Here is a 57,671-nt window from a genome sequence, read left to right on the forward strand (position 1 = left end):
GAGACTGGGAACGAGGAAATGCTTATCAAGCTAGGTTTTTAGGACTTGTGTGTACACCGTAGCGATGCCTTGGGGAGCGTTTGCTTTACTCAAATGCGGGGTGGGGTTATTTATTTTTGATTTATGAAAGAGGTCTCTTGAAAGTGTCGCAGCTGGGGTTGCGTTTAATTCGTTTCGTCTCGCCAGCTAATCGTTTTTGCGATGTCTACGATGGGCTACACCTCAATATGCTTGGGTTAAAGACGAATGACCTTAAGTTTTGGGTTGCTTGGAAAAGCAAGACGAAGCTGACTTGACTCAAGCATTTCCAAGTACCGAGTTACAACATCAACTAACATATAGGAATCATACTGAATAAGACTTTCACTCTCATCAGTCGTTCAAAATTTAAGTCGGATTCCTATAGATTTTTTTCAAGAATTCAAGACTGCTCCAATAATTTTATCCGTTGCCACCAACGGTTTAGGGGATAATAAATTACCGGTGCCCATAAACTACTAAGAATGGCAGAGGCAAGAGCGACACGCTGGTAATACGTCCAAATATCTGTCACCTTACGCTCATTGCCTATCAAAGTTAATTGCAACCCAAAGATAGTTTCTGCCAAAACCGCCATAATAAAGACAATTACAGCAATCGAAATAAAATCTTCTTCGATAAAACGCTGTTTCTGGAGCAGACTAGTTAAAATTCCCACTATACCTAAACTGAGGGCATGAGTAGGGTTAGGTGATGTCATTGAATCTTGAAGTAATCCTAGAACTATACCTGCCAATGCTCCGGCAAAAACCGTGCGCTTCACACTCCAAGCTACCACCCAAATTAACAGCCAGTTAGGGCCAATTCCTAATAATTCCATACCTGGGAACCGGGTTGGTAATAATAGTAAACATAACAGTACAGATCCAATCGTCACTATCCAACCCAACAGCTGACGTATGCTGGGATGCCAACGAGAAAGCGGCTGGATTTGGAATTTTGATTTTCGCTTTCGTTCTGACGATTTTGGCTTTTTCTGCCTGCTACCACCAAATGCAGGAATCTTCATTTTTCTATGGATTTTCAAGGAAGAATTTACTTAGACTTTTGTGGCACTTGAGTTGCCGACTCTTGGTTTTCTGGCTTTGGATAAACAGCTACCCAATCGAGAGAGCGGATTGGCGGAAAAAGTTCTATTTTTGCCACTGATGCTGGGAGTTTCTTTAAATCTAGTGACTTTATTCGTCCTACTGCCAAGCCGGATGGAAATTTCTGACTATAAGTAGATGTGGAAACTAAATCTCCCACTTTCACATTTGGGACTTTTTCATAAAATTCCAGCACAGCTTCCGCAGAAGAATCTCCTCGCAAAACGCCTTTAGCTGCCGTGCGGCTAATGGATACACCCACTTGACTCTTGAGATCACTGATTAACAACACGCGACTAGTATTGGGTGTTACATTTTCTACTAAACCCACTAAACCGCCATCAGCCTTGACTATGAAGCCTTCCTGAATCCCTGCATTCGCACCGCGATTCAGGGTAACTTGTTGCCACCACTGATCAGCACTACGGCCTATCACCCGTGCTGGAATTGGCCGTGATGCTAGAGGCTCTTTTTCTACATAGCCTAATAAATCTTGTAGCTTTGTCTTTTGACTTTCCAAATCTACTATACGGGTTTGCAATTCTGATATCCGGGCATCTCTAAGACGTTCTTCTGGAGTTGGCCCTGACTGCAACATCTCTAACGGACGGGTAATTGCCTGGTATGTCTCAAGCACCAATTCACCTTGAGTCTGTCGCAATATCCAAGCACTACCAACTACTAGAGCTAACAACCCGATTTGCAATCCTTTACGATCCCACCAACGCCGTATTGTCATCATATATACCTTTGTATACTTATATAAATTAAGTTCTACTTGGATTCTATTTATATAAAACCCAAATAGAACTCAAATAGAACTCAAGTCTGATATTTTTTTTGTTACATATTCCGAGAGCTTTCGGTGACAACTCGTTCCAACTGTTTAAAGTTTTCTAACACACGACCTGTTCCCAGCACAACACAGCTTAAAGGATCAGCTGCAATGTGGGTTACAATCCCTGTTTCATGGCTAATGAGGGTATCTATGCCTTTGAGCAAAGCACCACCACCAGCTAACATAATACCTCTGTCAATGATGTCTGCTGCTAGTTCTGGAGGTGTACGTTCCAGTGTCCGCTTTACAGCTTCTATAATGACTGATAGCGGTTCCAACATACTTTCACGGATTTCTGGGGCTTTGATTGTTACAGTTCGCGGTAGACCAGAAAGCAGGTGTAAACCTCGGACTTCCATCATGGCGTCATTATCATCATTAGTCGGATATGCAGAACCAAGCCGAATTTTGATATCTTCGGCAGTACGTTCACCAATAACTAAGTTATGAACTTTCTTAATATACTGAATGATCGCATCAGTCAGTTCATCTCCAGCAATGCGTACTGATTCACTAATCACCGTACCTTGAAGACTCAGCACTGCAACTTCTGTTGTGCCACCACCGATATCAATGATCATGTTGCCTGTCGCTTCGGCAACAGGTAGTCCTGCACCGATGGCCGCAGCTACAGGTTCATCGATTAAATAGACTTTTCTGGCTCCTGCTTGGTGAGCTGCATCCATTACAGCTCGCCTTTCTACTCCTGTGACACCACTGGGAATACCAATGACAATCCGGGGTAAAACTAAAGACCTACCTTCATTTACACGCTGAATAAAGCTTTTCAGCATCAGCTCGGCTATATCAAAGTCAGCGATTACACCATCCCGCAAAGGCCGGAGGGCAATCACATTTCCAGGTGTGCGACCGAGCATTTTTTTGGCTTCTTCTCCGACTGCTAGTGCCACCTTTTCGTTGACATCGATAGCAACTACAGAAGGCTCTTGTAGTACAATACCTTTACCAGATACATAAACCAGGGTGTTAGCGGTACCGAGGTCGATACCCATATCCCATGATGTGCGAAAGTTCCTAAAAATGCCCACGCTTCTCTAAGCCCCCTATGTGCGATACTTTTTGACTACAACGGTCAGAGTTAATCGTGCCAGATTGGATTACGTTTGTATCCTGAGTTGAGTAAACTAGACTATATTTTTATATGATTCCCAGGAATATTTAGTATGTCTCAGGCATCTGTTTTTTGATATTCTCTGGTTAGCTTAGTATATCCGTATACTTTTATGTGTTTCTCCAAGTAGTGTGTATAATTTTTCAAGTCAACTATATTGTTAACTGTTTAACACATTATTTTCAAGTGTTTCACAATTCGCTATGATGAAAGTCTAAATTGCTAAGTACATTTGTACTGAAAAGGTAACGTAGATGAGTATCAATATTGTCACTCTTGTTGGTCGTGTAGGCGGCGACCCTGATATAAAGTATTTTGAGTCTGGTAGTGTGAAGTGCAGACTGACACTAGCGGTAAAAAGGCGATCGCGCAACAGCGATGAACCTGACTGGTTCACGTTGGAGTTATGGGATAAAACGGCTGAGGTAGCAGGTAATTATGTCCGCAAGGGAAGTCTAATTGGCATCAAAGGTTCCTTGAAGTTTGACACATGGAGCGATCGCCAAACAGGAGCAAACCGTTCTACACCGATTATTAGAGTAGACCAACTAGATTTATTAGGCTCTAAGCGAGATGGAGAGGGTGGTACTGGAGATATGTCTTCAGAACATTTTTAATTGGGAATTGGGAATTGGGCATTGGGCATTGGTCATTGGGCATTGATTATTAGTCCTTTATCTTGACAAAGGACAAAGGACTAATGACTAATGACTAATAACTAATTTGTAGTGTCACCGATGCTTCTATTTCCTGTTCACCACCCACAACAGGGGTGGAAGCATCGGCTAACTTTGCAGCCTCAGCCCGTAAAAACATGGGTGGCCGAGGTGGAGTAGCATTATTAACTTGAATGCTCACTATTTCTTTGGATTTAAAACCCAAGGCACTGAAAACAGCATCAGCTTGCTGCTGGGCGTCTTGAGTAGCTTCTTTTAATGCTTGTTTTTGAGCAGCCGCGATCGCTTCATCATTCGCAACAAAACTAATACCGTTAATTTGTGTCGCACCTGCTTTTACTGCATCATCCAATAATGTCCCAGCTTGCTCAACAGGAATGCTAAAACTCACAGTGTTATTGGCAGCATAGCCTGTAATTCGCTGTACATTATCGGTGTAGCTATAAACTGGGTTGAGCCGGATACCAGTAGTTTGTAATTTTTCAACATTTTTGCTCTTGAGGAACGCAACTACAGCCGATGACCTGCGGGCGGCTTCTTGCTGTACCTCCTGTGCTGTTTTCCCCTGAATCTCCACTCCTAAACTGACTTGCGCCAGGGTTGTAGGAATTGTTTCTACTCCGCGACCACTGACACTAAGGGTTCGCCACAATTTATCTTTTTCTTGCGCCAAGGCGGGCAGTGTCAAAGTTACACATACCAGCAAGGCTAAAGGCAGTATTTTCCACAAGTTTCCAGATGGAAATTGAGAACCGGTTAAAGCGGCTCTAGTCATAAGATTTGCACTCCTCAAAGTATCCACAGATGTTTTTAATAAACGTATATAGCAATCTTCTGGTGGCTGTTGAGAGTCAACAGCTACCACAAGTTTTTCACAACTCAAGTGCGATCGCTAGATACGATTTGTATGTTCTTACTTTGACACTGCGATCGTCAAAAGCTGAAACGGTTACATTTTTTGAAACTAAAAAAATTACACTAGCTTTTTTAGAGATTTTGTCGTGGCGTATTAGCTGCTGAAACCTGAACCAGAAAGGCAGCGCTTGATTAATTTGACAAATGGCACAAATTAATTTGATCAAGCTGCCCAAGCATCTCCATCGGTAGACGTTTTTGAGAAACGCGTCAAAATCAAAGAGAAGGATTTTCACGGAACCCATGTATTTGTTAAATCCAATCAACTTCTCTTTTCCTCTGCTGGCTACCGCAACAGAAACCGCGGACAGTTCAATGGTAATAGCAGCAGTGCTACTAAGCTTAGTAGTCATTTATCTCGCCAGCAAAGTTGGTGGAGAGTTATCAAACCAAGTGGGTTTGCCACCTGTATTAGGCGAACTAGTAGGTGGTGTAGTAGTAGGTATCTCTGTTTTCCACCTTTTAGTATTTCCAGAAGGCAGCACAGACAGTTCTAACTCTTTGATCATGTCCTTCCTTCAAATCACTGGTGGTTTAACGCCTGAAGCCACTCCAGCAGTGTTTGCCGCTCAGTCTGAAGTCGTTTCCGTTTTAGCAGAATTGGGTGTGATCATCCTGCTGTTTGAAATCGGCTTGGAGTCGAATTTAAAAGACTTAATCGCAGTTGGTATCCAAGCCACTGTTGTAGCAATAGTGGGGGTAGTAGTACCCTTTGCTGCTGGTACTGTGGGACTGATGACTTTGTTTGGTATTAGTGCTGTCCCGGCAATTTTTGCAGGGGCGGCTTTGACTGCCACTAGTATTGGGATTACTTCCAAAGTGCTGTCAGAGTTGGGACGACTCAATTCTAAAGAAGGGCAGATTATTTTGGGTGCTGCCGTAATTGACGATGTTCTAGGAATCATCGTTTTAGCGGTAGTTGCCAGTCTAGCTAAAGATGGCGTGGTGGATGTCAGCAAAGTAATTTATTTGATTATCAGCGCCACTGGTTTTATTTTGGGAGCAATCCTCCTAGGTAATGTTTTCAATAAGTCCTTTGTGGCGATCGCTGATAAACTCAAAACACGCGGTGAACTGGTGATACCAGCATTCATCTTCGCCTTTGCTATGGCATACCTTGCCGCCGCTATCCACTTAGAAGCAATTCTGGGAGCTTTTGCAGCGGGTTTAGTCCTAGAAGAGACAGACAAGCGCAAAGAATTGCAAAGACAAGTCTGCCCCATTGCCGATATGTTAGTGCCAATTTTCTTTGTGACTGTTGGGGCAAAAACCGATTTGGGAGTGCTAAACCCAGCAATTCCCGACAATCGAGAAGGTCTAATTATGGCAAGTTTCCTGATCATAGTAGCCATTCTCGGTAAAGTAATCACAGGTTTAAGCGTGTTTGGTCAACCGGGAATTAACCGTTTAGCGATCGGTGTGGGGATGATTCCCAGAGGGGAAGTTGGATTAGTGTTTGCTGGTGTCGGCGCAGCCAGTGGCGCTCTCTCAAAACCATTAGGGGCGGCAATTATCATGATGGTTATCTTGACAACCTTTTTAGCTCCTCCCTTGTTACGATTTGTATTTCCAGACCCAAAAGCTGTGGAAGCAGGCTCAGAGCAACTAGTTTTAGACAGTTCTTCTGGGACTTCGTTGGTAATTGAACCACCTCAGTTAAAAGTGCCAGCATCAAATGATAATGGCAATTCGGAAATAACCCCAGAATCTAGCGATCGTTAATCAAAGTCTTGGGTAAATTCTTACTGAGTTCTGAGTAATTTTCGCTCAGAACTCAGGACTCTGAATTCAGTACTATCACTGTGCTATGAGGATGTTGCGATCGTGCAGTGGAAACTTCTCTCTTCAAATTTCCGTCCCGTGTGATTGTAGAATAATCGTCTGTTTATAATTTCTACCAGCATTCGGAATGTTATTTATTTCTAATCTCCCTTGGCCTGTATGCCTTTATCTGAATATTTTCCAGGTAATTGGGGAGTAACACCCATAAATTTTGCTAGATCATCTGACAGTAATGGGAATTATTTACTTAGTGCATTGATGGCAAAAAACAAAAAACAGTTATCAGTGAACGGTTATCAGTTATTAGTTTTCTAGCTTCCTTGGAAGTAACAATTTCTACCTCTAAAGGTGGAAGATTTGACATGGGGATTTAGACCCAAGATGAAACCTGATAACTGATTTTAAATGGTATTACATAAGTCTTCAGGTATCAAAAAAGCATCGAAAGTAAAGTTTAGGTGGTGACGGTGTGATGATTTACCAATGAGTTGAGATATTAACGCCTCCCATGAACGTGAATTAGGAGAAAGGACTGTGAAATTACACTGGTTACTACCCAGCACTATTGGAACTATCTTCATGTTATCGTCGCCGGCAATGGCTGCGAGACTTGAATCTTGGCGCTTTGATGCCAATCAAAACAGGCTGGAAATTAATACTGTGGGAGCAGTTCAACCCCAGGCACAACTAATTTTCAACCCGACTCGCCTGGTAATTGATTTGCCAGGAACTACATTTGGGCGTCCACAAATAACCCAACAGGTGGGTGGTGGAATTCGCTCAATTCGTGTTGGGCAGTTTGATACAGAAACAACACGTATAGTTGTTGAAATCAGTCCTGGTTATACTTTAGACCCTAAACGAGTGCAATTTGTGGGTACAACTGGCGATCGCTGGACGGTGCAATTACCTAAGCCAGAAATCGAGAGAGTAGCTTCATCTCCCACCTCATCTCCGACCTCATCTCCCAGAAGTGCTTACACTGTTGTTACCCCAAACTCTGAGCCGCAACCTGGCATTTCAAGAGTTGCCACTACTACACGAGGGGCGACTCAAATTGAGAGCTTACAAGTCACAGGTGATGGGTTGTTCATTCGCACCAGTGGTAGTAATCCTCCAATTCAGGTAATTCGCAGCCGCGATCGCGCTACCATCTTCATGGATATCTCTGGCGCATCTTTATCACCACGTCTGGCGCAGCAGAATAATATACCGGTTAACAAGCATGGTGTTAGCCGCGTCGAATTCACCCGACTACAAACCCAACCTCCTGGCGTTCGCCTGACTTTGCGGGTAGATAAAAATAGCCCAGACTGGCGAGCAAGTAATAGTAACGGTGGTGGTTTGGTAGTTCTGCCTAGTCGCGTTGTCACACTGCCTGGAAGTAGTAATTCAAATCTATCGGACAATCAGTCACAACCACCCTCTCTACCTAGCAGACTATCTGCTAACAACTCCCCAGCAACAATTGAGTCTGTACAACTGGCTGATAATGGCACACAACTGCTAATTAGAGCCGACCAAACTGTATCTGCTACGGGAGCTTGGGATAGAACTTCTGGTCTGTTCCGCGTCACAATTCCCAATGCCAAGTTAGCTCCCAGAGTTACAGGCCCTACTTTTGCTCCTAATAGCCCCATTCTCCGGGTACGCCTGCAACCACAAGAACCCAACACAGTCGTTGTCTTAGTTCAACCAGCAAGCGGAGTACAACTTGGACAACCCCAGCAAATCGGCGACCAGCTTTTAGCTCTACCAATACAAGGCTCTCGTCGAATTGTGACAATCCCCCCCAGAAGACCTCCTTTTGCTTTACCTCCGCTACCACCACCAAACCGGGGGCCATTCCCAGACCCAAACAATCCCAATCCCCAACCTCCAACCCAACCACAGCGCCGAGTTACCAATGGACGAGTGGTAGTCCTCATTGACCCAGGACATGGCGGTAAAGACCCTGGTGCAGTAGGTCTTGGAGGATTACGCGAAAAGGATGTTATTTTGCCTATTAGCAAAAGAATAGCTCAGGTCTTGCAGCAAAATGGCGTACAAGTAGTTATGACAAGGGATTCTGACTATTTTGTTACCCTTCCAGGACGGGTGCAATTAGCAGAACGAGCTAATGCTGATGTGTTTGTGAGTATTCATGCTAATGCAGTCGGGCCAGGTCGTTCGGATGTCAGCGGCTTGGAAACATATTATTACGACAGTGGTTTGGGTCTAGCTCGGACTGTCCATAACAGTATTCTCCAAGGTGTAAATGTCAGAGACAGGGGAGTGCGGCGAGCCAGATTTTTTGTCCTCAGAAAAAGTTCTATGCCTTCGATTCTGGTAGAAACAGGTTATTTGACCGGTCGAGATGATAACGCTAAACTCAGAAGCTTGGCTTACCAAAATCAAATGGCAGATGCGATCGCTCGTGGCATTCTTCAGTATCTAAAGAGAAGATAAGTAATTTAGTCGAAATTATTGAGTAAATACATCTAATCTTTACCATTTTTATCCAATTTAGTAGTAAAACAATTTAAGTATTCTTGCTGCGGGACAAGAGTAGCTTCTTTGTTATTGTCATCTGATGCTTTGCAAGTCAGCAGATTTTGGATTGGTGTCATGTCACCCACAAGGGGTGAAAGCGCATAGCAGGACGTTAGTCCGGCATGAACTTAAAATAGGCAGTCAAATTTATATCGGCTAATGGCATGGCAAAATCAGAGGAGCGTGCTATATTTTACGCCATTAGCTAGCTGTGTCTTAATAACAGCGCAAAACTCAAGTGTGCGTGGTGACGGTGTGAGGATTTGCCAATATGTTGAGATGTTGACGGCTCCCATGAATGTGAATCAGGAGAAAAGACTGTGAAATTACGCTGGTTACTATCCAGTACTATTGGAACTATCTTCATGCTGTCGTCGCCGGCAATGGCCGCGAGACTTGAATCTTGGCGTTTTGATGCCAATCAAAACAAGCTGGAAATTAATACTTTAGGGGATGTTCAACCCCAAGCACAATTAATTTTTAACCCGACTCGCCTAGTAATTGATTTGCCAGGAACCACATTTGGGCGTCCGCAGCAAACCCAACAAGTGGGCGGTGGAATTCGCTCGATTCGTATTGGGCAGTTTGATACAGAGACAACGCGGATAGTCGTTGAACTCAGCCCTGGTTACACTTTAGACCCCAAAAAAGTACAATTTGTGGGTACAACTGGCGATCGCTGGACAGTGCAATTACCTACTCCAGAAGCCGAAAATGTACCCTCAAGAAATACTGAGGGGCAACAAGAAGAAGTTATCGCCACAGACGCTTCACCGAGAACATCTACACCAACCTTCTCCCCAAGAAATATTTACAATGTGGTGACAACCAACTCTGTCAATTCACCTAGAAACGGAATGGTTGCCGCTAGGGTTACTGAAATTGAGAACTTACAAGTCACAGGCGATGGCTTTTTCATCCGCACCAATGGTGGTAATCCTCAGATTCAGGTAAACCGTAGCAATGATCAGAAGGCAATCAACATTGACATTGCTGGCGCAACTTTATCACCAAATCTAGAGCAACGCGATTTGTCCATTAATCGCTATGGTGTCAGCCGCATTCAGTTCAGTCAACTACAAACAAGTCCATCTGTTGTCCGCCTGACTTTACAGGTAGGCGAAAATAGTCCTAATTGGCGAGCAACTACTAGCAGTGTTGGTGGTTTTGTAGTTCTCCCCAGTCGTGGCGTTGCTCAAGTACCTGGAAGTAACAGTCCACGCCCCGTAGCACCTTCTAACAACTCACCTGCTACCATTCAGTCTGTGGAACTGGCTAATAATGGTACACAACTGTTGATTAGAGCCGACCAAGCTTTATCTGCCATAGCCGGCTGGGATAGAACTTCTGGTCTGTATCGCATTTCCATCAACAATGCTCGGTTGGCTCCCAAAGTTACAGGCCCGACTTTTAATGCTAATAGCCCTATCCTGCGAGTCCGCCTGCAACCACAAGAATCTAATACTGTTACTGTCTTAGTTCAACCAGCAGCCGGAGTACAAATTGGGGAACTCAACCAGGTTAGCGATCAGCTTTTAGCTCTACAATTACAACGCTCTAGTAGTAGTATTACACCGCCCATTACTTTACCTCCCCTACCATCGTCAAACCAAGGTCAATTCCCAAACCCCACAGATAATCCCCGTCCCACTTCTCAGCCACGCCCCTCGGTTCCCAGAGGGAAGTTGCTAGTAGTGATTGACCCAGGACACGGTGGCAAAGACTCAGGTGCTCCTGGTCTGGGTGGACTATTAGAAAAGGATGTAGTCTTACCTATTGGTAGAAGGGTAGCGGCAATTTTAGAGCAAAATGGTGTACAAGCGATACTCACGCGGGATGCTGACTTTTTTGTAGAACTTCAGGGACGGGTAAATATCGCCGAGCGAGTTAACGCCACTTTGTTTGTGAGCATTCATGCTAATTCGGTTGATGGTCGTCCAAGTGTGAATGGCTTAGAAGTCTATTATTACGAAAGTGGTTATGCTCTGGCTGAAGCAGTTCGCAATTCTATTCTCCAGAACATCGGTACTATCAAAGACCGAGGAACCCGCAAAGCTAGATTCTACGTTCTCAGGAAAAGCTCCATGCCTTCGATTTTAGTGGAAACAGGCTACATGAGTGGTTATGAGGATAACCCCAGATTAGGAACACCAGAGTATCAAAATCGGATGGCAGAAGCGATCGCTAGTGGCATCCTAAAATACTTAAAGCAGAGGTAATATAGTACAAATTACTAATTAAAGAGGTGGTATTTAAACTTCTTTTATTTGCAGAATTTAGTGGTCAATTTGGAGATTGTCTGCTAAATTCTGTATTTTAAATCCCAAATCCTAAATTTATATCTGCCTGTGTATTCATCTTCCATTTTTGAAGGGAATCTTGACGATTTTTCTGATCAAGAACCCCAACGTGCCCCAATTGGCATCTTTGATAGTGGTGTGGGTGGGCTAACGGTATTGCGACAACTATATCGGCAACTCCCCAATGAATCAATTATTTATTTTGGGGATACAGCTAGACTTCCTTACGGAATTCGTTCACAAGCAGAAATTTTACGATTTACGCGTGAAATTATTACCTGGCTACAACAGCAGCAGGTAAAAATGGTAATTATGGCTTGCAACACCAGTTCTGCTCTAGCCTTAGAAACCGTGCGTCAAGAATTCAGCATACCCATTTTGGGAGTGATTTTACCGGGTGCAAGAGCGGCGGTGCAGCTAGGAAAGCGGATTGGTGTAATTGCCACTCCAGCCACGGCTAAGAGTAATGCTTATAAGCACGCCATACTCGAAATTGCTCCTGATGTCCAAGTCTGGCAAGTTGGATGTCCAGAGTTTGTGCCACTGATTGAGCAAAATCGCATTCACGACCCTTACACTGCCGAAGTAGCACGAGCCTACTTAGAGCCTTTATTAGAGCAGGAAATTGATACCTTAGTCCACGGCTGTACCCATTATCCCCACCTTACACCAGTACTGCGATCGCTCCTCCCCTCTCAAGTCCAGTTAGTTGATCCAGCTGTTCATGTTGTGGCAGCTTGTGCCCAAGAGCTAGACTTACTAGGCTTAAAAAATACTCACTTACCACTACCAACTCGCTTCGCCGTCAGCGGTTGTCCTCAACAGTTTTCCCAGTCAGGAGTGCAGTGGCTAGGCTATACCCCAATGGTTGAAGAGGTTTGCTTCACTGATACCGCTATTTCCAAACTTCAATAAAACTAATTAGTCTTTAGTCCTTAGTCCTTAATCTTTTAATCAAAACAAATGACCAAGGACAAAGGACAAATGACTATTGACTATTAACTGATATCTCCTGCTTGTGTTTTCCCTCAGTAGATGAAGGGAAACTTGTAGGAACAGTCTTTGTACCCGTTCGCTTCGCCAGTGCTAATAACAGGTAGACTGTGAACAAATATCCAGACGCTAAAATAAAAATCATCATAGGTATACTTCCGTAAATCATTGTTCTACTAGCACCCTTCTAAACGAATATAAAATTCCATAAATTAGTAGAACCTCAGCCAATCAAGTGCATTCTTGATGGCTGTAGTTTCCTATGGTAAAATTACCTATAGAGATAAAATTCTCTACGGACAAAGAATTTATTGTCTGATGCGACTTTTTGCAGACCATAGATCCCACAGCAGTTAGTTTGCCGTTTAGCAATCTAAAACTACGATTCTCAGCGGTCTACTTGATCTGCTTTATTGCTGCTCAAACTGCTGTGACAAGAGCAATGCTTGCGCTCAACGTGCGCTGAAGACGTGTAGCAGCCTCCCATAGGGATATCACATAGCTCCAAACCAGGAGTTTCGCTTACCGTAGGAAAAATTAAAGAATTTATTCCCTTAATCTTACCGACGAATATTTATTTTAGACTCACAATACCAACTCAGTAAAATCAACTAGTAGCTGACTTAACTTTTGGGGTGTGAATATCTGAAAAATTTAAAATTCCTACATTTTAGCGTAACACAACGACCCTGAATTTGAAGCCCAATCGACTGCTAAATTTCAAATTTTTTGAAGAGCTATGACTCAATCTGAAAAAACTTAGCCTTACCCATTGGCGAAAAATTTAAATTATATCTATTTTGTCAATAGGTAATGTTACTTAACTTTTGTTTTGAACTGTGGCGATAAAGGGGAGATGAGAAACTACTTAATACAATTTCATCTGATATTTATTCTCATGTACTGAAAATTTATGTTTTAAGTTAGTTTAAAATCTGAGTTCTCACAAATTAAGCACAATTACTTATTGACAAACCTATTCCTAACCTTAATTATCACCCATAGACTCATAAATATGGTATTACCTTATGAAAACTTTGCGCTGGCACAGGGTTATCTTAAAATGAGTATAGGATATGTAAACTTTCGTAACCTAAGTCAGAGTCCGCCCATCCATGACCCCAGCCACCTCCCTGTTTACCCCTGTGGAAGCAGACCTGCGACTACTAGCAGATAACCTAAAACAGCTAGTTGGAAACCGCCACCCCATTCTGTTTGCAGCAGCCGAACATTTATTCGGAGCTGGGGGAAAGCGTATCAGACCAGCAATTGTCCTGCTAATATCGCGGGCAACAATGTTAGAACAAGACATTACACCACGTCACCGCCGCCTAGCTGAGATTACAGAAATGATTCACACAGCAAGTTTGGTACATGACGACGTGGTAGATGAATCAGACGTGCGGCGAGGCGTTCCTACCGTTCATAGTTTGTTTGGGAACCGCATTGCCATCTTAGCAGGAGATTTTCTCTTTGCCCAATCATCCTGGTATTTAGCAAACTTGGATAATTTAGAGGTGGTGAAACTGCTCTCAGAAGTCATTATGGATCTGGCTACTGGGGAGATTCAGCAGGGACTAAATCGTTTTGATGCTGGTATCTCTACTGAAACTTACATTGAGAAGAGTTACTACAAAACAGCTTCGTTAATCGCCAACAGTTCTAAAGCAGCTGGATTGCTCAGTGAAGTCTCACGAGAAACTGTTGAGCATCTGTATAGCTACGGTCGTCATTTTGGTATAGCATTTCAAATTGTTGACGACATTCTAGATTTCACCAGTACAACAGATACCTTGGGTAAACCAGTGGGGTCGGATCTCAAAAGTGGTAATCTGACTGCACCAGTTTTATTTGCTTTAGCAGAAAAACCATCTTTGGAAGTGCTCATTGAACGAGAGTTTGCTCAAGAAGGTGATTTAGAGCAAGCACTAGCATTAATTCAAGACAGTCAAGGTATACAGCAGGCGCGAGACTTAGCTGCTCACCATGCTAAGTTAGCAATTGAACATCTTGCAGTTCTCCCACCCTCAGAATCCCACCAGGCATTGATTAACATAGCTGAGTACACACTGAGTCGCCTCTATTAAATCAGTTCTCATTTATCGGGTAGAAAGTGGGGATTTAGACCCAAGTGAAACTTTCCACCTGTTATTAAGGGAACTTCAAAAAGTTCTGCAATGCCTACGCTAAAACTCTAATAAGCTGTTCAAAATAAGTTTTGACATTGAAGTAAGGACGACGCCAGTGCGGTCTTGGGATGCATCCCAAGACCGCACTGGCTCATTTGTGTCTCGTGTCACTTTCCGCGACGCTCGATAGCGTAGCGTTAGCGTCGCAGGAGCGTCTGACTCGCTCTAAGCGTACTCCTACAGAGAAGCAAGCTACGCAGTAGCGTCTCGTAGAGAAGCCATGCCGTTGGCGAAGCCTCTCGTAGAGAAGGCTTTACGCTGCGCTATCGATACAAATCTTTTTAGACCAGTGGGCAATAACCCACAACTAAAGTTTTTATTAATACTTTTTTCATAAAAGCCTTCTGCTCTCTGCCTTTCTTTGTAACACACTCTATTGGTATGACAGATATTAGCTAATGTTAAAAACCTTTAGAAATTATAAGTTTATAAGCATAGCCGAATTAATTTTTTATCCACCAATTGATAGTTAAAATGATATAAATTTAATTTTAAATGTATCAATTAATATGCCAATAAAAATTCTAATATTAATTATGTTTTTTAGTAGTAGAATTAGCATTTTGTTATGAGATTACATAGTAATTATTGACAATGAAGCTTATTCACACATTAAAATCTTTTTCTTGTAAAGGTTTTAACGCTGGAATTTGTCAAAAAAACGATTGCTATCTTTGAGAAAAAATACTTATGCTCATTGATGATGTTAATAAGAATGTGCTGTCAGATAAACAGCTAAACGTCACTTCAATATCCTCATTAGATAGCTTTAAAGCGAAGGATGACTACAGCCTCAACTTCAGCGGACGTAGTAGCCATAACTCAACTTCCACAAACGTGCAGTTGCTAAATAACGGTGACTCCGAAAATAGCATTAATGCTACTGCTAATGCTTTTAGCACTGGAAATTATAACTCCACCAATGGCTATGGCTTGATTAATGGGGCAGCAGCAGTGGCTAGAGCTACTGGTCATAATACCTTTGCTGATGTTCCTAATCTTGGTGGCAATAATTGGGGAGCAGACCTTGTTAAAGCACCGGAAGTTTGGGCACATGGATACACAGGTCAAGGTGTTGTTGTTGCTGTTGTAGATACTGGGGTTGACTACAACCACGAGGATTTGAGGAATAATATCTGGACAAATGCCAACGAAATTGCAGGTAACGGTATAGATGATGATGGCAATGGTTATATTGATGATAATTACGGCTGGAACTTCTCTGGTAACAACAACAACACCCTAGACATAAACGGTCATGGCACTCATGTTTCCGGCACGATCGCAGGAGAAAATAATAACTACGGTGTCACTGGTATTGCTTATGATGCCAAGATTATGCCCGTCAAAGTTTTGAATGACTCTGGCTCTGGTTCCTATAGTTCTATCTCGAAGGGTATTCGCTACGCTGTGGATAATGGAGCTAATGTAATTAATCTCAGTTTAGGAGGCGCATCTGCCAATCGTACTCTAGAGTCAGCTATTAACTATGCCAGCAGCAAAGGAGTGATTGTTGTCATGGCAGCAGGTAATGATGGTGACTCATTACCAGATTATCCCGCCCGTTATGCATACAAGTCGGGAATTGCAGTTGGGGCAGTAGATAGAAATAATAATATGCCCGACTTCTCTAACCGTTCTGGAACGGATGAAATCGCCTACGTCACAGCCCCAGGAGTTAGGGTCTATTCTTCAGTTCCGAATAATCAATATGCCACTTATAATGGCACTTCTATGGCTACTCCCCACGTTGCTGGTGTAGTTGCTCTAATGCTTAGTGCTAACCCCAACCTGACTGATGCCCAAGTACGTCAGATTGTCACAGAGACCGCAGAAAATACTACATCAACTACAAGCTCTAGGTTTAATATTTCTAGTGTCAGTTCTCTAGCGAGTCAGGTGATTGCAGAGACAGCAAGAAATAATACACAAAGTACAATCTCTAGTTCTAATAGTTACAATTTTGCTTCTCTAGGGAGTCAGGCAATGTCTGGCGACAACCTGCTACGCGTCTATACACAAACCGCAAGTTATCTCACATCACAACAGACAATTTCTAGTTTTAATAATTCCGATGTCGGTTCTCTGATTGGTCAGGCAATTACAGAAACGGCAAAATATTTGACACCAGAAACCATCGCTAGTTTTAATAATTCCGATATCGGTTATCTGATTGGTCAGGCAATTACAGAAACTACAAAATATCTGACACCAGAAACCATCGCTAGTTTTAATAATTCCGATATCGGTTATCTGATTGGTCAGGCAATTACAGAAACTACAAAATATCTGACACCAACCGCAGGTAATAACGGATTAGCCAATCCAGAATTATGGTCGCAATTTCAAAACTATGAGAAGATTCTGGGCAGCACAAACATGGATAGCAATGAGGATGAAAATAATCTTGATTTTGGCAAACTACTAGAGGAAATGCAAAAACAAATAGATCAGTATAGAAAATTTTTGGGTATGGTTTGAAAATTGTAGCGATTTGCAGTTCAGTTCAATAATGGTTGGTTAAGAAAATCAACCAACCAACTCGTCTGTTGTGAATGAATGTAAGGGTTTAGCATTGCTAAACCCTTACGTTTTAAGTGTGGGTTGTGGGATGCGTAGGTGTAGCCAACCCAGGTATCGCTTTTTGTGAATCGCTTTAAAACTGGAATAAAAACAGGAGAGGCTACAAACCTACCTAACCGAAAATGCCTCGTTGAACCGTCGGGTCACAGGCTCAGTGATGAATGTCAAAATTGACTTTTTGCGAGTTACAATTTCACCTGTAGCGGCCATCCCTGGTGTAAATGCTACTTCCTGACCCCGCACGTTTACGGTGTGTTTACTTAACTTAATTCTTGTAGGAAAAACTAAGCCTAATTCTTTATCAATAATTGCATTCGGACTGACTTGCATTACTTCGCCCTCCACAATGCCAAATTCCTGGAAGGGGAAAGTTGCCATTTTCACTTTTGCTTTCATTCCTTGACGAATAAACCCAATATCGCGGTTGAGAACTTTCACTTCTAGGAGCATTTCTTCCCCTTCCGGCAAAATTGACACCAATTCTTCACCCACTTGTACTGGCCCTTTAGTGGCTTTGACTCTGTAAATCGTACCCGCAACTGGAGCCTCAATGGTTTCTAATGCTTGCTGTTTTCTCGCCTGTTCTAATTGACCTTGAACAGTTGTCAGTTCTTCTTTACGCTTGTTGAACTGGGTCAAAATTTCACTTTGGCGTTCTGATGCTACACGCTGGGCCTGACTGCGTGCAGCGTTGTAAGCTTGTTCTGCTTGGCGAATTTCTTGGGCTTGGGCAGCAATATCTTTTTCTAATGATGTGACTTTATCTTGAGCCTCTGTGATTCTATTTTGGGCGTTAATCACTTCATCTTGTGATCTAGTGATTTCTGTCTTTGCACGAGTTAATCTTTCTTGGGCATCCAAATAATCGACACGAGGTACAGCGCCAGGAGTAATTAGGGTGCGTAAGCTTTTTTCCCTTTCTTCGGCGAGAGCCAAATTACTTTCAATTTTAATCCGAATGCTATCTGCGTTGGCAAGGTTGGTTTTAGCATTTGCAACGCTGGTTTTGGCATTAACTAAGTTGTCTTGCAATCTAGTCAACCGGACTTTGGCTTGATCAATAAGTGCTATTTGGCGATTTGCTTCTGCTTCCGCCCCTGCTTGACGCGCTTGATAGTCTTGCAAACGGGAGTTTAAAAGTTCATCTTGTACTTTCGTCCCAGTAGTTGTACCTCCAGTACGTTCTGCATCCAAACGTTGCAAATCGTCCTGAATTAATCTCGTAGATTTGGCTAGGCGGGAAACATCGGTTTTCTGCAAGTCTGGATCTTTTTGAATCAGAATTTGACCTTTAGTAACGCGATCGCCTTCTTGCACTTTGACGGCGACAATTGAGCCTCCACCCAAGGATGTCACCGGTCTTACCTGTGTGGAAGCAATTAATTCCCCTGGTGCTGTTGCTACTTCATCTATTTGTGAGAAGTATGCCCAAGCGATCGCTCCAAATACGATGGCGCTCATCGTTCCCGCTAATAATCTAGTGTACAGGGGTGGCAATTCCTGTACCGCTTTACCTAATTCATAAGTGAGTTGTTCTTCTGGTTGTGCAAATCGCTCTTTTGTCTGACGTGCTTGAGCAGCATTTACCATATATTTTTGTCCTTTGTCATTCGTTATTTGTCATTTGTCATTTGTCCTTTGTCCTTTGTCATTTGTCCTTTGTCCTTTGTTATTCACTAATGACTATTGACCAATGACTAATGACTATTCAAACTGCTAAATAGCGCCGCAAAAAATTTTCTAGTGTCTCCAATTTAAAGTTATAAATCGCCTCTAAATTGGCAATTTCATCTTTTGTACAGAAAAATTCATTTGCTAGCAATGTGCGATAAGTTCCTAAAGCTTTTTGGATTTGGGGATTAAATAAACCCAATGCACTCTGTAACCCATCAATGACAAATAGTGGTGAGTTAATTATTACTGGCTCTTTAGTAAAGATCCGACCAAAAATCCGGGGAATATCTTCTCGCAATAAAATCTCTGGGCCTCCGACGGGTAAAATCTGGTTACGAGCGCCTTCAAATGTCACAGAATCCACGACTATCCTTGCCAAATCATCGGTACTGACAATTGAGGTACGGTTTTTGCGATCGCCAATTAGCAGATACAATCCTGTTTCGCGAAACCGTTCTACTAATGGCAGCAAGTTAGATGCTAATCCAGCTGGGCGTAAAATTGTGTAATTCAAGCCACTAGCTGCCAAATATTGCTCTACTGCCCGTTTGGCTTTGAACACAGGAGCGTCTTCATAACCGCGATCGGCTCCCAGTACGGAAATGAAAACAAAATGCTCGACGCCATTGGCTTTTGCTTGGTCAATAAGTTCAATATTGGCGCGGTAATCTAAAGATAGGGCATCGCTATCAGAACCGTGGGCGCTGATAATATACTGGACACCTCGGCTAGCTTTCTGGATATCTTTTTCGTGTAGCAAGTCACCAATAAAGATTTCTGCACCCCGGTGTTCTAACTCGCTGTAGCGCGAGTTAAGGCGGACAAATGCCCGCACAGACTGTTCTCGTTGCCGTAGGAGTCGCACAACTCTGCGACCAATTCCTCCCGTTGCTCCAGTTACCAGAAACATATAAATACCTTAATTGAATATTTCAGCGTTTATAGTTTTTGAAATGCTCGATATATGCTCAAAATCTGATAAGCATTCAACAAAGGTACGAGCATATTTTTATACTTTGTTACCATGCTCAAGATATTCTCACCAAAACAGGGAGTGGGGAGTCGGGAGTGGGGAGTCGGGAGAATATTGAAAATACCCTACTCCCTTATAGTTTGAAGCCTCCCCTTTTTAGGGGGAATGTTGAGAAAAAATTGTCAAAAGAAGCACGCAGTGCCGACACACGAGATGTCGATATCAAATCCCTTGTTTTCAAGCAGGGGTTTCCTTACTCCCTCTTCCCTACTCCCTACTCCCTCGTTAAGCCAACTAAACCAATAAGTCACACCTTATCTATCTTAATACTGTAAAAATTATCCCCCATATCTTTGTAGATGTGGGGGATAGGGTAATGGGATTAGTTTTACTCGCTCAACAAATCAATAGCTTGTTCAACTGACATCTTAGCCTTCTAGGAGAGAGAAATAGAAGAGAGGTTTTCCATATACCGTGAAAAGTCAGCTTTTTAATTGTCGCTTGTAGGGCAGGGAACAGACTTTTCTCCTGACCAATCTGTAAGAGTATCTTCATCTTTATAATGTCGGGGAGTTTGCAGCAGCAAGTACCATGCCTCCCCAGCATCCAATAAATTAAAGCGTTCAGGATAGTGAGTTTCTAACAAATCCCTAACCAGACAATAGTAATCAGAGTTCATTCCTGGAAAAATATGATGTTCAGTGTGGTGAGAAAAATTTAAATGCAACAGGTCAAATATTTTATAAACCCGCAGAGACATACTATTAATCAGTGGATCGTTAACGCTGGTCATCCTACAAAGTAAATGATTTGTATAAATATAAAACATTACTCCAGCATAACCAAGTGCAATTGGTAAAAAGTAACCAAGTATGAGCTTTATGGGTTCAAATTGGAGATAGATGAGGATACTCAGATGAATCATTATCATGATTACTAATTCCCCTGCGATCGCCCGACGATCTTTAGGACTGACTGTAAATGCAGCCGGAACATAATCGACGGATTCGTGATTGAAAAATAGCACAGATGTCAGATTGCGAAAAGTATGTACTCCCCAAGCAGAAGTCATTCCCACTGTGAACCATATCGGATTGACTTCAGTAGAAGGCACAAACAAGTCCTGAATCCATTTTCCCCAGGTTGTAGGCTGTTCATATAAGTAATTGCGATCAGGGTCGCCCAAATCATTAGTGTGATTATGATGTACTCGATTATGAACTGCCTTCCACAACGTTGGTGGCATCCACAACATTGTTAGCCCTAAAAAGCTAATAATATAAGATAATCGGGCGTTTTTAATCACGCTACCATGCATCAGATCGTGAGTGCTAAATAGTAAGACAACCACGCTGTTGCCCATAACGATGCTTAGAGGTAGATAAAGCCATAAAAGATATGGCGACCAACAATCTAGCCGAGCCGCTATCATCCAACCTAGAATCAAAATTGCCAGATTAATGAACAAGATAACTAATTTACTTGGATCGGGGATAAATGCTTCCGGTGGCATTAGGGAACGTAATTCTTTGGCATATATTTTCTGATGAATTAGTTTCTGCTCGGTACTAATAGTCATAAATCATTGTCACGTAAAGAATTTAAGCAAGCACAGTTTTGCGGAGAATCGTAGTCTTTTAAACTCGGACGATTCAATTCGCAGTAGGTCAGCTTATCACCATATCACAAAATATTTTTACAAGAGATATATTGCAGAATTTTGCCTCATAATAAATTCTGCGGCTCATAGCGAAAGTCATGTTAAACTGGCTGAAATTACTGTTTTACAAGGATTTTATGCTGGTAAATACACAAGTTGAAAAAGCCCGATTTTCCTTTTTTCTCTTGTTACCATGCAGAGTAGGGGAACAAGGAAAGTCTCATCAAGCTAGGCTTTTACAATTTTTGTGTACACTGTATGCCAGGGGCTAGACAAAAGTCTGTAAAAAGGTTTCCTAATTTGCAATCCCCCTACATCTAAAAAGATGCAGGGGTAGTCATGAAATATTGATTATTAATCAATTTGTGGGCGCTATTCACCAAAAATTTGGGTCTGTTCGCGAAGCGTCTCGTAGAGAAGCCCCGTCTTTTGAAGACGGCTTTTTATCATCGGTGACAGGACTTTAAATGAGTAATGAGTAACGAGTAATGAGTAATGAGTGGATGAGAAATGGGTATTTACTCATTACTTATTACTTATTACTTATTACTCCAGAATCACCGACCCTTCTTTCTCGGTGAGTATGTCACCGATTAATCCCACTTACCGCAGGTGTGATGTCTACGATGGACTACTTACGCACTATCTATGCTTTGTATAAGCAGCCCATCTTAAAACTATTCAGATGCTTTGTTATTAGCTCTATTGGCACGCGCCTCAGCTGAAGCCATCACTTCATCCATATTTTCTAAGACTTCGCCAGGGAAGTTTTCCAAAACTCTGGTAGAAAGAGCAACCCGCCCTTTCCCCTCATCTAAGTCAATAATTACAGCTTTAATTGGCTGACCAACTTGAAATACTTTTTCAAGAGATTCAATGAATTTTTGGCTTACTTGCTTAATATGAAGCAAGGCGCTCATACCACTTAAATCAACAAATACACCAAAAGGTTTGATGCCGGTAACTTTGCCTTCCACCAGTTGACCTAGTTCTAATAAACTGAAGTTGCTAGAACGAGTTGCTAAACGTTGAGAAAGAATGAGTTTATTGGTGTTTTTATTAATTTCCAAAAAGCCCACAGTCAGATTTTGACCTTTGAGTGCTTCTAAATTATCACGTTCGGCGAGGTGCGATCGCGGAATAAATCCCCGCAAGGAGAGAATATCGACGGTTACACCACCTTTATTCACACCCATAACCCTTACTTGCACAGTTTGGGCATTTTCCTGCATTTCGGCCAATCGTTCCCAGATGTGCTGAATTTCCAACTGCTTTCGAGAAAGGGTGACTTGACCTTCTGCATCCTGATCTCGGATAATCAAAAACTGCATTTCCTCTTGCAATGGCAGCACCTCCGATAAATCGGTAACTGCTCTCAAAGAAGCCTCATCGCGCGGCAGAAAAGCTGACGACTTGCCACCAATATCCACATAGGCCCCATCATGGTCAAGTTGGAACACTTTACCATGTACAATCTGTCCCTTTTGAAATTGGTAGTCGTGCTTTTCTAGTGCTTTGGCAAAATCGTCCATTGTAAATGACGAATTGGCTGTTTGAGAAAGTTTCGATTCGGAATTCATGACTTTTGAAGATTAATTGTTATTTGATATGGTGCCACTGGAGTTTAGATTGTCATTTGTCACTTGTCGTTTGTCATTCGTAAGTTGTCCTTTGTTATTCACTAATGACTAATGACTAATGACAAACTTGCCTGCGTATGCTTCAGTTTAGTTGACTAAAGAGTTGTTTTACTTGCTCCCAAGCATCGGCCGCAGCTTTAGGATTATAACTGGCGCGATGGTCACAGAAAAATCCGTGATCAGCTCCATCGTAGCGAAACACGCGATGAGGAATTTTATATTTTTCTAACTCTGCCTCAATCTCGTCTACTTGTTCCGTTGGGATGCTAGCATCTTCTTTACCAAAGAAGCCATATAGAGTACCTGGAATTTCTCTGGTACGGGTGACAGTGGGAGCGCCACCTCCTGGTGTACGGGTGGTAATTCCAGCACCGTAGAAGGAGGCTGTAGCTTTAATATCTGGCAAAGTGGCTGCAAGATATGCGACATGACCACCAAAGCAGAAGCCAATACAGCCAAAGCCATCTTTTTTCACTTGGGGCAGATTTTTGAGGTAGTCAATTGCTAATTGAATATCGCTCAATAACTCTGATGCTTGAGTCTGCATGGCGTAGCTTCTGCCAGTTTCAATGTCTTCGGGTGTGTATCCGGTTTCAAAGCCGGGAGCAATCCGTTGAAAAAGCGCAGGTGCGATCGCTACATACCCAAGTTTGGCAATCTGTTCTGTAACTTCCCGAATGTGAACGTTGACACCAAAAATCTCTTGTAATACCACCACTCCTGGGTAAGAACCAGGTTCTTTTGGCTCTGCAAGATAAGCAGACACTTGAATATTATCTTGCAAAAGATTAACCGTTGTGGTAATTGTTGCTTGCTCTGTCATAATAATTTTTACCAGTGCTGTGTAATTAGCTGTGTGTTTATTTGATATAACTATGCCAGTATGCCCAGGTTATTCCCAATTAAATTATCAATTACCAATAGTGAGCGCATTAGAAATTTCTACCAGAAAAACTTTATATGTAAATAAAATATTCAATATGTAGCAAATGCATCTAGACACCAAAATAGTGCTGAGTTAAAAGTGCTGAGTAGGCAAGCAACACTTAATACTCAAACCTCAGCACGGGCAAACGCCCCGTTAACAGCACTCATCAGCACTTAGTATTCAGGAGGTTTGGTGATGATTCAATTCCGTATTCAGCCAGACAGCGAAATTCCGGCATCAACCCAGCTGTTTAATCAAATCAGGTTTGCGATCGCTTCCCGGCAATATCCCCCTGCTTACAAGTTACCAAGCACACGGGCGCTAGCAATGCAAACTGGGTTACACCGTAATACCATTAGCAAAGTTTACCGTCAACTAGAAGAAGACGGATTTGTTGAAAGTATGGCTGGTTCGGGAATTTATGTTCGTCCCCAAGGTCATGAGGGCGGTAGTAGACTGCAATCACCAATACTCAAACAAAATCCTGATGCATATCAAGTTGTCCAGAAAGCACTCGATGATTTGCTCACCCAAGGATGTTCACTCAATCAAGCCAGGGAGCTATTTTTAGCGGAAATTGACTGGCGCTTGCGTTGTAGTGCGCGGGTACTGGTTGCAGTTCCATCTTATGATATGGGTGCTGGTGAGTTGATGGTCTATGAATTAGAGCGATCGCTAAAAATCCCAGTCCAGTTGGTAGCAATGGAAGAATTAACAGCTGTGTTAGATAAAACTACCTCTGCGACAGTCGTCACAAGTCGGTATTTTATCAGTAATGTGGAAGCGATCGCAGCTCCAAAAGCTGCACGAGTAATTCCTTTGGATATCTACGACTACAGCAAAGAACTCAGCCTCTTGAAAACTCTACCAAAAGAAAACTGTGTTGGGATAGTTAGCCTCAGTTCCGGGATTGCACGAGCAGCAGAAGTCATCCTCCACGGCTTGCGGGGCGATGAACTACTGGTGATGACTTCGCAACCAAAAGATGCTTATAAACTTCAGGCAATGGTTAAACGGGCTGAGGTAATCATCAGCGATCAAGCCAGTTTTGCGGCAGTACAAGCAGCCGTGCAAGCCTCTGATGAAGATATTATTCGTCCACCAAAGCTGATTAAGGTTGAGAATTATATCGGCGCTAACTCGATTAACTTGCTAAAACGAGAACTGGGTTTAAGTTAATTAAAACTTACGCAAAATATTTCTCAAACTCTCATTCTCTGTGCCCTCTGCGCCTCTGCGGTTCGTTATTCTCCAACTCGTACCAGTCCTATTAATCTCAAGATAATTCGACCAACATCTTTAAGAGCAACTGATACAGAAGGGATAAAGTAGTGCAAATTGTGATTGTGGGCGCAGGCCCAACAGGTGTAACCCTTGCCCTGCTTCTTGTAAAACGTGGTATTGCTGTAACGTTAATTGAAGCAGCAAAAGACTTTCATCGTGTATTTCGCGGCGAAGGATTAATGCCCAGTGGCTTAGATGCTCTAGAGCAAATGGGTCTATCGGCATTATTAGAACATATTCCCCATCGGCAACTCGACGCGTGGGAATTCATTATCGGGGGCAAGCAGTTGTTTCGAGTTGATGAACCAATGGGGGCAACTCAACCCTGTACACTGGTTTCACAACCACCACTACTAAAAGCACTGATTTCGGAAGCTCAAACCAATGATGGGTTTGAATTTATCCAAGGTATTCCTGTCAAGGATTTATTGTGGAGTAACCAACGTGTCGCAGGTGTAGTACTGAGCGATGGAAGAGAATTTGCTGCTGACTTAGTGGTTGGGGCAGATGGTAGAAATTCCCTTGTGCGACAACGTATAGGATTAGAATTGGTACGCCAGCCCAAAAATATTGATATTCTCTGGTTTAAACTTGCCGCCAGCCCTGAGTTTGCAGCCGATAATGTGTTTCGTACTATTGTAAATGGCGATCGCGTATTTACCATCTTTCACGGAGCAGAATCAGGAAAACTACATCTGGCTTGGGTGATGTCAGCAACCGAAAATACTGACTCCAAACAAGCCAACTGGGCAGAGATTTTTGCCTCACTATCACCCTCATGGCTAGCAGAGCATTTCCGTAATCATGCAGACACTATCGAATCCCCCATTCGGCTCTCTGTTGTGGTGGGTTATTGTCCCCAATGGCACGCACCAGGGGTACTGCTTTTAGGTGATGCTGCACACCCAATGTCTCCCGTCCGTGCCCAAGGAATTAATCTCGCATTCCGTGATGTGATTGTCGCCGCTAATCATCTTGTGCCACTGTTGCAAAAAGAAGCTGGACACCAAGATATTGACATGGCACTGTCGCACATCCAAGCAGAACGTGAGCCAGAAATTATCCGCGCCCAGCAACTCCAGTTAGAAGAAGCTGAACAAGGCGAACTACTGCGAAAAAATGCACTGCTGCGATCGCTGTTGATTCAACTTGCCCCCTTACTCCGTAAAATAATTAAAAAGTCTTGGTTAAGGCGACAATATAAAATGCGTCAAGGTATCACACAGGTACACTTAAGTGTCTAAAAAACCGCCAGTAGTTATCCCACTTGTGGTTTTGGCGTGTTAATTTGCAAAAACTCTTGTACCCGTTGCAGATAAGTTGGGGCATCTTCCAACATTGGGAAATGGGCTGTCTTAGGAATCATCACAAATTCCACTTTGTCATTTAATGCAGCTGCTTTCCGCCCCATCTCGGCTGGAATAATTTTGTCATACTCCCCTGCCACGAGTAGAGTCGGCACTGTTAGCTTGGCAAACTCTTGCGGCATCACTTCAGATTGAGCCTTACTAACGGAAGTAAAAATTGTTCCTAAAGCCGCATCGTAATCTGCTTCAAGAAAATCTTCTAAAAAAGCTTGCCGCTCAGAATATGGTATGGAACTATACAGAAATCTGGCCATAAACATCCGGTCAACAAATGGAATTTTGCCTAACCACTTGGGACGGAATTTAACTACATAGCCACCAAATTTATGAAAGGCACTAAAGGATTTTTCGTCGTATTCAAAAATGCCGCTACAAGTTAAAATTCCTCGCTCTACTCGTTGGGGGTAGCGGTTAAAAAATAAAGTGGCAACAGAAGCGCCCATCGAATGAGCATTAATATAAACACGCTGAATATGCAACCCATCTAACAAAGCTGCCAAATCATCAGCGTATTCCTCTAACTCATAGGTTAGCTCTTTAATTGCCTCTGATTCTTCCTGTGGGGAATCAGATTCAGCAACAGCTTCACTTGCTTGGGCGATAGTTGGCTTTCCACCAGAACGACCAAATCCCCGCATATCGTAGAGTAAACAATCAAATTGCTCTGATAAAGCGTTAGCGGTATTTTGCCAATATCTAGCCGAACCAGCCCAACCATGCATAAAAACCATCACTGGTTTTACCAGAGAACCGGATGGTTTTTTCACCCATTCGTAGTAATGCTCAACGCCACGAACATTAATATAAGGCATTTATCATTTGTCCTTTGTCAGTTGTCATTTGTCCTTGGTATATGGTTATTAGTCCTTAGTTTTTGACAAATAACCAATGACCAATGACTAATGACCAATGACTATTAAGCAGATTCTGGCTTCGGTAGTGAAGATGGATGTATTATTAGTTCGGCAGTCGATCGCTTCTCGACCATTTCCCTGGTAACTGTACAGCGTGTCACATCCTTACGGGATGGTAACTCGTACATTACATCCAGCATTAGTTCTTCGACAATACCACGTAATGCTCTCGCACCAGTTTTACGGCGGTAAGCTTCTTGAGCGATCGCTCGTAAAGCATCTGCTTTAAAATCTAACTGGACATTATCCATCTTCAGCAGCTTTTGGTACTGCTTCACTAGGGCGCTGCGTGGTTGAGTGAGAATCGCCATCAGCGCTTCTTCATCTAGCGGATCTACTACTGCTACCATTGGCATCCGCCCAATAAATTCTGGAATCAGGCCAAATTTTACTAAATCATCCGGTTCTAGATGACGGAGAGTGTCTGCTGCTCGTTTCTCCTTTGACTGACCTTCTCCCGGTTGCACAAAGCCGATTGCTTTTTTGCCAACTCTCTGATCTACAATCTTGTCTAAGCCCACGAAAGCACCACCACAGACGAACAAAATATTACTTGTATCAATCTGGATGCAGTCTTGATAGGGATGCTTGCGCCCCCCTTGGGGTGGTACATTAGCGATCGTTCCCTCCAACATTTTCAGCAAAGCTTGCTGCACGCCTTCGCCAGAAACATCGCGGGTAATTGACGTGTTCTCGCTCTTACGAGCAATTTTGTCAATTTCGTCAATGTAAATAATTCCCCGTTGCGCTTCCTCTATATCCAAATCTGCCACCTGCAACAGTCGCAGCAAGATATTTTCCACATCTTCTCCCACATACCCGGCTTCCGTCAGCGTTGTCGCGTCGGCGACGGCAAAGGGTACATCCAAGATTTTCGCTAGGGTTTGGGCTAAGAGAGTTTTGCCGCAACCGGTCGGGCCAATTAACAAGATGTTGGACTTTTGCAGTTCTATGGCATCATCTGCCCCAGCTTTGCCACTGGCTTTAGACTGAATGACCGCCAGCCGCTTGTAGTGATTGTAAACGGCTACTGACAGCACTTTCTTCGCTTCGTCTTGACCAATAACGTGCTCGTCTAGATACTTTTTAATCTCTCTTGGCTTGGGTATTTGATTAAACGAAATACTAGCAGAGTGGGTACGCCGTTTTTGAGGTGGCTCTGCTCTTGGTGCTGGTTGTGCGGCCGCACCATTGGTATCGAGTAATTCCTCGTCTAGTATTTCATTACACAAGTCAACGCATTCATCGCAGATGTAGACTCCCGGCCCTGCGATTAATTTACGCACCTGCTCTTGAGACTTGCCACAAAATGAACATTTCAAATGGGAGTCGTACTTAGACATACCAGCCTCTTATTTCAGAATGGTGACGTTTTCCCCTGCTACGGGAAGATTTTGCCTGGAAATGACCTGATCAATCAAACCGTAGTTTTTTGCCTCTTCTGCCGACATAAAAAAGTCGCGCTCAGTATCTGCTTCAAGTCTTTCTAAGGGTTGACCAGTATGGTGAGCCATTAACTGATTCAACTTAGCCTTAACGTAAAGAATTTCTCTGGCTTGAATTTCAATGTCAATGGCTTGACCTTGAGCGCCACCAAGTGGTTGGTGAATCATAATCCGGGAGTCGGGCAGAGACATTCGCTTACCGGCAGCTCCTGCTGTCAACAAAAATGCCCCCATGCTCGCGGCTAATCCAAAGCAGATGGTAACAACATCAGGGCGAATTTGCTGTATTGTATCATAGATTGCCATCCCTGCGTACACTGAGCCGCCAGGAGAATTAACATACAGTTGGATGTCTTTTTCTGAGTCTTCGGCGTCTAGGAATAACAACTGAGCCACAATTGAGTTAGCTACGGCATCGTCTATTGGCGTTCCTAAAAAGATAATCCGCTCTCGCAGCAGGCGGGAGTAGATGTCGAAAGCCCTTTCTCCCATGCCAGATTGCTCTATTACCATCGGCACGATGTTGCTAGGGCTGCTTAACTGGGAGTTAATGTTTATTCGACTTAAGTTGCTGATTGGGGAATTTCCCGACTGCGATTCAAGCATACAAGCTTTCTTTGACGATAATTTAGGACAAATGTTTCAGCAGCCGATGCTGCCTTTTCGACGAATGGGATTTTTATAAGCTACGTGTTAACCATTATGCCTCATATAATTTCCTCTCGTTTAACACAGTATCAAGCTCAGGCAATAACAGGTGTCACTATTTGCCGAAAATTCATTAATTCTTTAATTATTCTGACTTTATCCCTGAATTATGGAGGATAGGGCATAGGGCATTGGTTATTTGTTGCCCTACTTCCTCATGTCCCTCACCTGAAGCATTTCACCAGCACTTTAACTCAGAACTGGTGAACTCATGGCTGTGGGATTTTTTATTATCCTTCTGTAACTTCTGGGGAAGCTTCGCTGTTTTCTTCCTCAGTTTGAGGTGCATCAGCATCAGCATCCAATTCTGCGTCTTCTGTTTCCTCTGTGGGACTCAAGGAACCTTCGGGTACAAGTTCAACTGAGGAGTGTTCTAAGAGCCAATCGATGATTTTTTCGGTTAGCAGTTCATTTTCCACGATTGAGCGCAGTTTATCTTCATCAACGTCTTGTTCCTCTGGGTACTGTTCCAAAAGTTCTGTGACTCTGGCTGCGATTTCTTCTGGTGTTACCTCGATAGATTCGCGTTTACCGATTTCCCGCAAAGACAAGGAGCGTTTGATGCGTTCAATGGCCTCAGTGCGCGATCGCTCCCGCAATTGTGGAATAATATCTTGAGTAAACAGCTTTCTCACATCCAATCCTTGCTGAGACAGCCGGATTGCTGTTTGCGTTAGCATTGCATCCACTTCTTGCTCAATCAAGGTTGCTGGTAAGTCAACTTCTACGTGCTTGAGCAGTTCCGTTAACAAGGCTTCCTGCTTATTTGTTTTTGTTTTGTCGTCCGCCTCTTTTTGATATCGCTCTACCAAAGAAGCGCGTAATTCCTCTAAGGTTTCAAAATCGCTGATTTCCTGGGCGAAATCGTCATTTATTTCTGGTAGTTCCTTTTCCTTCAGTTCTTTGAGCGTCACTGTGAAAGTTGCCGCTTTTCCAGCTAAATCTTCATTAGCATAGGGGTCTGGGAATTGTGCTGCAATTTCTCTGGTTTCTTCAGGATTCATCCCTACTATCCCAGAAATAAAGCCTGGAATAAATTTATCTTCTTGCAACTCAACTTGAAAATCAGTTGCTTCGGCTCCGGGAATTGGTTCTAGTTCAGCTGTTTCGTCCTCACCCTCGGCTTTGGCGAATGAACCTTTAAAATCGACTACAGCAATATCACCGATTTGGGCTGCACGTCCTTCCACAGGAATCAATGTCCCTAATTCTTGACGTTCCTTATCCAGTGTGTTCTCCACTTGTTCTGGATCGAACTTGACTTCTTCAGCCTTAGCTTGCAAATCAGTGTACTGCACGAGATTCACTTCTGGTTCTACATCGACCGCGGCCAAAATTGTCAGGGGTTTTCCAGGTTCATAATTATTAATCAAATCCTCAAAAGAGGAGCGCAATTGCGGCTGACCAATTGCCGGGATAGCTTCTTGTTTAACTGCTTTCTCAATGCCGTCTTGAATTAGTTCTTCCAGCGCTGCTGCCTTGATACGAGTTGTACCCAGCCGTTGTAGCAATATCGGCCGGGGTACCTTGCCTTTACGAAACCCAGGAATATTGGCAGTACTCGCTAAGTTTTTGATGACCTGTTCGTAAGTTTGCTTGGTAATTTCCGGCGTAATCTCTATTTCCAGGCCAATTTGGCTGGCGGGAAGTTTTTCCTGGGTGACTTTCATGCTTCGTCTCTAGTTTTCTGGTATTTTATACTCCGAGTACACACAAGACGCAATAAAATAATTGTTTGCGTTTATAGCTTGTTGATGTCTCTTAGGGGCAATGGGAGTTTGCCAAAAGGTCTGATCACATCCAAGGATGGATGTTTATCCTGGGGCAAAGATCCAGTTTACTGCCAATGACCAAGGACTTGACATTTTACCTTCATAACAATTTGGTTAATGGGGCTTTGGGATTAGGGAGAAGGTGGCAGGTGATAGGGGAGAGGTGATAGGGAATAAATCTGTAACCTGTACCCCTGAACCTGTAACCTATTGCCTTCTCCACTCCCTACTACCCCTAAAACTTAGGAATTAATTATTCAGTGGGCTAATCCCGTGATATCCTGGTTCTCAACGAGTGGTTAGTACCCCCAAGTTAAGGTTATAGTATCGAGTCTAGCTATTATTAAGTTGTGGTACGAGAGTGCATCTGTTACCGAACCGCATAGTTCACTTTTATGCTGCGGTAGTTTTATGCAATTCGATCATAGTATATTCATCATGTTGGTAAGCAGATTTGCAGCTAAAACGTTTATTAACTTAAAACTGGGATGCCTATTAAACGTCTAAGTGCAGATATCTCCATTTTTCTGCTAAATGGCGGTTTGTTGTATAATAGTATTATAGTTAAAAGTTGATGGAAAAATTGGAAGTCTGTTGTTGTAGAATGCAACATCACTTAACTTATAAAAAACCAATAAAACAAATGTATTAGATATATAAAGATCGACTAAATTAGAGAAAAATCTATTCAAAATGTATTTCAAGACTGCGATCGCTATTTATATATAAGAAAATTGTCAATTGTTCCAAGAAATTTCACATAAATCTCTTAATGGAGGAAGCAAGTTTGTCGAAATCCTATAGTTTAGCTATTTTGGGAGCGACTGGTGCAGTTGGCACAGAGTTGCTGGAATTGTTAGAAAGTCGTAATTTTCCTCTTGTCAACCTGAAGTTATTGGCATCAGAGCGTAGTGTCGGGCGAACACTGCAATTTAAAGGTGAAAATATACCAATAGAGGCAGTGAGCGATCGCGCTTTTGAAAATGTCGATATAGTACTGGCTAGTGCAGGTGGTTCCACATCCAAAACTTGGGCCGCAATTGCCGTCGAAAAGGGCGCAGTCGTAATTGACAACTCCAGCGCCTTTCGGATGAACCCGGAAGTCCCCTTAGTAGTACCAGAGGTAAATCCCCAAGCCGCTGCTAATCACCAAGGCATTATTGCTAACCCCAACTGCACAACGATTTTAATGGCAGTGGCAGTCTGGCCATTGCATAAAGTTAAACCAGTGCAACGCATCGTCGCTGCAACCTACCAATCGGCTAGTGGTGCTGGTGCTAGAGCAATGGCAGAAGTCAAAACCCAAACAAGCGCTATACTACAAGGACAGCCGCCGATTGCCGAAATATTGCCTTACCCATTGGCATTTAATTTATTCCCACACAACTCACCATTAAACGATTTGGGTTATTGTGAGGAAGAAATGAAAATGGTTAACGAAACCCGAAAAATATTTGGCACGCAGCAAATCAGAATCACTGCGACCTGTATACGGGTTCCCGTACTCCGCGCCCATTCAGAAGCCATTAATTTAGAATTTGAGACTCCCTTTAGTGCAGAGGAAGCCAGAGAAATTTTAAATTCCTCCCCTGGAGTGAAACTGGTCGAAGATTGGGAAACTAATCACTTTCCGATGCCAATTGAAGCAACAGGTCGGGATGAAGTTTTAGTGGGAAGAATTCGTCAGGATATTTCTCATCCCTGTGGCTTGGAATTATGGTTGTGCGGTGACCAAATCCGCAAAGGCGCAGCGTTAAATGCAATACAAATCGCTGAGTTGTTAGTAGAGAAAAATCTACTCAAACCATTAGCTATTAGTCATTAGTCATTGGTCATTGGTCATTGGTAAAGTGACAAATGACAATAGGACAAAGGACAAATGACAAATGACACTTGAAAGCAATTTGCAGATAGGTTATTACAATAGAGAACCACCAAGATATAAAAATATGGGTAATCAGGAGTGAAAAAAGGGTGGGAGATTTTGGCAATGTTTTAACTGCTATGATTACGCCATTTAAAGCAGATGGTAGTGTCAACTATGATGTAGCGGCAGAACTGGCGGCGCATCTAGCTAACAACGGTACAGATACATTGGTAATGTGCGGCACAACAGGAGAATCCCCAACACTAAGTTGGGATGAAGAATACCAGTTGTTTGTCGAGGTATTGCAGTCCGTGGCAGGAAAAGCCAAGGTAATCGCAGGTTGTGGATCAAATTCCACCAAAGAAGCGATCGCAGCCACCCAAAAAGCGTCTAAGATAGGAGTACATGGTTCCTTACAAGTTGTTCCCTATTACAACAAACCGCCACAGGCGGGATTGGAAGCGCACTTTAAGGCGATAGCACAAGCCTGTCCCGACCTACCATTGTTGTTATATAATGTCCCCGGTCGTACCGGACAAAACCTTCAGCCAGAAACAGTTGCCCGGTTAGCTGAGGTTAGCAATATTGTCGGGATAAAAGAATCCACTGGTAATATAGATCAGGCAAGCGTTATTCGTCGCTTGACACCAAAAGAATTCCACATCTATTCTGGTGATGATTACATGACTTTGCCCTTGTTAGCGATCGGGGCAAAGGGTGTGGTAAGTGTGGCTTCTCATCTGGTAGGAAACCAACTACAGCAGATGATCCAAGCTTTTAGTGCCGGGAAAATTGAAGTAGCCAGTGAGATTCATCTCCAACTCTTCCCGTTGTTTAAAGCTTTGTTTCTAACTTCAAATCCCATTCCAGTGAAAAAAGCACTGAAACTTCAAGGTTGGGAAGTTGGTTCAACTCGTCCGCCGCTATGTGAAGCTGATTTAGAAGTCAGTCAAAAGTTAGAAGCGGTTTTGAAAGAACTTAGTTTAATCTAGCCACCAGCTAGTTAAGCGCAAGATACATATAAACAATGATCATAATTGTTCATAAGTTGCAATTTAAAAATCTGTGCTAGGACTGATAGATATACTATGAATCCTTGAGTGTATTGTCGATTTTATTGAATAAAAAATTGAAAATTTCAATTTAAAACTTGATTGCTTTCAGACTGACTTAAGAGGCAGATTATGTTGTCTTAAATACAAGTTCGTTAACTGTCAACTTAATTAACCACAAGTAACAATCTAAGGAGAAAATGGCTAAAAACGAAGCTAATAATTCCGCCTTGAAAATTATTCCTTTGGGCGGTTTGCATGAAATTGGGAAAAATACCTGTCTTTTTGAGTATGACGATGAAATCATCCTGCTAGATGCAGGATTGGCTTTTCCCACAGAGGCGATGCATGGGGTAAATATTGTTCTACCAGATACGACCTATCTGCGGGAAAATCGCCACAAAATTAAAGGGATGATCGTTACTCATGGTCATGAAGACCATATCGGCGGGATTGCTTTTCATCTCAAGCAATTTGATATCCCGGTGATTTATGGCCCCAGACTAGCGATGGCAATGCTAGAGGGTAAATTAGAAGAAGCAGGAGTGCGCGATCGCACAGAATTAAGAAAAGTTATGCCCCGTGATGTCGTGCGGATTGGCAAAAACTTTTTAGTTGAATATATCCGTAATACTCACTCCATCGCTGATAGTTTCACTGTTGCCATTCATACTCCCCTGGGTGTAGTTATTCACACAGGCGATTTTAAAATTGACCACACCCCAGTCGATGGTGAAAAGTTCGACCTGCAACGTCTAGCAGAACATGGTGAAAAAGGCGTTCTTTGTTTACTGAGTGATTCCACTAACGCCGAGACACCAGGATTTACACCTTCGGAACGTTCAGTTTATCCCAATCTGGAGAGAGTATTTAGTCAAGCCACTGGGCGATTATTCGTCACCACCTTTGCTTCTAGCGTCCATCGCATCAACATGATTTTGGATATCGCCAAGAAGCAAAATCGTGTAGTGACGATTGTGGGGCGTTCCATGCTGAACTTGATTGCTCATGCTCGGAATCTAGGTTACATCAAGTGTGAAGATAATCTACTGCAACCATTGCACGCAGTCCGCAACCTCCCTGACGAAAAAGTTTTAATTCTCACTACAGGTTCTCAGGGTGAATCGATGGCAGCAATGACCCGCATTGCTAACAAAGAACATCCTCATATTAAAATCCGCCAAGGGGATACGGTAGTATTCTCTGCTAACCCAATTCCCGGAAATACGATCGCAGTAGTCAACACCATTGATAAATTGATGATTCAAGGTGCGAAAGTGGTCTATGGACGGGATAAAGGAATTCACGTCTCCGGTCACGGCTGTCAGGAAGAACAAAAGCTGATGATTGCCTTAACTCGACCCAAATTCTTTGTGCCATTTCACGGCGAACACCGGATGCTAGTGAAGCACGCAGAAACGGCTCAGAGTATGGGCATTCCCGCAGAAAACATGATCATTATTCAGAATGGTGATATTGTCGAACTGACTGAAGATGCGATTCGCGTTGGTGGTAAAGTGCCATCTGGTATTGAATTAGTGGATACTACTAGTTCGGGTATGGTAAGCGCCAAAGTGCTGCAAGAACGGCAACGCATGGCTTCAGAAGGGATTATTACGATCGCAGCTGCCATTGATTGGAATGGTAAACTGTTGGCAAAACCAGAAATTCACCTCCGGGGTGTAGTAACTAGTGTAGAGCGATCGCTCCTACAAACTTGGGTAAAACAACGCATTGAAGAAATCCTCACTGTGCGCTGGACAGAATTTGCTCCTAGCGAAGGTGAAGCAGCAGATATAGACTGGGGCGGATTGCAAGGAACTTTAGAACGAGAATTGCAACGTTCCATCCGTCGAGAATTGCAATGTCAACCATCTGTGACTTTGTTGATGCAAATTCCTGATGAGCCACCTGTGAAAGTTGCCGATGGTAGAAGGCGGCGGACTCGGACTGCTGCTCAGGTAGCATCGTAGGGAATTTAAAGTAGAATTTCACGCAAAGGCGCAAAGACGTAGAGTTTTTCTAACGTCTTTGCGCTTTGTTGTGAGATTGAGATAGGACTTATGCACACTCTATAAATTCTCGGCGATTTTCTCTAACGCGAATAATGCAGTTAATATCAATCATCATTGCTCATTCAAACATTAAGTATTTATAAGTTCTATGATTGGTTGCATTTTAGCAGCTAGTCATGATAAATTTAACGCTAATCAATCTCAATTAAATATCTTAATATCTCTCAACTAATGCCACCGAAACGTTGCTAAATTGACTGCTAGCAGTTTTATAAGAATTTGAGCCATCTCCAGTCCTCTGCTATTTGTTGAGGTTTCCACGCTTTAATTTGCTAGCCATAGCCTAAATCAAGTCTAATAATCTCCATTTTCAATACTTCGATAGATGCTTAACTGCACTTTTAATTATGCAGTTAGGCACAGTTTAGAGCAGGGTAATGTTAAGCTACATCTCAATTTATTGAGAAAAATTATTAACTTTTACTGACATTACACCACAAAAAAGGCAAGCGCTAACTTGTCTAGATTCAAACATTAATTAATCTCATCTTCTAGTATGCAAACCGATCTGATTTTATTCAACAGTGTTCTGTTGAGCAGTATTTTCGTGTCCACTGCTGCTGCTGCGCCTGCACAACCTACACCGGAAAGTGAAATTCCCTACATTAGTGAAATACAATTACCGCAAACTAGCGCTCAGTTTTTATTCCAAGATACAAACGCCTCTTCAACATCGGTAGCACAAACGCCCACATCTCCAGCAGAAGAAAGTGAAGAACCTGATATTGAACTGGATGTCATCGGTACTCCACTGGTGAACTTTATCGAAGAACGTCAAAATTCACCGACAGGCGTAATTATCCTTGACCAAAAAGAAATTCAACGGTTTAATTACAGAACGATTGGCGAAGTGTTGCGTCGTCAGCCAGGTGTGGTCTTAGGAGGGCCGCCGGGAGAAGATAAAGACGTGCGACTTTTGGGTTTACCGAAAGAATATACACAAATTTTGATTAACGGTCAGCGCTTTCCTGACGGTGGCGAAAGCCGAGAATTTAAAGTAGACCGCATTCCTGTAAGTTTAGTTGAGCGGATCGAAATTATCAGCAATCCTAGCGCCATACAAAATTCTCAGGGTGTGGCGGGTACTGTAAATATCATCCTCAAAAAAGCACCCGATGGTCGGATTGCTGACCTCACCGTTACTGGTACAACGTTAGAGACTGTAGGTCCCTTTGGTGGTGTCAGCTTTGTTTATGGTGATAGACAAGGTGACTTTAGTTACTTACTCAGCGGGGGAGTTCAACAACGGGAAGCACCCAAAGATAAATTTAAGCAATCTTTGGATTTGCAAAACCGTCCTACCCAAGAAGAAAGAGAATATGAAAGCAAAAGTCTTTTCGATATTAGTCTAGCACCGCGCTTTGTTTGGCAGGTGTCTGCCAAAGATACCCTCAGTTTTGACCCCTTCTTTTTGCAAACCAACGAAGAAAAAGACGCAATCCGCAACGTCAATAACCAGAAGTTCTTTTCTCCTAGTGGTAGACTTCAGGAGCTACAACAGCAAACTATCAGTCTTGATGAAGATAAAACAATTACTGGTTGGCGTTTAGGCGGTAGCTGGGAGCATCAATTGAGTTCTACTGCTGACATAACATTGGGGTTGTTATTCCAGCAGACAGATGAAAGCAAGGACAAGATAGAGCGAACAAATAGCACCACTACTACTTTTCGGAATGCTGCTGGTAGTCCCATAGATACCGCAAGACCTCTAAGAAATACCGACATCATCAAGCGCGAGGACGAAACAAAAACTGACCAAGAGTTGTTGATAACCTTGGGCTTTAACTTCCGCCCTTGGGAAAACCACAAATTCACAATGGGGCTAGAAGGAAGTCTGCGCGATCGCGAGAAAAAGAAAATTAGTACTGAACAGCAAATAACACCTGTGCTTTTAGCCGCGGTTGAAAAAACTGGCCCCAAGGATATTTATGGTATTGAAGAAAATCAACTAAATCTTTTCGTCCAAGACGAAATTCGCTTGGGTGAGAAACATACCCTCACGGCGGGAGTGCGAATGGAAGCATTTGACAATAAAGCTACCGCCGCTGATAACAGCGCCATTGGCCAGTCAGGTACTATATTTAACCCTTCGTTGCACTACAAATACCAAGTTTTTCCAACAACTGTTTTTCGCTTAAGTACAGCGCGGACTATTCGCCGTCCTAAATTCGATGATCTCATCCCCTTCCGCGAATCAAAAAATGGCACCTTACTCCAACCTGATGTGATTGGAAATCCAAATTTGAAACCGGAAACTTCTCTTGGTGTAGAGGCGGGAATTGAACAATCTTGGGGAAATAATACTGGGGCGTTTGGCTTAAATGGTTTCTATCGTTGGGTAGATGACAAAATCGAGAATGATACAAACTTCAATTCGACGAACAATCGCTATGAACAATCATTCCGAAATGTGGGAGATGGAAAAATTTATGGGTTGCGAGTAGATTTACAAACGCGCACACCTTTTTTGGGTTTACCAAACTTGACCTTATTTGGTAATGTTTCTTTCCTTGGTTCAGAAGTGGAAGACCAAATAAGTAGAGAAATTCGCCGTTTTAAAGAACAACCAGCATACGTAGCAAATCTGGGTTTTGACTACGTTATTCCAGAGTGGGGGATGAATTTTGGTTTAAGCTACAACATTCTACCTGGCTTTGAAAACCGTGAACTCAAAGATGGCAAAAACGAAGTTACTAACCAAGCCGGAGAAAATGCTCTAGATGCTTACGTAGCTTTCCGGTTAACAAATAATGTCCAGTTGAGTTTATTTGGTAAGAACCTACTGGCGGCTGAAAGAAGTAAATCCCGTAGTATTTTTGATACTTCTGGTGTGTTTGAAAGTTCTCGTATTGAGCAGGAAACAGCAGAAAGACTGTATGGTATTAGTATGTCATGGCAATTTTAAGTTTTGATTTTTGTTCGAGTAATTTACAATCTCAGTAAAGCCTCAGTTCAAAAATGATGCTATGAATAACCCAGATCATCGAATTAGTAGAGAACTAGCCCCAGAAATTTTTCAGCTTGCGTCTGAATTATACGCTCAAAAACAGCAGGAATATTCTCTCCAAGAATTAATAATCATCGGAGAAGAAGCAAAGATTCCGGCTGAATTTATTCAGCAAGCGACGGAGTTAATTCTACTGAAGCAGAAAAATCAAGAAATTCAAGGTCACAAAAAACAAAACCGATTTAAACTAGCCTTACTCGGAGTGCTAGCAACAGGAGGAACTTTAATAATAGGCGGATGGACATATAATCAACTATCTGCTATTAATAGTAGCCCTCAATCTCCAGTGGGAATTTTACCTGGCAAAAATGAAAAAAATCACGCTGGAAATGTTGAGCGTTATCTGCTAAATAAAGAGGGTTTAGTTGATGGACTTTTACTTAGTGATGCTAAACAGGTCAAGTTTCCACCCCATTTCAGTGAACAAATAGTAGCTGCTATAAAACCAAAAGATTCTGTAGAAGTTGTTGGGAAATTGGGGACTCTTAGTGTTTATGGACAAGAAATAGAAGCTCATACTGTTACCAACACTCAAACTAAAGCAATTGTTGCCAAACAACCGAAACCTAAAGGTCGGAAAAAACCAGAACCGACTGATTTAGTTACTCGCAACATTGAAGATTCCGTTCAACATTGGCTAGTGAATGATAAAGGAGAAATTAAAGGCGCAATTTTAACATCTGGAACTCAAGTCCAATTTGCTAAACCTTTGGGTAAAAGCTTAAATAAAGTGGCAAAAATAGGTAGACAAATCAAAGCTGATGGAGTTGGTAAGCAAACTCCTCATGGTGATATTGTAGAAGTAATATCACTGCAAATTGATGGTAATGTCTTGCCAAATGCCAATTATTGACGAAGAATTCAGAATTCAGGAGTCAGAATTCTGTTCGATAAAGGAATTACTCGGAAAATTGGTAACGGGTAATCCGTTTGACTGTTGTTAAATCTAATCCCAATTCCTGAGTAATTCCTGCTTCAATAGCAGCAATATCTGTGGTAGGTAATTCGAGTTCTAAAGTTTTGATGGCTGAGTCTGCTGTCCTAATAGTTACTTTCGTAAATCCTACCTGCTCCTTAATCTCTGCTTTAATAGCTAATACGGTGACAGATAACTGAACCTTTATTTGATTATTTGCTTCTAAATAGGATTGAGTATTGTATTTATAACTTAACATTTGGTTAGCGACGCTCTTTCCCCCAAACCAAATGCTCATTCCAATTAGGGGTAATGGTAGCCAAAATTCTAACCCCAAAGTAAAAATTGAGCGCCAGATGGTTAAAAGGGGGTTGCGATCGCGCATAAGAATCAAGAGCGACAATTTTAATGAGAATAACTAGCATTATTGTAAGATAATATTCTCATCTTTCTGTGTAAATTGTTGACGATCGCTATGAAAATATTGGTAGTCGAAGACGATCCAGAACTTTTAGAACCTTTAAATACAGCCCTGTCGAGAGCTGGACATATTGTAGATGGGGTTGGTAACTGTGAACTAGCCACCTGCTTAATAGGTGAACAAGATTATGATTTGCTGATACTCGATTGGATGCTACCTACAGGAAGTGGTATTTATCTATGTCAACAATACCGACATACAGGGAAAACATCGCCTGTATTGATGCTCACCGCCAAAGACAGTATCTCCGATAAGGTTAAGGGACTAGATGCCGGAGCAGATGACTATATTGTTAAACCTGTAGATATGCTGGAGTTACTAGCACGAGTGAGAGCTTTGGGAAGGCGATCGCCTGTTTGGCAAGACCAAATCTTAAAATTTACCGACTTACAACTGAATTTAGATACCCACACCGCACAACGACAACAGCAACAAGTCCAACTCTCTGTTCGTGAATGTCAATTACTAGAATACTTCTTGCGCCATCCCTCTCAAATTTTAAGCCGTGACCAATTAGAGCAAGCATTATGGACATGGGATGCAGAACCAGGAACTAATGCAATTACAGTCCAGATTCAACGATTACGACAGCGTTTACAACAGATAGGTGCTGACCAGTGGATTGAAACAGTATATGGTTTGGGATATCGTTTAAGCGTACCTAACTCACATTAAATAATTCGTAATTCGTAATGACGCTCCTGCGTCGCTAACGCTGCGCTAACGTAATTCGTAATTATGTTTATGACTAATACTACCTCATGCGTCGAGATTCAATCTTTTACAAACTTTTTCAACAATATCCTACTCTGTTATTTCAAGTACTAGCAACACCCCCAAGCAATGCAGATGCTTATCGGTTTGATTCGGTAGCTGTCAAAGAACCTAAATTTGAAATTGATGGGGTGTTTCTTCCGCCAGAAAACGCAGGGAAAGGAGTTGTATATTTCTGCGAGGTACAGTTCCAAAAAGATGAACAGCTTTACGAAAGAGCATTTGCGGAATCTTCACTATATTTCTACCGTAACCGTGGTAGGTTTAGCGACTGGCAAACAGTAATAATTTATCCATCCCGTAGTATAGAACAAATTGATATTCATCCTCATCGCTCATTACTTAATGGTGAACAAGTCCATCGAGTATATTTGGATGAATTGGGGGATGTTCGTCAATTACCTATATGGGTAGCATTGATGGTACTTACTACTGTAGAGGAAAGCCAAGCACCAGAAGAAGCTAGGTATTTATTAACCAGAACTCGTGAAGAAGTAACTGAACAATCGAGTCGCGCCATAATAGAAATGATTACCACAATTATGGTGTACAGGTTTGAACAATTAAGCAGAACAGAGGTTGAGTCTATGTTGGGAATAACACTCAAGGAAACGAGAGTTTATCGAGAAATCAAGGAAGAAGGACGTGAGGAAGGGCGTGAAGAAGCAACAGTTAATCTAGTTATCCGACTGCTAACTAAGCGCTTTGGAGAAATATCTGGGGAAATACGCTCCTCTATTGCTAGTTTACCTTTGCCTGTTCTGGAAGATTTGAGCGAAGCATTGTTAGATTTTACCAGTTTGGCTGATTTACAGGCTTGGTTAGAAGGGCGTTGAGGTGAAGTAGGCGGACAAAAATCCCAATTCTCTTGTTATTTTTCTGTTATGTTTTTCTGTCAAACTCTTCGTATTCACGATACTGAGCCAAAAGACCTTATGTTACGGAGAGTTTTTCTAGCTAATACTGTAACTGCGATCGCCTCTACACTCCTTTTACCAGCAGCAGCTTTGGCGAAACCGTCAGAGGATAAAGCTAAAAAGGAAAAAGACCGCAAGCATAAGTCCCAAAAGTCCAAGGATCATCCAAGTGAAAAAGGTGCGACCGAAAGCGAGACTAAACCAGTAGCAGATTCCGAAACTACTGAAGAAGAAAAGATTGCTGCTAAGGCTGAAGAAGTAAAAAAACATAAGTCAAAAAAATCAAAGCATCGTCCAGATCAGGAAAAATCTGTTAAAGGTAAAGAATCTACGACTATTGAAACCGTAGAACCATCACTTACCGGAACTATTTAACTTCCTATGAATTGGAGTGCTGCATTACCAACTTTTTTTATCACCCTCAGAGAAGGTGTAGAGGCTGCTTTAGTTGTCGGGATTGTCTTCGCTTGTTTACAACAAGCTGAACAACAAAAACTGCATCGTTGGGTATATTTAGGAATTTTTAGTGCCACTATAGCTAGTTTTGTAGTTGGTTTATTACTAAATTTAAGTATCCAAGGATTGCAGACATCTGATCTACTTTATGCGCCTGTCTTCAAGCAATTATTTGAGGTGGGACTGGGTGTAATTGCGATCGCAATGCTGAGTTGGATGCTGATTTGGATGACTAAACAAGCACGATTTCTCAAAGCTGAGATTGAGGGTTCTGTCAAAAGTGCGTTAGGACAAGATAAGCAATCAGCTTGGGCGATTTTCAGCCTAATTTTTATCGCCGTATTTCGAGAAGGCTTAGAGACGGCTTTGTTTATCGTCGCTAAGTTTCAAGAAGGTTGGACACCAGTACTTGGCGCGATCGCCGGATTAAGTGTCGCAGTTGTGATTGGTATGCTGCTATTCAAATGGAGCATCCGCATTAATTTGAGTCAATTTTTCCAAATAATGGGCGTATTTCTGCTGCTAATTGTCTCTGGATTGGTGATTTCTGCTTTGCGACACTTAGATGCAGCTGCGATCGCCTGGAGTCAAATCAACTCCTCAGTTGCAGATATTTGTGGGCTAAGTAATACCTCTTGTATTTTGGGGCCCCAGGTTTGGGATCTCTCAGCGATTTTACCTGATCGGCAGTTTCCCGGCATTTTGCTAAAAACTATATTTGGCTACACCCAAAAGCTGTATCTACTTCAGGCTTTTGGATATTTGCTCTTTTGGGCGATCGTCGGTAGCCTCTACTTCCGCAGTCTTAGCCAACCTCAGCAATTAAAACCAGTAACCAAACTCAATTAACCTCAGTTTTTCAAAATTATCAATTTAGTAGTCTGTCTCATTAGTTATGAGGGGTAAATAAGTTCGTAGTAAGGACTTTAGTCCTGGATTTTTAAGCACTAAAGTCCTGACTACAAACCCTCAAAACTATCTTAAACATTGTACTAGAGAGATTTAGAGGTTTTATCGAAACAGACAGAATAAAGGCATTCTCAGCCAAAAAGAAGGGGCAAGCGCTAACTTGCCCTGTCATTAATTAATCTCATCTTATAGTATGCAAATCAATCTGATTTTATTCAACAGTGTTCTGTTGACTTGCTTGATTGCCCCTGTAGCAAATGTTTCACCGCAAAAGCAGATGAGATTGCAGCGATCATGAAAAAACTGCTGAAAAATAATCCAGTTCCTTCTCTGTTATTGGATATGATGCGGATTTTGCTTACCTATCCCCAATGGTTAGCAGCTGCAATTCTCTCTACCATAGTTGTTTCAGCTTTAGAACCAAGTATTGCTTGGATGGGGAAGAAAGTAGTAGACGATCTCAAAAAAGGTAGCGTTGATCTGAATGCATCTCTACCAAACTATATTTTAGTTTTTGGCGGTTTATTGCTTGGTTTAGGCTTGATTAAATTCGGTGATAAACTCATCGATACAGCGCTTCCGGCTATTATGCAATACAATTTTCTTCTTACCTCTCTCCTATCATAGCTTTCAGCTTTGAGGCTGTACCTCATAGCCGCCGGAAGTGCTGTAAAATATACGAAGCGCGGTTGATTATTTGTCTACAGAGAACCTTTCCCATATTCTCTATCACTGTAATCGCGCTAAACCTGGATTAGATATTATCCACAAAGACTCATGGAAAATTGTTTCTCAAACAATTTCTGTAATTATTTGGCAACTTACCTTAGCACCAGCATGGCTACCAGCTTTGTTAATTGCTGTCATTCCACCCATTTTAATTGGCTTTATTTTTGGTCGATTTATTCAAAAATATAGTCTATTGAAAAACCTATCTCTACTCTCCAAAGCAATAAAAATTCATTAACTATAGACCAATTTCTACAAACAGCCATAGAAACTGTACCAGAGGGACAACCAACAATTTTATATCTACCTAAAGATGAAAATTCTCCAGTACGGGTACGTTTTAAGTTGCCACATGAAATTACTTCAGAAGGTAAAAGCTTTGTATTTTTTGATCAATACAGTGGTGAAGTATTGCAGGTAGAAAACTTCTTCCAGACACCAGCTATAGAACAACTAAAAACTTGGGCAGATGTTTTACATACTGGCAGTTATGGAGGATTAGGAATGATGGGATTTTACATAGCGATGGGCATTGTTTCGGCGACGCTATCGTTGACGGGGTTTGTGATTTGGTGGGGGCGTAACTATGCGAATAAACCAAAACGCAAAGCAGTTTAAATATTAGATTATATAAATTATGCTAGGAGTGTAACTAACTGTGCAAGCGAACTTTATTCGCCAGATTGCCCAAAATAATCCCTCAGATTTTCAATTGAAACCTTCTGCTTTCACTCTATATAAGCGTTTTTATGGATATATCTGGCAGCACAAATTACCACTTTTAGCAGGTTCTAGCACTATATTTTTTCTCTCTTTATTGCAGGTAATTATTCCGCAAATTACCCGCTATGTTATTGATGTCATAATTCCAGAGAAAAAATTTGACTTGATCCCTTGGATAGGGTTGAGTATTGCCATTATTGCCCTGCTAATTGGGGTGTTAAATTTTGCTCGCAGTTATATGATGTCTTTAGTAGGTCAAAAAACGATTTTTGACATCAGAAATGAACTATATCAACATCTGCAAAAACTTTCCTTGAGCTTTTTTGAAAATCAGCGAACAGGAACGTTGATGACACGAGTAATGCGAGATGTCGATGCTTTAGAAAAGTTAGTTACCACAGAAGTTGCAGAAATTGTTGCTGAGATATTCACATTTGTTGTGATTGTCACTTATCTAATTTATGCAGATTGGCAACTCACGCTGTTAATTCTAATAACTTTACCCGTGATGATCTTCCTTACCCAGTTTTTTGGTTCAAGGATGCGGGGAGCTTACCGAGAGGTACAGCAGCAAAGTGCAGAAACTAATAATCACCTCCAGGACACTTTATCTAATATTAAATTAATCAAAGCTTGCGCGAATGAAGGTTATGAAATAGATCGCTTCTCTGAACACAATCGTCAGAATATGGAGGCAAATATTCGCGCTGTCCAACTTTGGTCTGGCTTTTCACCAATAGTTGATTTTATGAATCATCTCGGTTACATCACTGTTCTCGCCTATGGTTCTTGGGAAGTGATGGAGAGTCGAATGACTGTAGGTGATTTGACAGCTTTTTTGGCTTATTTGAACCACGTTAATCAACCGGCAAAACGCTTTAGTAAGGTGATGCACGTCATCCAAAAGGGCGCAACTTCATTGGAACGCATCTTTGAAATACTAGATACCCAACCGGAAGTTAAAGAAAAATCAGATGCGATCGCACTTCCCCCAATTGAAGGTAACATTCGCTGGGAAGGAGTTGAGTTTGCTTATACTTCTAGTCAACCTGTCATTCATAACTTCACCTTAAATATGCAACCAGGAATGACAGTTGCACTTGTCGGTTCTTCAGGCGCAGGGAAAAGTACACTGGCGAATTTAGCTGCACGTTTCTATGATCCCCAAAAAGGACAGATTTTGGTTGATGGACACGATATCCGCGATGTCACTCTACAGTCATTACGCAGTCAAATGGGTATTGTTTCTCAAGAAACCCTGTTACTACATGGGACTGTGCGAGAAAATATTGCTTACAGTAAGCCTGGTGTAAATCATGCAGAAATTGAAACTGCGGCTAAAGTTGCTCACGCCCATGAATTTATCATGAGCCTTCCCCAAAGTTATGATACCGTGATCGGAGAACGCGGCATGAAGCTATCGGGAGGACAAAGACAAAGACTTGCGATCGCTAGAGCTTTGATGAAAAATCCCCCAATCCTCATCCTTGATGAAGCAACTTCCGCTCTAGATACGGAGTCAGAACACCTCATTCAACAAGCACTCCAGCAATTACTAAAAAATCGTACCTGTCTAGTTATTGCCCATCGGCTCTCAACTATCCAGAATGCTGATTTAATCGTAGTGTTAGAAAACGGTTACATCATAGAAACAGGGACTCACAGCGAATTACTTACTAAAGGTGGCAGATATGCTTATCTACACGCCATGCAATTTCCCCAAAAGTTACAACTTTTAAATGGAACTCCTGCCTGAACATATAGGGGTTCTCGAATGAAAGCAATATACTTTGGCCTCTCTCCTAAAAGGGTGTATACACAAGTCTAATTACCCCCCTTAATCCCCCCTTGCAAAGGGGGGAAACCGGAAAGTCTTGTTCCCTCCGCGGCATTGCTAGGGATATCAGACAAGAAGCTGCTTGCAAAGGAGGGAAACCGGAAAGTCTTGTTCCCTCCCCTTTACAAGGGGAGGGTTAGGGTGGGGTAAAACCTTGGTTCAATGAACCCAGAAATATACTAGAAGTACAGTACATACCGTCAACGGAACTCCAAAGCGGAGATGCTCCCAAAAAGTTAGCTTGTAACCTAAATCCGCAGCAGCTTCTACAGTAATCAGGTTGGCGACTGCACCAAACAAAGTTAAATTCCCTGCCAATGTTGATCCTGCTGCTAGCAACAACCAAGACTTAGTATCACCTTGAGAAATCAGCGGTTGTAATAAGAGTACAGCCGGAACATTAGAAATCAAGTTAGATAAAACGACAGTTACACCCAGTAAACTCGCAGCAGAGTTTACTGTATGAGTCAATGGCTGGAGCAAATTCAACTTTTGCGTGACTCGCGTCAGGATAAACAATCCAGAAAACATTACCAACAGGTTCCAATCCACCTTTTGCAAAATGCGCTGGGGTTTAACCCGCCGAGTAATTAGCAACAAGCTAGCAGCAACTAAAGCAGACTGCGCTAAGGGTAAGCCGACAGTAAATGCAATTAGCAGCCCAGTTGTGATGACTAATGTTTTATTAAATAAGGGTTTATAAATCCGTTGGTTGGTGGTGGGTAATATTTGGCAAGGTTTGACTGAGCGGACATCTGGGTAAAGTAGCCACAGTAATATCACTTGAATTACCAAGCCAGCTAGGGCAACTGGGGCTAATACACGCAGAAATTCTAGATAGGAGATGCCTGAAAACGAGCCAATCAGGATATTTTGAGGATTACCGCTCAAAGTTGCTACCGATCCGATATTAGTTGCACCTGCGATCGCTAGTAAATAAGGTATCGGATTTAAACCCAAAGCTTGAGTCAAACTCAAGGTTAATGGTGTAAAAACTAGCGCCAGAGTGTCATTGAGAAAAAAGGCAGAGAGTATACCACTGCCAAAAGTTAAAGCAATCAACAAACCTAAAGGAGTGCGAGTGATACTCAATATCACTGATAGCGATCGCCGAAAAAACCCTGCATAAGATAGATTGGCGTTCACTACCATCATGCTCAAGAGAAACACGATGGTATTGGCATCAATGGCCTGCCATGCCTCCTGTAAATTTAGAACACCTAAAGCAATTAAAAAGGCAGAACCGACCAAAGCGATGGTGGCGCGGTTCATCCGTAAACCAGGAATGTAGCCCAATGCTAACCCCAGGTAAGTTAGCCCTAAGACGCTGTATATTGCAAATTGGAGAAAAATCACTTTCTTTACCGAGACTTTGCGACGAACGATGGTTTCTTGAAGAAGAATTCAGAAGTCAGAATGGGCTAAACGCCCCGCTATCGCTAACAGGAGTCAGAATGAATCAGTGGGGGATTCAGGCCCACCACTGTCTTGTTGACCACTAAATCTTTGATCTAGTGGGGGTTTTAAACCCCTGGATTCTAGACGCGACGCTATCGCGGACTCGCTAACGCTGCGCTATCCACCAGTCGCACAAAATTCATTCTGAATTCTGGCTCCTGACTCCTGAATTCTGTTTCATAAATATCCGCTCTGCATCTACTGAGAAAACCAACCCACCTGGCTTTCAGCCGCAGTCGTATCTACAGACTTCTCTCTATTCAGCCAGCAATAAACGGTATGTACTTACGTGAGAAAGTGGGAACACGGAGGGGAAAAATGCCTTCTAGGATATTACTGATGTTTATACTTATAAAAAATTATTTTATCAATAGCTTATATTAAGGATTGTAAATGTTACACTAAAACCTATCCAATGATGGATGTCTTTATTAAAATTTAAACTGTGTCAAGTTATGAACAAGATCGTAATATTACACTACCGATCCCCAGAAAATTGCGATTAACTTGACGTAGTAATAAATTAGGTTCTGACTTAAGTGGCTAATCAGGTATTACATTATATCGCAGTCAGAACGCGATTTTTCCGGGAAAGTTCGTTGCCACGTTGTATATATTCATCAAAAAGGTGAATAGCCTCAATAATACAGAGGGTTAATCATGAAGGTATTCGACAATACCACAAAAAGAATTTTTCTGGCTAGCTGGGTATCAATCAATCAAGCAGAGACTAGTGATCATAAAGGAACCCAGCTAAACCGTTCTATTTCCAAGCCTCACTGGGATATTCTCCAACCCTTACGGCAGCGTGTAGAAAATATTCAAGTCCGCGATCGCCAACTAGCTCACCGCTTGTGCAAACTGATTCCATCTCAGTGCCCCTTTGAGCGCGATGTCAAAGTATTTGGGAAAACCCTGTTTCACATTCCGCCCATGTGCAAGCTCAATCCCTTATATGACGAAGTGGTTGGTTTACGTTTCCGAGCGCTGTGCTATCTAGCCGATGAATGCGGCGAAGATGTATCGCAGTACTGTTGAGTGTTGAGTGTTGAGTCAAGAGTGAGTAGTTAGGAGTAATAGGTCGGGGATCAATAATATAACTCCTAATTCCTAACTCCTAACCATTTTTTACTATTTTTTTACTATTTCTTTTGCCATTTTTGGATGGCATCCTGAGCATCTTCATAAGCACCTGTCTCTTCTGGCACTAAGGTAGCAGTCTCAATTGCAGCCTTAAGTTCTCCTTGGGCAGCGCGACGCTTGGCCATGTCTAAAATTTTCTCACTCCAGCTATTGATCGATTTTTGAGCGGCATCAAAGCCCGGTTGACCTGCTGGTACTTTTTTGGCAACTTCGATCGCCCGATTGTAAGTAGATGCCTGTCCAGATTTAATCAAGGCATTAGCTGCATCTAAAAGAGTTTTGTTACTGACATACTGCTTGCCCTCTAACCGCCACAGGTTTATTGCTGCTTGTGCTTTGGCGTAGGGGGCTTCGTCTTTGGTGATTAATCGAGCGGCTGCAATAGCGCTGGCATACTGTCTTTGTTTAGCACGGCCCTCTGCTAAATCTAAAATCATCTGGCTCCAAATCTTAATATTCTCCTGAGCTTGTTCGTACAGTGGTTCACCGGGTTTTATTTTCCGGGCTGTAGCGATCGCCATGCTCAAATCACTAGCCTGAGTTTGTCTGAGTGACATTTTCGCCAAGTCTAATACTGCTTGATTCCGCTTTTTCGACTGGGAACTAGAGGCTATTTGGGCGCTAGATTGGTTGTTGAGTCTAACTGGTGGAGTGCTATCACTTGGTAAATTCTCGATAACCTGAGAGTTACTAGCAGTAGCATTGGGTGATGTGCTTGATATTTGCTTAATTCTAAAAGTTTCTTGATTACGCAAAAAAACTACGGCAATTAAACCTGCTACCAGCAAGCTGCCTCCGCCCCACAAGATAAACTGTTTCCAAAAAGGGATGCTTGGCTGATTCGATGGCAATCGAGAGACGTAACCTTTAGAGGAATTGGGAATAAATCTTCCTCTCGGATTCGCTCCTAAAGAAGTTTCCGGCATTGGCTGCGAAACTAAGCCGCTAGCTGACCCTTGGACTTGTTTACCCTTGGACTTCTCAACCTTCACCTGTTGGGATGAACTCACAGTAGCTTCTCCCCATCTGCCACGTTCTGCTGAAGTTTTAGGGTAATCGTCAAGGGGAGGAGCCGCACGAGCGATCGCAAAAGATTCTTCAGGATAAATCACCGGTTCTGGTTGAAAGTGATTTTCCATTGCCAATTGTGGCAAAATTACTTGCTGCCTTGATGGGATGATCGTGGCAGGATTTTGGACAGGACGCCAATGGTGATGACATAGTTTTGGCATGAGCAAGCTTAGGTAGCTTTCTAAATCTGCCAAGTTGCTGCCATTGCCAGAACGCAAAGCTTCTAACAAAGCTGCTGTAAAGAATCCGTGACCTAATTCGCTACTCTCATGGGAAAATTGCTCTGGTTGGCAAGAAAGAATTGTCGCCAGTTGTAATTCTTGAGCTAATTCTATGGTTTCTTCACCAACGGGAGCATCCGCTTGAGTGCCAAAAGCGCGGTTGATATCGAGTAGTAGCAATACATTTAGATCAGTAAGTTGCAGACTTTGCATTAGCGATCGCAATTCTATGCCAGTCTCTTGCACGAGTTCGGGGTTGCCTTCCACTGGCATTAAGTAATCTTTGCCCTTGTAGTTGACTCCATAACCGCTAAAGAATAACCACAGATAGTCTTCCGGTTGCCAACTTGTCGCTGCAAAATCCTCAAGCAGCAGCAGAATGTTCTCCTTGGTTGGATAAGTTGATCTATCCCCAATCGGTGGCGAGGTATCTGTCATGACTAGACAGTGTTCAGGGAGAAAACCTGCTTCTGTCACCAAAAAATCATCTAGTGCCTCAGCATCAGCTTGGGCACAACTTAAAGGTTGAAATAACTGATATTGATTGATGCCAATTGCGATCGCCCAGTAATTTGCCATCCCGCTCTTTGTCAGTTATCGTTTGCTGGTCTTAAAATTGCGGTTGGCTTTGCCAAAATAACAAAGCTAACCTGTGTCTTATAGTCTAGGTGATTCTGATCGAATCTTAAGTTAGAATGTAATTTTTATTACGTTAGTCAACCGGAAAATACCTTTTACCTAATTTCAATAAAAGATCATCACTAAGGAGATAGAAGGTCATGAGCAAGATTTCTGCTCACCTACCATCATCGATCACTCCCTTTTCAGTTATTAGCCAAATTGCCAGAAGAATCCGGATAGTTCCTTTAGTAGTTTTGCTCATATCTACTGTTCCTGCGTGGTTTTTGACGGAAGTGATCGCCCCCCAGGTTGTGCGAGCTTACACCGCTAGAGTTGATTTAGCTATTGACCGTTTGCCGGAAGAAAACTATGAAACCATTCTGCGGAGGGCGGAAGCGGCTGCGAGGGCAGCGGCTCAAAGGAGCTTCGACCAAGATATCTTGGTGACAGATGTTTCCATCATTGTGTCCGTACAAAATTATGGAGCGATCGCACCAGTCTTGACATTAGAAGTTAGTCGTCCCCAATGGCGATCGCGTCCTGATGCTCAAAATTGGGCAACTTACTTTAAAACTGCGCGATCGCTACTTTTCTTTGAAAATACCTCTAATCCAGTTCCAGCAGCTAGTAGTGTGTCAACCCCAAAATGACGGATTGGGCCAGATACAGAGGAAGTTCCAAGCCAAGGTTCCTTGATTTGGAACTTCTTAACTTATTCCTGACTCAACTGTTGTCTTTGGCGTCAGTGGATGGCCTAGAATAAGAAGGTTGTCAAGAATCGCGATATCTGCTGACATGGCTGTTCCTAAGAAGAAAACTTCCAAATCAAAACGAGATAAACGTCGAGCTACCTGGAGACACAAAGCTGTCGTCGAAGCTCAGAAAGCCCTCTCTCTGGGCAAGTCGATTTTGACTGGACGTTCGACATTTGTATATCCAACTGCTGAAGAAGAGGAAGAAGAATCATAATTTCCCAGTCAGGAAAAGCATGAACAGCACCGATAGATTTGATTGGTGACTTTACCAATGAAACTTCTCACTACTGGATAAATGCTTTTTCTTAGCTTTCCTGATTGAATTATGAATCATAAACACTCTACATAAGCTCATTAGATCGAAAAAAATTGGTAGTGAGTAATTGGGAACATCCATTACCCATTACCTATCATTCATAAGTAATGATCAAGTCATCCTATAAAATAGGAGTCAGAATTCAGAATTCAGAATACTCTACCCATAAAAAGATAGAGTTTTAAGGCGAGAATATTTTAATTTTTTTCGCCCACTAAACACTCACTTTTCAGCAATATTCGTCACCCACTCGTACAGAACTCATACTGAATTCTGACTCCTGAGTTCTGAATTCTTCTTATAAAAAGTAAAACATCTGGTGCTGTTGGCAACTCCACAAAAAAACTTGTAAATACCTTGAGAAAAATAAGTTTTCTCCAACTATGCTAGGAAAATTTTTTCAGAAACCAGGGAAGGAAGAAAGCGAACGCGTTCCTCCTGGTCAACACTTAGCTAAAGGTTTCCCCGTATTAACTTACGGTGCAACTCCCCAAGTCAGCACTGAGGAATGGGAGTTTAAAGTTTGGGGTTTAGCAAAACCTGCTACCTTTAGTTGGTCAGACTTTATGGCGCTACCTCAACACGAATTCACAGCAGACTTCCACTGTGTAACGCGCTGGTCTAAACTCGATGTCAAATGGACTGGCATTAAAGTTACAGATTTTATGGGTCTGGTTGAGTTAGACCCCAAGGCAGCCTACATTATGGAACACTGCTATGGCGGCTACACTACCAATATTTCTGTAGAAGATTTCATCCGCGAAGAAAACTTCTTTGCCTTTAAAGTTTTTGGTGAAGACCTTTCAACTGAACACGGTGGCCCGATGCGGTTAGTTGTTCCCCACCTCTACGCTTGGAAAAGTGCTAAGTGGATTAATGGTTTAGAATTTTTACCTGGTGAAGAACTTGGTTTTTGGGAGCGCAATGGCTACCATCGCCGTGGTGAACCCTGGGCGGAGGAGCGTTACAGCAACGCTTTTGGGTTTTAGGAGTTTTAGGAGAGACGCGATTAATCGCGTCTGTACAAGAGTTAGGAGTTATGGATTTTTATTCCTCACTCCTCACTCTTAGCAAAGAACTTTTAACCAAGAAGTTTCTTTATGAGTGGCAATTTGCCCTGATAAGGAGCGTATCGCCATTTTAAATCTAGCCAGAAGGAGTTTTGCAATACACTTTTCTTATGGGAGAAGGTGTCAAAACTAGCTTTACCGTGATAGTTGCCAATACCGCTATCTCCTACTCCACCAAATGGTAAAGACGAGACACCAACCTGCATCACTGTGTCGTTAATGCAGACTCCACCAGAGGAAGTTTCTTGCAAAACTCGCTTTTGCAGGTTTTTGTCTTGAGAAAATAAGTATAACGCCAAAGGTTTGGGTCTAGAGTTAATCAAGGCGATCGCTTCTGCAATATCAGTATATTCAATGATGGGTAGAATAGGGCCAAAAATTTCTTCCTCCATTACAGGATCTTCCAAAGAGACATGATCAATCACTGTGGGGGCAATATAACGCTCTGAAGGTTGATTTTCTCCACCGATGATAACTTCAACATCTTTGAGAAAATTAACCAATCTATCAAAGTGTTTTTGGCTGATAATCCTAGCATAATCAGGACTGTTTATAGGATTATCGCCATAAAATTCTTTTAAAGATTTTGCCAGACCATCTATTAAATCTTTTTTGATTTTTTTATTAACTAAAAGATAGTCAGGGGCAATACAAGTTTGTCCAGCATTAATAAATTTGCCCCAAGTAATTCGTCTGACAGTGTGTTCAAGATTAATGTCAGTATCTACGATACAAGGACTTTTACCACCCAATTCTAAAGTCACTGGTGTGAGATGTTTTGCCGCTGCTGCCATAATGATTTTACCGACGGCTGTGCCACCAGTAAAAAAGATATGGTCAAACTTTTCTGCAAGTAGTTTTTGACTAGCTTCCACGCCTCCTTCAACCACTGCAATATAAGCAGGGTCAAAATGTTTGGCAATAATCTTAGCAACAATATCAGACGTATGAGAAGCAATTTCTGAAGGTTTGAGAATTGCACAATTCCCGGCTGCGATCGCACCTATTAAAGGTGAGATAATTAACTGAAATGGATAGTTCCAAGGGCCGATAATTAACACAACCCCTAACGGTTCTGGATAAATTTTTGCTGAGTATGAAAAGAAATCCCAAGAAACGGCTGCTTTTTTAGGCTTACTCCAGTTTTGAAGATGTTTTATAGCGTAATCAATTTCTTTAATTACACTTATTTCTGTAATATAAGTTTCCACTTGTGGTTTATGTAAATCCGCTTGTAATGCCTCAACTATTGCTTGTTCATGCTCAATTATTGCTTGCTTGAGAGTTTTAAGTTGTTCAATCCGAAAAGTGACATCTTTTGTTTTGCCAGTTTGAAAAAACTCTCGCTGATTCTGGATAATTTCGCCAACGTTAGATAATTCAGTGGTAATCATTTGCTTGTCCGATAAAAAACTGTTTGTTTAATTTGATTGCTGCTAAATAAGCATATTTTTTATTGTTCTATTTTCTAATTGGAATATTTAGCTAAAAGTAAATACTAGTAAGGTTATAAATTATAAATTATCAGGATAAATAACTCTAAAATTCATAATTTATAATTACTAATTTTTTCATGTTTTGCTGGGTAGAAGCACAATAAACACACTACCTTTACCCAACTCAGAATTAAGGAGAATTATGCCTTGATGTGCCTCGACAATTCGACGAGCAAGGTACAATCCTAAGCCACTACCAGAAGTTTTGTGACTGCCTTGGCGAAATCGTTCAAATATGGTGGCTTGTTCTTCAGTGGGAATACCTGGGCCAGTATCCGCTATCTCAATTCTAATGTAGTCACCAGAATTGGATTTTCCAGATAACTGAGATTGACTACTGTTGTCGAACTGGCGTTGAGAAGTAAAACGAATAGTAATAGAGCCAGAGTTGGTAAATTTGATCGCATTGCCTATGAGATTGGTGAATAGACGATGCAGTTCTAAGCGATCGCCCATCACTGTGTTTGACTCTTCAGTAAAATCTAAACTTAGGGACAGTGCTTTGTCTTGGGCTAGAGGTGATAATTCTCCCATTACTTCTTCTAGCAGTTGTCTCAGATTGACTGGTTGAAATGCCAAACTTTTGCGACCTGCTTCAAAGCGATAAACTTCCAGTAAGGTATTGACCATAGAAAGCAGGTTGATATTGCTACGGGCCATGATTGCAATTACTTCCTGCATTTGCGTTGATAATGTTCCCAACGCGCCTTGCTGAAATAGCATCAACATGCGATCGGCGGCTACCAAGGGAGTGCGTAAATCGTGAGTGAGGCGGGAGACAAAATCTTCTCGCTGACGGGCAATTTCATCACGTTCATCCATACTATGCTTCAAACGCAGGAGCGATCGCACTCGTGCCAGCAATTCATCTACTGTTACAGGTTTGCGGATAAAATCATCAGCCCCCAAGTCTAAACCGTGGGCGACATTGGGCGCATCATGGGCAGTTATCAGCAATATGGGGATATATTGCGGCAATTTCATCTCACCGCGAATATGCTTTGTGACTTCGTACCCATCCATACCTGGCATCATCAGATCCAGTAGAACCAAGTCACAAGGAGAAGCTTTCAATTCTGCCAAAGCCGAAATCCCATTTTCTGCGGTGCTAACTGTGTAACCTTCTTCCTCCAAAATAGTTTTGATCAAAAACACGTTATCAGGAGAGTCATCAACAACCAGAATTTTGTCAGAGCGAGAAGATTGTGAAGTCATATAGATGCAAGGTACGGGGTAAAAGTAAATTTTTAGGAAAACTGGTTTATTGGTATAGTTTTGTAGGTATTCCCTTTAGATAAACTTCTTCCGAAGAAAAATTGTTGAGCAAGAAATTTATATAAATGTGTTTTAAAAACTACTTCACTTACCTTTTTAGCAGATAGCCACAAGCTAATTGAATTATGGCTCGTAAATTTATAGAACTGAATACAGAGGATAGCGACACGATTTTAGTATCAGTTTAGTAAATAGATATATCAGTAGGTCAGATATTGGCTACTGACTATTTACCTGTAAAAAAAAGTAAAAATCAGCTTTGATGCTGTACATTGCAAGAAAATTATAGTCAAATTTGTCAAAATTTCTGGATATTGATTCGACTATGCCAACTTTGCCAGCAGCCAGCAAAAATGCCAGATTTTTCATCAGCTATCGCAGTCAAGATCCAGATTTGAGCCTGGCCCATAATTTTTATGAAGCTCTTAAAGCTGCTGGGCACGAAGCATTTATGGCAGGTGAGAGTATTCGCTTGGGAGAAAAATGGCCCCAGCGCATTGATGAAGAATTAAAACTATGTGATTACTTTTTGTTGCTGTTGTCTGAGCGATCGGCAACTAGCGAGATGGTGACAGAAGAGGTGAGACAGGCTAAAGAGTTACGGGATGGCAGTAATCACTATAAGCCAGTGATTTTGCCTATTCGCGTTAACTTCCCTTGGAGTAAGCCACTGAACTATGATTTGCGGGGCTATTTACAACAGGTTCAGCAGCGAGAGTGGAATTCACCTGCCGATACTCCCAGAATTTTACAGGAAATTTTTAGTTTACTGACAGATGGAGATACAAAAAGATTGGCAAATGGGGAGATGGGGAGAGAAGAAAGTAGTTATTCTTTCCCTTCATCACCCTTCCACCCTCTGACTCTTTCACCGCCTGTGCCAGTGGCAGAACCAGAATTGCCTGAAGGGCAGGTGGATTTGGCTTCGGCGTTTTATATTGATCGCCCTCCCATCGAATCTCGCTGCTACGAGGCAATTTTGAAGCCAGGATCTTTGATTCGGATCAAAGCGCCCCGGCAGATGGGTAAAACTTCACTCATGGCGCGGATTCTTCATCAAGCGTCACAA

General features: G+C 42.2%; 46 protein-coding genes (1 of these 46 running past the window's edge). 28 read left to right on the forward strand and 18 right to left on the reverse strand.

Annotated features, from left to right (window positions below; translation table 11 throughout):
• Positions 1 to 421 precede the first annotated feature (421 nt).
• From mreD to A4S05_RS19155, 3 genes are all read right to left on the reverse strand, one after another.
• On the reverse strand, positions 422 to 1,048 hold the full coding sequence (gene mreD, locus A4S05_RS19145; RefSeq protein ID WP_069071392.1) for a rod shape-determining protein MreD: 627 nt from the start codon (positions 1,046 to 1,048) through the stop codon (positions 422 to 424).
• 26 nt (positions 1,049 to 1,074) lie between these two features.
• The gene (gene mreC, locus A4S05_RS19150) at positions 1,075 to 1,869 is read right to left on the reverse strand and encodes a rod shape-determining protein MreC (protein ID WP_069071393.1); all 795 of its coding nucleotides are present in this window, start codon (positions 1,867 to 1,869) and stop codon (positions 1,075 to 1,077) included.
• A gap of 101 nt (positions 1,870 to 1,970) precedes the next feature.
• The gene (locus A4S05_RS19155; protein WP_069071394.1) at positions 1,971 to 2,978 is read right to left on the reverse strand and encodes a rod shape-determining protein; all 1,008 of its coding nucleotides are present in this window, start codon (positions 2,976 to 2,978) and stop codon (positions 1,971 to 1,973) included.
• Positions 2,979 to 3,351: 373 nt separating this feature from the next.
• On the opposite strand from A4S05_RS19155, the gene A4S05_RS19160 reads away from it, so the two are divergent.
• Complete coding sequence (locus tag A4S05_RS19160; protein ID WP_069071395.1) at positions 3,352 to 3,714, forward strand: single-stranded DNA-binding protein; 363 nt, start codon at positions 3,352 to 3,354, stop codon at positions 3,712 to 3,714.
• Positions 3,715 to 3,808: 94 nt separating this feature from the next.
• On the opposite strand, the gene A4S05_RS19165 is transcribed toward A4S05_RS19160, so the two are convergent.
• A complete protein-coding gene (locus A4S05_RS19165) occupies positions 3,809 to 4,549 on the reverse strand; it encodes an SIMPL domain-containing protein (RefSeq protein ID WP_069071448.1) in 741 nt (246 codons plus the stop codon).
• A gap of 29 nt (positions 4,550 to 4,578) precedes the next feature.
• Between A4S05_RS19165 and A4S05_RS40410 the strand changes: the two genes are divergently transcribed.
• From A4S05_RS40410 to A4S05_RS19200, 7 genes are all read left to right on the forward strand, one after another.
• On the forward strand, positions 4,579 to 4,794 hold the full coding sequence (locus A4S05_RS40410; protein ID WP_141699755.1) for a hypothetical protein: 216 nt from the start codon (positions 4,579 to 4,581) through the stop codon (positions 4,792 to 4,794).
• A gap of 138 nt (positions 4,795 to 4,932) precedes the next feature.
• Positions 4,933 to 6,411, forward strand: coding sequence for a cation:proton antiporter (locus A4S05_RS19175; protein ID WP_069071397.1), 1,479 nt, complete (start codon positions 4,933 to 4,935; stop codon positions 6,409 to 6,411).
• Positions 6,412 to 7,005: 594 nt separating this feature from the next.
• On the forward strand, positions 7,006 to 8,919 hold the full coding sequence (locus tag A4S05_RS19180) for an N-acetylmuramoyl-L-alanine amidase (RefSeq protein ID WP_069071398.1): 1,914 nt from the start codon (positions 7,006 to 7,008) through the stop codon (positions 8,917 to 8,919).
• 404 nt (positions 8,920 to 9,323) lie between these two features.
• Positions 9,324 to 11,222, forward strand: a complete 1,899-nt coding sequence (locus A4S05_RS19185) for an N-acetylmuramoyl-L-alanine amidase (RefSeq protein ID WP_069071399.1) — start codon at positions 9,324 to 9,326, stop codon at positions 11,220 to 11,222.
• A gap of 129 nt (positions 11,223 to 11,351) precedes the next feature.
• Positions 11,352 to 12,218 carry a glutamate racemase gene (gene murI, locus A4S05_RS19190; RefSeq protein ID WP_069071400.1) on the forward strand — a complete coding sequence of 289 codons (867 nt, stop codon included), beginning with the start codon at positions 11,352 to 11,354 and terminating at the stop codon, positions 12,216 to 12,218.
• A gap of 1,193 nt (positions 12,219 to 13,411) precedes the next feature.
• Positions 13,412 to 14,383, forward strand: coding sequence for a solanesyl diphosphate synthase (gene sds, locus A4S05_RS19195; RefSeq protein ID WP_069071401.1), 972 nt, complete (start codon positions 13,412 to 13,414; stop codon positions 14,381 to 14,383).
• A gap of 792 nt (positions 14,384 to 15,175) precedes the next feature.
• Positions 15,176 to 16,966, forward strand: a complete 1,791-nt coding sequence (locus tag A4S05_RS19200; protein ID WP_069071402.1) for a S8 family peptidase — start codon at positions 15,176 to 15,178, stop codon at positions 16,964 to 16,966.
• A gap of 210 nt (positions 16,967 to 17,176) precedes the next feature.
• On the opposite strand, the gene A4S05_RS19205 is transcribed toward A4S05_RS19200, so the two are convergent.
• The 5 genes from A4S05_RS19205 to A4S05_RS19225 all read right to left on the reverse strand — a co-directional run bounded on the left by A4S05_RS19205 (position 17,177) and on the right by A4S05_RS19225 (position 23,838).
• Positions 17,177 to 18,658 (reverse strand): beta-barrel domain-containing protein, encoded by a 1,482-nt coding sequence (locus tag A4S05_RS19205; protein ID WP_069071403.1) that lies wholly within the window; start codon positions 18,656 to 18,658, stop codon positions 17,177 to 17,179.
• Between the two features lie 118 nt (positions 18,659 to 18,776).
• Entirely contained in the window at positions 18,777 to 19,652 is an 876-nt protein-coding gene (locus A4S05_RS19210; RefSeq protein WP_069071404.1) for an SDR family oxidoreductase, read from the reverse strand.
• A 553-nt stretch (positions 19,653 to 20,205) separates the two neighbouring features.
• Positions 20,206 to 21,294 (reverse strand): fatty acid desaturase family protein, encoded by a 1,089-nt coding sequence (locus tag A4S05_RS19215; RefSeq protein WP_069071405.1) that lies wholly within the window; start codon positions 21,292 to 21,294, stop codon positions 20,206 to 20,208.
• 758 nt (positions 21,295 to 22,052) lie between these two features.
• Positions 22,053 to 22,955: a S1 RNA-binding domain-containing protein gene (locus tag A4S05_RS19220; RefSeq protein ID WP_069071406.1), complete on the reverse strand. Its 903-nt coding sequence runs from the start codon at positions 22,953 to 22,955 to the stop codon at positions 22,053 to 22,055.
• Between the two features lie 142 nt (positions 22,956 to 23,097).
• On the reverse strand, positions 23,098 to 23,838 hold the full coding sequence (locus A4S05_RS19225) for a dienelactone hydrolase family protein (protein ID WP_069071407.1): 741 nt from the start codon (positions 23,836 to 23,838) through the stop codon (positions 23,098 to 23,100).
• Between the two features lie 300 nt (positions 23,839 to 24,138).
• Here A4S05_RS19225 and A4S05_RS19230 point away from each other — a divergent pair, with 300 nt between their 5' ends.
• Positions 24,139 to 25,122, forward strand: a complete 984-nt coding sequence (locus tag A4S05_RS19230; RefSeq protein ID WP_069071408.1) for a GntR family transcriptional regulator — start codon at positions 24,139 to 24,141, stop codon at positions 25,120 to 25,122.
• A 152-nt stretch (positions 25,123 to 25,274) separates the two neighbouring features.
• A complete protein-coding gene (locus tag A4S05_RS19235) occupies positions 25,275 to 26,471 on the forward strand; it encodes an FAD-dependent monooxygenase (RefSeq protein ID WP_069071409.1) in 1,197 nt (398 codons plus the stop codon).
• 14 nt (positions 26,472 to 26,485) lie between these two features.
• Here the strand turns inward: A4S05_RS19235 and A4S05_RS19240 are convergent, their stop codons facing one another.
• The 4 genes from A4S05_RS19240 to tig all read right to left on the reverse strand — a co-directional run bounded on the left by A4S05_RS19240 (position 26,486) and on the right by tig (position 31,331).
• Entirely contained in the window at positions 26,486 to 27,406 is a 921-nt protein-coding gene (locus tag A4S05_RS19240) for an alpha/beta fold hydrolase (protein ID WP_069071410.1), read from the reverse strand.
• A gap of 104 nt (positions 27,407 to 27,510) precedes the next feature.
• Entirely contained in the window at positions 27,511 to 28,851 is a 1,341-nt protein-coding gene (gene clpX, locus A4S05_RS19245) for an ATP-dependent protease ATP-binding subunit ClpX (protein WP_069071411.1), read from the reverse strand.
• 9 nt (positions 28,852 to 28,860) lie between these two features.
• Complete coding sequence (gene clpP, locus A4S05_RS19250; RefSeq protein ID WP_069071412.1) at positions 28,861 to 29,559, reverse strand: ATP-dependent Clp endopeptidase proteolytic subunit ClpP; 699 nt, start codon at positions 29,557 to 29,559, stop codon at positions 28,861 to 28,863.
• 332 nt (positions 29,560 to 29,891) lie between these two features.
• Complete coding sequence (tig, locus tag A4S05_RS19255) at positions 29,892 to 31,331, reverse strand: trigger factor (RefSeq protein WP_069071413.1); 1,440 nt, start codon at positions 31,329 to 31,331, stop codon at positions 29,892 to 29,894.
• Positions 31,332 to 32,220: 889 nt separating this feature from the next.
• Between tig and A4S05_RS19260 the strand changes: the two genes are divergently transcribed.
• The 5 genes from A4S05_RS19260 to A4S05_RS19280 all read left to right on the forward strand — a co-directional run bounded on the left by A4S05_RS19260 (position 32,221) and on the right by A4S05_RS19280 (position 40,287).
• Positions 32,221 to 33,258 carry an aspartate-semialdehyde dehydrogenase gene (locus A4S05_RS19260; RefSeq protein ID WP_069071449.1) on the forward strand — a complete coding sequence of 346 codons (1,038 nt, stop codon included), beginning with the start codon at positions 32,221 to 32,223 and terminating at the stop codon, positions 33,256 to 33,258.
• Positions 33,259 to 33,407: 149 nt separating this feature from the next.
• On the forward strand, positions 33,408 to 34,292 hold the full coding sequence (gene dapA / locus A4S05_RS19265; protein ID WP_069071414.1) for a 4-hydroxy-tetrahydrodipicolinate synthase: 885 nt from the start codon (positions 33,408 to 33,410) through the stop codon (positions 34,290 to 34,292).
• Positions 34,293 to 34,552: 260 nt separating this feature from the next.
• Positions 34,553 to 36,325: a ribonuclease J gene (locus tag A4S05_RS19270; RefSeq protein ID WP_069071415.1), complete on the forward strand. Its 1,773-nt coding sequence runs from the start codon at positions 34,553 to 34,555 to the stop codon at positions 36,323 to 36,325.
• 598 nt (positions 36,326 to 36,923) lie between these two features.
• On the forward strand, positions 36,924 to 39,332 hold the full coding sequence (locus tag A4S05_RS19275; protein WP_069071416.1) for a TonB-dependent receptor plug domain-containing protein: 2,409 nt from the start codon (positions 36,924 to 36,926) through the stop codon (positions 39,330 to 39,332).
• Between the two features lie 61 nt (positions 39,333 to 39,393).
• Positions 39,394 to 40,287, forward strand: coding sequence for a hypothetical protein (locus A4S05_RS19280; protein WP_069071417.1), 894 nt, complete (start codon positions 39,394 to 39,396; stop codon positions 40,285 to 40,287).
• Positions 40,288 to 40,333: 46 nt separating this feature from the next.
• Here A4S05_RS19280 and A4S05_RS19285 read toward each other — a convergent pair whose 3' ends face one another.
• Positions 40,334 to 40,753 (reverse strand): hypothetical protein, encoded by a 420-nt coding sequence (locus tag A4S05_RS19285; RefSeq protein WP_218107958.1) that lies wholly within the window; start codon positions 40,751 to 40,753, stop codon positions 40,334 to 40,336.
• A gap of 72 nt (positions 40,754 to 40,825) precedes the next feature.
• On the opposite strand from A4S05_RS19285, the gene rppA reads away from it, so the two are divergent.
• The 8 genes from rppA to A4S05_RS19325 all read left to right on the forward strand — a co-directional run bounded on the left by rppA (position 40,826) and on the right by A4S05_RS19325 (position 47,095).
• Positions 40,826 to 41,506 carry a two-component system response regulator RppA gene (rppA, locus tag A4S05_RS19290; protein WP_069071419.1) on the forward strand — a complete coding sequence of 227 codons (681 nt, stop codon included), beginning with the start codon at positions 40,826 to 40,828 and terminating at the stop codon, positions 41,504 to 41,506.
• Between the two features lie 86 nt (positions 41,507 to 41,592).
• Positions 41,593 to 42,441, forward strand: coding sequence for an Rpn family recombination-promoting nuclease/putative transposase (locus A4S05_RS19295; RefSeq protein ID WP_069071420.1), 849 nt, complete (start codon positions 41,593 to 41,595; stop codon positions 42,439 to 42,441).
• Positions 42,442 to 42,540: 99 nt separating this feature from the next.
• Positions 42,541 to 42,897 (forward strand): hypothetical protein, encoded by a 357-nt coding sequence (locus A4S05_RS19300; protein ID WP_069071421.1) that lies wholly within the window; start codon positions 42,541 to 42,543, stop codon positions 42,895 to 42,897.
• Between the two features lie 6 nt (positions 42,898 to 42,903).
• Positions 42,904 to 43,827: an FTR1 family iron permease gene (locus tag A4S05_RS19305; protein ID WP_069071422.1), complete on the forward strand. Its 924-nt coding sequence runs from the start codon at positions 42,904 to 42,906 to the stop codon at positions 43,825 to 43,827.
• Between the two features lie 354 nt (positions 43,828 to 44,181).
• Positions 44,182 to 44,514: a hypothetical protein gene (locus A4S05_RS19310; protein WP_069071423.1), complete on the forward strand. Its 333-nt coding sequence runs from the start codon at positions 44,182 to 44,184 to the stop codon at positions 44,512 to 44,514.
• Positions 44,515 to 44,584: 70 nt separating this feature from the next.
• Positions 44,585 to 44,854, forward strand: a complete 270-nt coding sequence (locus A4S05_RS19315; protein ID WP_069071424.1) for a hypothetical protein — start codon at positions 44,585 to 44,587, stop codon at positions 44,852 to 44,854.
• A 107-nt stretch (positions 44,855 to 44,961) separates the two neighbouring features.
• Positions 44,962 to 45,234: a PepSY-associated TM helix domain-containing protein gene (locus A4S05_RS41760; protein ID WP_069071425.1), complete on the forward strand. Its 273-nt coding sequence runs from the start codon at positions 44,962 to 44,964 to the stop codon at positions 45,232 to 45,234.
• A gap of 40 nt (positions 45,235 to 45,274) precedes the next feature.
• On the forward strand, positions 45,275 to 47,095 hold the full coding sequence (locus tag A4S05_RS19325; protein ID WP_069071426.1) for an ABC transporter ATP-binding protein: 1,821 nt from the start codon (positions 45,275 to 45,277) through the stop codon (positions 47,093 to 47,095).
• Between the two features lie 240 nt (positions 47,096 to 47,335).
• Here A4S05_RS19325 and A4S05_RS19330 read toward each other — a convergent pair whose 3' ends face one another.
• Positions 47,336 to 48,532 (reverse strand): anion transporter, encoded by a 1,197-nt coding sequence (locus tag A4S05_RS19330; protein ID WP_069071427.1) that lies wholly within the window; start codon positions 48,530 to 48,532, stop codon positions 47,336 to 47,338.
• Positions 48,533 to 49,294: 762 nt separating this feature from the next.
• On the opposite strand from A4S05_RS19330, the gene A4S05_RS19335 reads away from it, so the two are divergent.
• Positions 49,295 to 49,672 carry a Mo-dependent nitrogenase C-terminal domain-containing protein gene (locus A4S05_RS19335; RefSeq protein ID WP_069071428.1) on the forward strand — a complete coding sequence of 126 codons (378 nt, stop codon included), beginning with the start codon at positions 49,295 to 49,297 and terminating at the stop codon, positions 49,670 to 49,672.
• Positions 49,673 to 49,776: 104 nt separating this feature from the next.
• Here A4S05_RS19335 and A4S05_RS19340 read toward each other — a convergent pair whose 3' ends face one another.
• Entirely contained in the window at positions 49,777 to 51,648 is a 1,872-nt protein-coding gene (locus A4S05_RS19340; RefSeq protein ID WP_069071429.1) for a caspase family protein, read from the reverse strand.
• A gap of 200 nt (positions 51,649 to 51,848) precedes the next feature.
• On the opposite strand from A4S05_RS19340, the gene A4S05_RS19345 reads away from it, so the two are divergent.
• From A4S05_RS19345 to A4S05_RS19355, 3 genes are all read left to right on the forward strand, one after another.
• The gene (locus A4S05_RS19345; RefSeq protein WP_069071430.1) at positions 51,849 to 52,340 is read left to right on the forward strand and encodes a hypothetical protein; all 492 of its coding nucleotides are present in this window, start codon (positions 51,849 to 51,851) and stop codon (positions 52,338 to 52,340) included.
• A gap of 145 nt (positions 52,341 to 52,485) precedes the next feature.
• Positions 52,486 to 52,659, forward strand: a complete 174-nt coding sequence (gene rpmF / locus A4S05_RS19350; RefSeq protein WP_012407602.1) for a 50S ribosomal protein L32 — start codon at positions 52,486 to 52,488, stop codon at positions 52,657 to 52,659.
• A 485-nt stretch (positions 52,660 to 53,144) separates the two neighbouring features.
• Positions 53,145 to 53,750, forward strand: a complete 606-nt coding sequence (locus A4S05_RS19355; RefSeq protein ID WP_069071431.1) for a sulfite oxidase-like oxidoreductase — start codon at positions 53,145 to 53,147, stop codon at positions 53,748 to 53,750.
• Between the two features lie 92 nt (positions 53,751 to 53,842).
• Here A4S05_RS19355 and A4S05_RS19360 read toward each other — a convergent pair whose 3' ends face one another.
• On the reverse strand, positions 53,843 to 55,225 hold the full coding sequence (locus A4S05_RS19360; RefSeq protein WP_069071432.1) for an aldehyde dehydrogenase: 1,383 nt from the start codon (positions 55,223 to 55,225) through the stop codon (positions 53,843 to 53,845).
• A 177-nt stretch (positions 55,226 to 55,402) separates the two neighbouring features.
• Positions 55,403 to 56,542, reverse strand: coding sequence for a hybrid sensor histidine kinase/response regulator (locus A4S05_RS19365; protein ID WP_069071433.1), 1,140 nt, complete (start codon positions 56,540 to 56,542; stop codon positions 55,403 to 55,405).
• Positions 56,543 to 56,927: 385 nt separating this feature from the next.
• Here A4S05_RS19365 and A4S05_RS19370 point away from each other — a divergent pair, with 385 nt between their 5' ends.
• Positions 56,928 to 57,671, forward strand: partial view of an AAA-like domain-containing protein gene (locus A4S05_RS19370; RefSeq protein ID WP_069071434.1) — the 5' portion only. Its footprint extends 840 nt past the window's final position; only the first 744 of its 1,584 coding nucleotides appear in the window; its start codon is at positions 56,928 to 56,930; its stop codon lies off the right edge, out of view.

Origin of the sequence: Nostoc sp. KVJ20 (genome assembly GCF_001712795.1) — a bacterium.
Lineage (GTDB): Bacteria > Cyanobacteriota > Cyanobacteriia > Cyanobacteriales > Nostocaceae > Nostoc.

Coding starts and splice junctions, on each gene's coding strand:
- mreD (WP_069071392.1), bottom strand. CDS start 1,048: ATGAAGATTCCTGCATTTGGTGGTAGCAGGCAGAAAAAGCCAAAATCG.
- mreC (WP_069071393.1), bottom strand. CDS start 1,869: ATGATGACAATACGGCGTTGGTGGGATCGTAAAGGATTGCAAATCGGG.
- A4S05_RS19155 (WP_069071394.1), bottom strand. CDS start 2,978: ATGGGTATCGACCTCGGTACCGCTAACACCCTGGTTTATGTATCTGGT.
- A4S05_RS19160 (WP_069071395.1), top strand. CDS start 3,352: ATGAGTATCAATATTGTCACTCTTGTTGGTCGTGTAGGCGGCGACCCT.
- A4S05_RS19165 (WP_069071448.1), bottom strand. CDS start 4,549: ATGACTAGAGCCGCTTTAACCGGTTCTCAATTTCCATCTGGAAACTTG.
- A4S05_RS40410 (WP_141699755.1), top strand. CDS start 4,579: ATGTTTTTAATAAACGTATATAGCAATCTTCTGGTGGCTGTTGAGAGT.
- A4S05_RS19175 (WP_069071397.1), top strand. CDS start 4,933: ATGTATTTGTTAAATCCAATCAACTTCTCTTTTCCTCTGCTGGCTACC.
- sds (WP_069071401.1), top strand. CDS start 13,412: ATGACCCCAGCCACCTCCCTGTTTACCCCTGTGGAAGCAGACCTGCGA.
- A4S05_RS19200 (WP_069071402.1), top strand. CDS start 15,176: ATGCTCATTGATGATGTTAATAAGAATGTGCTGTCAGATAAACAGCTA.
- A4S05_RS19205 (WP_069071403.1), bottom strand. CDS start 18,658: ATGGTAAATGCTGCTCAAGCACGTCAGACAAAAGAGCGATTTGCACAA.
- A4S05_RS19210 (WP_069071404.1), bottom strand. CDS start 19,652: ATGTTTCTGGTAACTGGAGCAACGGGAGGAATTGGTCGCAGAGTTGTG.
- A4S05_RS19215 (WP_069071405.1), bottom strand. CDS start 21,294: ATGACTATTAGTACCGAGCAGAAACTAATTCATCAGAAAATATATGCC.
- A4S05_RS19220 (WP_069071406.1), bottom strand. CDS start 22,955: ATGAATTCCGAATCGAAACTTTCTCAAACAGCCAATTCGTCATTTACA.
- A4S05_RS19225 (WP_069071407.1), bottom strand. CDS start 23,838: ATGACAGAGCAAGCAACAATTACCACAACGGTTAATCTTTTGCAAGAT.
- A4S05_RS19230 (WP_069071408.1), top strand. CDS start 24,139: ATGATTCAATTCCGTATTCAGCCAGACAGCGAAATTCCGGCATCAACC.
- A4S05_RS19240 (WP_069071410.1), bottom strand. CDS start 27,406: ATGCCTTATATTAATGTTCGTGGCGTTGAGCATTACTACGAATGGGTG.
- clpX (WP_069071411.1), bottom strand. CDS start 28,851: ATGTCTAAGTACGACTCCCATTTGAAATGTTCATTTTGTGGCAAGTCT.
- clpP (WP_069071412.1), bottom strand. CDS start 29,559: ATGCTTGAATCGCAGTCGGGAAATTCCCCAATCAGCAACTTAAGTCGA.
- tig (WP_069071413.1), bottom strand. CDS start 31,331: ATGAAAGTCACCCAGGAAAAACTTCCCGCCAGCCAAATTGGCCTGGAA.
- A4S05_RS19270 (WP_069071415.1), top strand. CDS start 34,553: ATGGCTAAAAACGAAGCTAATAATTCCGCCTTGAAAATTATTCCTTTG.
- A4S05_RS19275 (WP_069071416.1), top strand. CDS start 36,924: ATGCAAACCGATCTGATTTTATTCAACAGTGTTCTGTTGAGCAGTATT.
- A4S05_RS19280 (WP_069071417.1), top strand. CDS start 39,394: ATGAATAACCCAGATCATCGAATTAGTAGAGAACTAGCCCCAGAAATT.
- rppA (WP_069071419.1), top strand. CDS start 40,826: ATGAAAATATTGGTAGTCGAAGACGATCCAGAACTTTTAGAACCTTTA.
- A4S05_RS19295 (WP_069071420.1), top strand. CDS start 41,593: ATGCGTCGAGATTCAATCTTTTACAAACTTTTTCAACAATATCCTACT.
- A4S05_RS19300 (WP_069071421.1), top strand. CDS start 42,541: ATGTTACGGAGAGTTTTTCTAGCTAATACTGTAACTGCGATCGCCTCT.
- A4S05_RS19305 (WP_069071422.1), top strand. CDS start 42,904: ATGAATTGGAGTGCTGCATTACCAACTTTTTTTATCACCCTCAGAGAA.
- A4S05_RS19310 (WP_069071423.1), top strand. CDS start 44,182: ATGAAAAAACTGCTGAAAAATAATCCAGTTCCTTCTCTGTTATTGGAT.
- A4S05_RS19335 (WP_069071428.1), top strand. CDS start 49,295: ATGAAGGTATTCGACAATACCACAAAAAGAATTTTTCTGGCTAGCTGG.
- A4S05_RS19340 (WP_069071429.1), bottom strand. CDS start 51,648: ATGGCAAATTACTGGGCGATCGCAATTGGCATCAATCAATATCAGTTA.
- A4S05_RS19345 (WP_069071430.1), top strand. CDS start 51,849: ATGAGCAAGATTTCTGCTCACCTACCATCATCGATCACTCCCTTTTCA.
- rpmF (WP_012407602.1), top strand. CDS start 52,486: ATGGCTGTTCCTAAGAAGAAAACTTCCAAATCAAAACGAGATAAACGT.
- A4S05_RS19355 (WP_069071431.1), top strand. CDS start 53,145: ATGCTAGGAAAATTTTTTCAGAAACCAGGGAAGGAAGAAAGCGAACGC.
- A4S05_RS19360 (WP_069071432.1), bottom strand. CDS start 55,225: ATGATTACCACTGAATTATCTAACGTTGGCGAAATTATCCAGAATCAG.
- A4S05_RS19365 (WP_069071433.1), bottom strand. CDS start 56,542: ATGACTTCACAATCTTCTCGCTCTGACAAAATTCTGGTTGTTGATGAC.